31 protein-coding genes and 1 pseudogene (2 of these 32 running past the window's edge) are annotated in these 57,671 nt (G+C 38.4%); 6 read left to right on the top strand and 26 right to left on the bottom strand.

Going from position 1 to position 57,671, the window contains the following annotated elements:
* On the top strand, window positions 1-106 hold the end of the coding sequence (gene abaF, locus TR08_RS13550) for a fosfomycin efflux MFS transporter AbaF (RefSeq protein ID WP_045518896.1). The gene continues 1,202 nt to the left of window position 1, outside the view; 106 of the gene's 1,308 nt are visible here — the last part of the coding sequence; its start codon lies off the left edge, out of view; its stop codon occupies window positions 104-106.
* A gap of 286 nt (window positions 107-392) precedes the next feature.
* Here abaF and TR08_RS13545 read toward each other — a convergent pair whose 3' ends face one another.
* The 3 genes from TR08_RS13545 to TR08_RS33590 form a co-directional block, all read right to left on the bottom strand.
* Window positions 393-1,316: a hypothetical protein gene (locus TR08_RS13545; RefSeq protein ID WP_152597418.1), complete on the bottom strand. Its 924-nt coding sequence runs from the start codon at window positions 1,314-1,316 to the stop codon at window positions 393-395.
* Window positions 1,317-1,861: 545 nt separating this feature from the next.
* Window positions 1,862-9,868: an InlB B-repeat-containing protein gene (locus TR08_RS33595; protein WP_045518890.1), complete on the bottom strand. Its 8,007-nt coding sequence runs from the start codon at window positions 9,866-9,868 to the stop codon at window positions 1,862-1,864.
* 151 nt (window positions 9,869-10,019) lie between these two features.
* Window positions 10,020-14,414: a S8 family serine peptidase gene (locus TR08_RS33590; protein WP_045518888.1), complete on the bottom strand. Its 4,395-nt coding sequence runs from the start codon at window positions 14,412-14,414 to the stop codon at window positions 10,020-10,022.
* 1,157 nt (window positions 14,415-15,571) lie between these two features.
* On the opposite strand from TR08_RS33590, the gene TR08_RS33585 reads away from it, so the two are divergent.
* The 3 genes from TR08_RS33585 to TR08_RS13525 all read left to right on the top strand — a co-directional run bounded on the left by TR08_RS33585 (window position 15,572) and on the right by TR08_RS13525 (window position 24,684).
* Window positions 15,572-15,706, top strand: a complete 135-nt coding sequence (locus TR08_RS33585) for a hypothetical protein (protein ID WP_274521006.1) — start codon at window positions 15,572-15,574, stop codon at window positions 15,704-15,706.
* Window positions 15,707-15,774: 68 nt separating this feature from the next.
* Complete coding sequence (locus TR08_RS13530; protein WP_238579135.1) at window positions 15,775-20,220, top strand: S8 family serine peptidase; 4,446 nt, start codon at window positions 15,775-15,777, stop codon at window positions 20,218-20,220.
* A 150-nt stretch (window positions 20,221-20,370) separates the two neighbouring features.
* The gene (locus TR08_RS13525) at window positions 20,371-24,684 is read left to right on the top strand and encodes a S8 family serine peptidase (RefSeq protein ID WP_045519063.1); all 4,314 of its coding nucleotides are present in this window, start codon (window positions 20,371-20,373) and stop codon (window positions 24,682-24,684) included.
* Between the two features lie 518 nt (window positions 24,685-25,202).
* Here the strand turns inward: TR08_RS13525 and TR08_RS13520 are convergent.
* From TR08_RS13520 to TR08_RS13420, 23 genes and pseudogenes are all read right to left on the bottom strand, one after another.
* On the bottom strand, window positions 25,203-26,258 hold the full coding sequence (locus TR08_RS13520; RefSeq protein ID WP_052427457.1) for a hypothetical protein: 1,056 nt from the start codon (window positions 26,256-26,258) through the stop codon (window positions 25,203-25,205).
* Between the two features lie 322 nt (window positions 26,259-26,580).
* Window positions 26,581-27,282, bottom strand: coding sequence for a hypothetical protein (locus TR08_RS13515; protein WP_045518887.1), 702 nt, complete (start codon window positions 27,280-27,282; stop codon window positions 26,581-26,583).
* A 29-nt stretch (window positions 27,283-27,311) separates the two neighbouring features.
* The gene (locus tag TR08_RS13510; RefSeq protein WP_045518886.1) at window positions 27,312-27,863 is read right to left on the bottom strand and encodes a signal peptidase I; all 552 of its coding nucleotides are present in this window, start codon (window positions 27,861-27,863) and stop codon (window positions 27,312-27,314) included.
* 112 nt (window positions 27,864-27,975) lie between these two features.
* The gene (locus TR08_RS13505) at window positions 27,976-32,106 is read right to left on the bottom strand and encodes a S8 family serine peptidase (protein WP_045518885.1); all 4,131 of its coding nucleotides are present in this window, start codon (window positions 32,104-32,106) and stop codon (window positions 27,976-27,978) included.
* A 288-nt stretch (window positions 32,107-32,394) separates the two neighbouring features.
* Window positions 32,395-35,931: a S8 family serine peptidase gene (locus TR08_RS13500; RefSeq protein ID WP_045518882.1), complete on the bottom strand. Its 3,537-nt coding sequence runs from the start codon at window positions 35,929-35,931 to the stop codon at window positions 32,395-32,397.
* A 478-nt stretch (window positions 35,932-36,409) separates the two neighbouring features.
* The gene (locus TR08_RS13495) at window positions 36,410-36,784 is read right to left on the bottom strand and encodes a BsuPI-related putative proteinase inhibitor (RefSeq protein WP_052427456.1); all 375 of its coding nucleotides are present in this window, start codon (window positions 36,782-36,784) and stop codon (window positions 36,410-36,412) included.
* A 160-nt stretch (window positions 36,785-36,944) separates the two neighbouring features.
* Window positions 36,945-37,586: a response regulator gene (locus TR08_RS13490; protein WP_045518880.1), complete on the bottom strand. Its 642-nt coding sequence runs from the start codon at window positions 37,584-37,586 to the stop codon at window positions 36,945-36,947.
* Entirely contained in the window at window positions 37,561-39,414 is a 1,854-nt protein-coding gene (locus tag TR08_RS13485; protein ID WP_370576309.1) for a GAF domain-containing sensor histidine kinase, read from the bottom strand. The genes TR08_RS13490 and TR08_RS13485 overlap by 26 nt, the downstream gene beginning before the upstream one ends.
* A 232-nt stretch (window positions 39,415-39,646) precedes the next feature.
* Window positions 39,647-39,842, bottom strand: a pseudogene (locus TR08_RS31005) (DDE-type integrase/transposase/recombinase); the annotation flags it as partial.
* A 212-nt stretch (window positions 39,843-40,054) separates the two neighbouring features.
* Window positions 40,055-41,281: a sensor histidine kinase gene (locus TR08_RS13480; protein WP_238579134.1), complete on the bottom strand. Its 1,227-nt coding sequence runs from the start codon at window positions 41,279-41,281 to the stop codon at window positions 40,055-40,057.
* A 721-nt stretch (window positions 41,282-42,002) separates the two neighbouring features.
* Window positions 42,003-42,611 carry a DUF3267 domain-containing protein gene (locus TR08_RS13475; protein ID WP_045518876.1) on the bottom strand — a complete coding sequence of 203 codons (609 nt, stop codon included), beginning with the start codon at window positions 42,609-42,611 and terminating at the stop codon, window positions 42,003-42,005.
* A 347-nt stretch (window positions 42,612-42,958) separates the two neighbouring features.
* A complete protein-coding gene (locus tag TR08_RS31960) occupies window positions 42,959-43,183 on the bottom strand; it encodes an SH3 domain-containing protein (protein ID WP_152597417.1) in 225 nt (74 codons plus the stop codon).
* Between the two features lie 712 nt (window positions 43,184-43,895).
* On the bottom strand, window positions 43,896-44,588 hold the full coding sequence (locus tag TR08_RS13470) for an SDR family oxidoreductase (RefSeq protein WP_052427455.1): 693 nt from the start codon (window positions 44,586-44,588) through the stop codon (window positions 43,896-43,898).
* A gap of 120 nt (window positions 44,589-44,708) precedes the next feature.
* Complete coding sequence (locus tag TR08_RS13465) at window positions 44,709-45,905, bottom strand: M20 family metallopeptidase (RefSeq protein WP_045518873.1); 1,197 nt, start codon at window positions 45,903-45,905, stop codon at window positions 44,709-44,711.
* Between the two features lie 6 nt (window positions 45,906-45,911).
* Window positions 45,912-46,817 (bottom strand): carbohydrate kinase family protein, encoded by a 906-nt coding sequence (locus TR08_RS13460; protein WP_045518871.1) that lies wholly within the window; start codon window positions 46,815-46,817, stop codon window positions 45,912-45,914.
* Between the two features lie 17 nt (window positions 46,818-46,834).
* Complete coding sequence (locus TR08_RS13455; RefSeq protein WP_045518865.1) at window positions 46,835-47,674, bottom strand: BtpA/SgcQ family protein; 840 nt, start codon at window positions 47,672-47,674, stop codon at window positions 46,835-46,837.
* Between the two features lie 5 nt (window positions 47,675-47,679).
* Window positions 47,680-48,684, bottom strand: a complete 1,005-nt coding sequence (locus TR08_RS13450) for an ABC transporter permease (RefSeq protein WP_152597416.1) — start codon at window positions 48,682-48,684, stop codon at window positions 47,680-47,682.
* Complete coding sequence (locus TR08_RS13445; RefSeq protein WP_045518864.1) at window positions 48,677-50,179, bottom strand: sugar ABC transporter ATP-binding protein; 1,503 nt, start codon at window positions 50,177-50,179, stop codon at window positions 48,677-48,679. Before TR08_RS13445 ends, TR08_RS13450 begins: the two co-directional genes overlap by 8 nt.
* A gap of 84 nt (window positions 50,180-50,263) precedes the next feature.
* Window positions 50,264-51,208: a substrate-binding domain-containing protein gene (locus tag TR08_RS13440; protein WP_045518862.1), complete on the bottom strand. Its 945-nt coding sequence runs from the start codon at window positions 51,206-51,208 to the stop codon at window positions 50,264-50,266.
* Window positions 51,209-51,239: 31 nt separating this feature from the next.
* On the bottom strand, window positions 51,240-52,520 hold the full coding sequence (locus TR08_RS13435; RefSeq protein WP_045518860.1) for a M20 family metallopeptidase: 1,281 nt from the start codon (window positions 52,518-52,520) through the stop codon (window positions 51,240-51,242).
* 22 nt (window positions 52,521-52,542) lie between these two features.
* Window positions 52,543-53,277, bottom strand: a complete 735-nt coding sequence (locus tag TR08_RS13430) for a glutamine amidotransferase (RefSeq protein ID WP_045518858.1) — start codon at window positions 53,275-53,277, stop codon at window positions 52,543-52,545.
* Between the two features lie 115 nt (window positions 53,278-53,392).
* Window positions 53,393-54,322 carry a ribokinase gene (gene rbsK / locus TR08_RS13425; RefSeq protein WP_045518857.1) on the bottom strand — a complete coding sequence of 310 codons (930 nt, stop codon included), beginning with the start codon at window positions 54,320-54,322 and terminating at the stop codon, window positions 53,393-53,395.
* Window positions 54,315-55,340, bottom strand: coding sequence for a LacI family DNA-binding transcriptional regulator (locus TR08_RS13420; protein ID WP_045518856.1), 1,026 nt, complete (start codon window positions 55,338-55,340; stop codon window positions 54,315-54,317). Before TR08_RS13420 ends, rbsK begins: the two co-directional genes overlap by 8 nt.
* A 1,757-nt stretch (window positions 55,341-57,097) precedes the next feature.
* Between TR08_RS13420 and TR08_RS13415 the strand changes: the two genes are divergently transcribed.
* Together TR08_RS13415 and TR08_RS33925 are read left to right on the top strand one after the other, a co-directional pair.
* Window positions 57,098-57,391 (top strand): helix-turn-helix domain-containing protein, encoded by a 294-nt coding sequence (locus tag TR08_RS13415; protein WP_045518855.1) that lies wholly within the window; start codon window positions 57,098-57,100, stop codon window positions 57,389-57,391.
* 227 nt (window positions 57,392-57,618) lie between these two features.
* A protein-coding gene (locus TR08_RS33925; RefSeq protein ID WP_370576308.1) for a hypothetical protein crosses the window boundary here: on the top strand, window positions 57,619-57,671 show its 5' portion. The gene runs 34 nt beyond the window's last position; the window shows 53 of its 87 coding nt (coding positions 1-53); the start codon lies at window positions 57,619-57,621; its stop codon lies beyond the right edge, outside the window.

Raw genomic sequence — 57,671 nt, 5'->3', positions numbered from 1 at the left:
CCCAATTTCAATTTATTTAGTCCTATCAAGTATCATTTCTATTTCATGTATCATGTTAGTAAAAGAAACAAAAGGCAAATCACTAACATTTAAGAAAGCACAGTAAATATTTTCGTCCGAAAGTATAAAGCTCTTAAACAAAAAATCGGCTCTCTCCTTTACCAAAGGGGGGCCGATTTGTACATTATTAAAACCATTATAGGACGAGCTTAAATCTAGCTAGTAAAGAAAGTTAAGTTGGACGGTAATCCCCTTTTCCACAATCTTCACCATCTATCTGTTGTTAACGTCTCCCGGTAGCTGAAAAGGCACCCGACTATTACTGTCAGCTGCCTAAAATGGATATTGGTTCAGTTCTCAGTTCCACAAAACGTACGATAAGCAATCGTTGATCAGCGAGCATCTTCCAGTTTTCGATCAACTGGTTCTTCTCGTTTTTCATTTTGGACCTCGAGCTTCTGGGCTGGTGGTGGTTCTAGTTCATTCACTGGCGGTTTCGTTGGATCTTCATTCGATTCTTCTTCCTTACCTGGTGGAAGAGAAGGATCGTCTGTTGATTCTTCCTCTTTAGGAGGTAAGTCCACATCCTCTTCCTCGGTTTGTGTGTCTATCTTGTCAGGAGCGGGTAAATCATTTTCCTTCTGTTTCGCAGTAGCTTTAAGCTTCTCTTGACTCACTGTAAGTATGATAGTCTCATCGATGTAAGAGTTTAGAGCGGTTAGATCATATTCTACTTGTTTTATAGTACAATCGTTCAGTAGGTTATGCGTTTCATTTGGGTTACTTGTAAAGATTTCATTTGGATGTAACGTTTTACTTATGACATGCGTACTGCCATTTTGGCCTATCAGTTCGAGACTAAAAGGAATATCTATAGTTGATATGTTCTTGATCATAACAGTGCTGCTCAACTGACAATTTTCCTCGTATTGGATCTCTCCTTTGATCCATAACAAATCAGAAGTCGTTGCATTTGTGATTTCAGCCGAAGCTGTGCTCTCTGAAGTAAACCAAGCAAACGTATCATACCTCGATAAAATAAATGTCAGTAAGTAAAGGAGAGTCAGCACACTTATAAATACAAATCGTGACTTTTTTAGTTCCATTATTCGACCTCCAAGTGTAAGGTAGAAGGCAGCCTTAGAAAAGACTAACTTTCCCCATACAAAACAGTTCCTAATCGTTTTCGTATTAGATACCTTCATCTCAATATAACCTACTTCATATTCCTCTAATGATGCTTTATCGACAGTGTGAGTATACGTTGCCTTTAAATGAGTATTTAACTCACCGCTGTTGCCTACGATTAAGCGCACCGTACCATCCGGTTAATATGCTTTAGCCAAACCTTCTTTATTAACGCCATTATATAGTGAATCTTTTTGACCTGTTTCGATCTAATCCTTATCAAAAAATAATTGTCCTTCTTGTTCCACCTTTTCTTCAGCCATTTGCTACTCAGCTGACGAAACATCCCCTTCTGCAAAAAAGGTAAGTGATGAAAATAATAAGGAAGTCATCGCTGCTGTGGTCATGACTTTCCATGCCTTCATTTTTCCTTTTTTCATGAACCTATCTCCTCTTCATTATACAATAATAAATGAATGAAACTAGTTTATCATCTCTCTTTTTTACTTTTCTGAAAATTAATCAAAAGGTATAATCGCTGCAGCTTTTGGTTCTATGCCAACATAAAACAAAAGAACTATCCGCACCTTATTTAGCGCAGGATAGTTCTTTAAGAAAATGGGACAGGTTGATTTCGAACGGCATAAATGACTGCCTGTAAACGCTTTTCACATTCAGCTTTTTAAAAATCTTATTGATGTGTTTTTAAGATGAAGCTTGTAATCTCTGGATCTTATGGTGTATTTGGATCTTTACGATCCAAAACTTTGACTTTTGTAGTATCACTTTGAATTCCAGTTTTATCTATAGCATATACAGATAACTCTGTACCTGCTTTTTGTTGTTTAATCTTGATTCTAAATTCTCCATTAGAATCAGCTTTTCCTGTTGCAATAACAACACTGCCGCTTTTTACAGTGATCGTTGCATTTGCTACCGTCGTTCCTGAAATCTTTGTATCATTGTCATCGATTGGATTAATAACTGGACTATTTAGTAACCATTTTGCGTAAAGCGTTACATTACCTGTCACTTTATCTGTTGCAAAATTCCATGCTGCTTGACCTGCAGCATCTTTATACCAACCAGCAAATGTGTAACCTTTTCTTGTTGGTGGTGTTGGTTCTCCAACAGTAGTATTAAAGATTACTGTTTTTGCATCTACCGTACTTCCGCCTTGGCTATCAAATGATACAGTATATGAGTTAATATTCCATTTCGCATAAAGAACTGTGTTTTCTGTTACTTTATCTGTCGCAAAATTCCACGCAGTTTGACCTGCAGCATCCTTGTACCAGCCAACAAATGTATAGCCTGTTCTTGTTGGTGGTGTTGGCGCTGTGATTGTTGTATTATATTCTGCTGTCATAGTCTGTACTAAGCCGCCATCTTGACTATCAAAAATAACAGTGAATTTAGTAGGTGACCATTTTCCATAAAGTGTTTTTGAAGAATGGATCGAGCTTGTGAAATCCCAAGGAATTGTACGTGCTTCATCTGCAAACCAAGTTAAATCATAACCATAAACAGTCGGTGCTGTTATTCTGCGTGCAACAATTTGATCTTTTGCTGCATCTTTGACCTCTGCAGGAGCATCACTTGGAAGGACGAAATGCACATTATATCCCTTCACCACTTTTTGGGTTACTGTTACATCTGCATAATCTCTTGCACTGAGATTGATTGTGAAATCTCCAACCTTAGTGAAGACACTCTTATCCAATGTAATTGTACGTGCAGCCGTATCTACCTTGTATTTCGTTTCATCTACAGGAAGCGCACCAACCTTAATTCCGGAAATTGCATTTGCCCACTCAGAATCAATGAATTCAAGTGTAATATCGTTTCCAAGAGCGTTATCTGTAGTATCTGTTAGTACAAGAGAACCTACTAAAGCATATTTAGCATAAAGTGTGATTGGTTTTGTCACAATGCTTGCAAAATCATAAGGTGTTGTTAAATTTTGATCCGTATACCAACCGTAAAACTTATAGCCGACCTTTGTTGGATCGATTGGCTTCGCTGCATTTCGATCTGCGACTTGAGATGGTACAGGATCACCGCCATTTGATTCAAACGTTACTTTATATCCTATAACTTGATCCGTAACGATTGCATCCGCATAACCTTCAGAAACAATCACCACATTGACCTTTTGTCCTGCTGTAAATAAGTCATGGTTAAGCTTAATGGAGCTATTTGTAATGGTATAATCCTTATCTAAAACTAATTCTTTTGAACCAATCTTCACTTGTTTGATATTATCTTTCCATATTCCATCATCTGCAAATGTTAGCGTAATATCACTGCCTACAACGTTTTCAACTGTATCCTTCAAAACGGTTGGAGGAGTTTTAATCCAACATAAATAGTAAGTTGCATTATCTGTTAGGAAAATGCCGTTATTTTGTGAAATATCCGAAACCTTATCACTTGAGTTCGCACTGTCCAGATATAATTTTTCACTTAGTGAAAGAGTTCCATTTGTTACATGTGCTAAAGCTGATTGCATATTAGGTGCGGTAGCTTTACCGTTTACAAGTGCATCGGCGAAGTATAAGTCATTTGTATTCTTTAACGTTCCTCCGTTTAAGTCAATGTGACGTCTGTAACCAAGTTTAATATCAGGAATCTCCATCGTTTCACCAGTCGTTGCTGTGACTGTTAGCTTATAACCTTTGATGTTTCCTGCATTTGTTAAACTTGGCGCTGCATTAAAGGCAAACGTTTCATTTGGATGTGCTTCTGAATAGCTTTCCGTCGCAGTCGTAAATGAAAGCGTTCCAATTTTATCGTTAGTTGACATGTCATATGTGCTTGGATCTAACGTATACGTTGTAGGTGAAGTCTCTGTTGTTCCATCACTCTTGATTTTATAGTAAGTTGCATTGATTTTGGCAATTTTATCCTTACTTGTTAACCAAGGGATATTCGTTGAATAATCTGAAATGTTGATTTTAAGATCTCCTTCACCAAGCACCCAGCCAGTTCCGCTTGCTCCACTTGTTCCGTCGAACTTAATACCATTAGGTTTCGTTACATCAACAGGTGAATAGCTTTGTGTATAGGTCATTTGCCATTTCGCATAAACGGTTTTGTCTCCCGTTATGGTAAGTGATGGATCCCAGGGAGTCGTTCCTAGTGGATCGATGTACCAACCAACTAAACTATATCCAGGTCTTGTTGTAGAAGGATTTTTAAATCCACCAATAGTATTCTGGTTTGTAATATTCTGACCATCTATTCTTGTTCTCATTGGTGAGAATCCAACCGCTACTGGGGCAATTGGAGCACCACCTTGACTATCAAAAGTAATGCCATATCCAACTGCTTGTCCAGCACTACCAATTGAATCAAGACCTATCGTTTTAAGCGGGTAAATCGTACCATCAGTACCCGTTGAACTAATATCAAACTTGTACAACTGAGGTAACCAGTTGGTTCCACCTGGATTGATTGGCGATGCCTTATCGACAGGTGATGCATTCGTTTTAAATAGATCTGCTCTAAAGGTAATTTGTCCTGGAACACTGATGTCGTAAAATTTATTCCCGCTGTCATCTGTCAAATCCGTAATATCAAGAACAGTTGAGTTTGTTGTTTTCACCTTGATATTATTAATTCCCTCACGCCAATTCGCAACATCTGTAAAGGTAAAGGTTAAATCCTTTCCTACATGTGCTTTTGATGGGTCGGTTACTAATGGAATCGTAGGCGTCGGAATTGGTACATCTGAAACCGTAAAGCTAGTAGTTACATCTTGATAGTCTGCAGCCTTAATGGTAACCGTGTGATTTGCTGCCGTCGTGAATAATGAACCAGGCAAGATAATTTGAGAAGGCATCGTCTGTGCTGCGCCATTTTGGTCACGATACATATAGCCTTCTTTAATATTTACTGCACTTGTTACATCGGTTGAACCGAGCATAACTTTTGTAATCGCTTTTCTCCATACCACATCATCTACGAACACATCGCTTAATGGGATGATGGAAATGGACGCACCATTTTGTAATTCTTCTAATTTTGGAATAGTCTTTCCTAACGTTTTTTGTTTTGGTCCTGCAAAATTTAGCTTTTGCATGACTTGTTGCAGTGTGTCTCCCGCGTTTAACGTGATGGATCCGCCATACTGAGTCGTAAAGGTAATATCTTTATCCACCGTCAGTTGGGCAGCCGGAACGGTAATTCCTGCATCGATCGCACGTTGATTTTGTTTACCAAAGTTTTTGAAGATGAAATAGAAGTCATTATAATCAATTCCATAACCTGTCGTTCCTGGCTTAATCCAATAAATGTCCGCATTTCTGTTGCTGTTAAGGAATGCCGTTTTGTTGGCTAACGTATTTGCTGGATTACTAGGTGTATTTAGGTTCTTATATTGATAATAGACATTAATTTCATCCGTCAAATCCTTCATGTCGATGACGTTATCCCCATTGACATCTCCACCTAAAAGAATCGGGAAAAGACCTCGAAGATCTTTTACTGTTCCTGATTGATATCCAAATTTATTTTCACCAATGACTGGTGTTTGTTCATATCCCTTGAAATGCCCTGGTACACTTGCTTCGACGGAATACGGCGAATCACTTACATCCATGGTAACGGCATAATACGGGTTGATAAACGCATAAGCCATTGTGTTATTTGGAGTTGTTGGATTATCCGTTTCAAAAGTTTTACCCTTATCATCTTTAACCGTTACCTTCGCTCCTGAATCTACTGTAAATTGAGGATAGTTATTGTTTACGTTGTTTCTTGCGAAAGCTTCTGCCGCCAATTGACCTCTAAGCATGGATGTTGACTGTCGCACATAAGGTACATTTGTTGGGAACCATGCCACTTTGGTATCTGCACCTGACAAGGTTAAAGTCGGCGCTTGTAATAACGGAAATTCAAATGGTCCAACAATCGGATCGATGTTTGTATAGGTCACATCTGCTTCTATAATATTCATATCATGGTCAAGCGCACCATTTGTATCAATTCCAGATATCGTAATATCCGTGTTTTTACCTTTTCCATAGACTGGATGTTTATATGGCTCACCTACAGTTAGTACCGTAGAAGGGTCGATCCCTTTGCTGATGAGATAGTTTTTATACTCATCTGTCAATCTGATATTGCTAAATGCGTAAACACCCGCATCATTGAGAATAATTTTACCGCCTGTCATTCCTTTTCCATATTTCGTAGCGATTGTCGTCTTGAACGGTTTATTCGCGTCGACTACAACCTTATCTTCATTGCCTTGACCTGCATCTACACCTCCAGAAGAGGTAAGTGTTACATATGGATTACCTTTTTTGATAAAATAATATTCCTGTCTAGTTGAAGATGGATCTCCTGTCCCAGAATAGTCATATGGATAGATCCAAAAATAGCTGCCAAATTTTGAAGTTAAGTCCTCAGGAGTAACTCCAAAGTGGAAACGGCCTTTCGCATCTGTATCGAAGAGTACAGTTGGGAAATAACTATCTTGGTAGCCCACAACCCCGTTCAATGCTTGATCGACAGGCACAGGTGTTCTACCATCTTTAGGGCTTGGCACCGAAGTCTCGCCATTATCTTTCATGACATCGACGTTAGAATCATAGACAGAACCATAAAATCCTTTAATCTCTTGACCAGGTTGGTAGCCTGTAGGGTCGATTTCATAAATTCCTGGCTTTGAATCATTGTCCATTGAAATCGTTGGCGGTGTACTGTCTACATAGACTGTATCTTCTGCTGTGTAGCGTTTTCCAGCTGCATCAGTCATAATCATTTCAACAGAATAAGCACCTTCTTTTATCATTTCGGGCTCTGTTGCTATTCCAGATTGATCTAATGAACCCTCATATGGCTTTGTAAATGGAAGATATAGTCCATTAAAAAGCGTTATAATAGGACCGTATTGGACACCTGGGGAAATCCCACTAGCACTACCTAAAGTGTTTGTTATTCCTAAATAATTTCCATTTTTATCTTTTAAGACAGTATAGAAGTTTTCCATTGCACTGTTAATCGAGAAGTTAAAGGTAGATATTCCACCTGGCATGGTCATTGCCTTGATAGACACTTTAAAAGAATTAATTCCTTTTTCCGCAACGGTAATAGTGAACGGAATACGATAAGACTCCGATGAATCCGCCGCATTTACAAGATAAATATACCCCTCGTAAGTGCCCTCTAATGCGTTTGACGGAACCGTAATTTTTGCTGTTGCTTGAACAGTGCTGCCACCGTCAACATTAATGGATGTCACGTTTTTACCAGCGGCAGAAAAATCGATTTTGACATCATTTCCTGTGCCAGGACCTACTTCATTGGATCCAGCAAATTTTGTTGAAATAAATTGAGTACTTACATTAAATGTTTTACTGCTAGTTCCTTGGTTGGCTACGTTAAAATCTTTTGATGTAATCACATCATCAGAGCCGTTCGTTGCGCCTTCTCCTCTACCTTTAAAACCAAAGAACATGCTTCCTGTAAGATTATCAACTTGACTCAACTCTGAATCTGAATCAAGGGTATATGCTTTATCTAAAACTTGGATTTTTACATCCTCTTTAATCGCACGTGCAGGATCAACACGTCCAGCACCGACTTGGTAAACGCTATAAGTCTTTGAATCTGTGTTTATATCTTTTGCTGTATTCATTAATGCCGACTTGACATCTGCCGGAGTATATTCTGGATTTGCTGCTAAAATCAATGCTGAAATACCTGCAACGTGAGGCGTTGCCATTGAAGTCCCTGACATTAATTGATAAGCATACTTATAATCTCTATTTTCTACGCTTACACCGTCTTGTGGCTCCCAAACGTCATATGGAACGGTGGACGAAATGTCAACACCAGGAGCTACAACATCTGGCTTGATTGACCAATCTTTTACCGGTCCCGTTGAGCTAAAGTTTGCCAACTCGTCGCCATTCTTTGCGATCGGCGCATCAAGTGTATCTGGGAACGTAATCGTTGCTGATATAGGATCCTTGTAAATGGCATCAGAAAGAGCTTCTCCCTGCGCTTGTGTCAATGAAACAGAATAAACATTATCCATGCTAACGCCTAAGAAGCTTGGTATATATCCTTGGTTATCTGCATCGGCTGTATTATTCCAAATAATCATTCCTGCAACGCCAGCATTTTTAGCATTTGCCATTTTCGTCTGTAAAAACTCACCGCCACGTTTCACGAGTGCTATTTTACCCGTCATATCTAATCCATTGTAATCTGCTGCACTACCTAAACCGACATCAACAATTGGAAAGGTTTGTCCTTTCAATGCATCGTCTGCTTGTGCGAAGTTTTTACCAAAGAAACGAGCTTGATAGGAATCTGAACCATTCTTAAGGGTCATCACTGGAGTGTCTCCCGGAATCGTACTTGCACCAACCGTTATGGCTAGTGCTGAAGTTCCTGGAGAACCTACAGTAGCTTTACCCGGACCACTATTACCTGCTGCAACATCACACACAACACCCGCTAAAGTAGCGTTGTTAATAGCGATACTGGTTGGGTAAAGCGGATCATTAATTGTTGCACCTAGCGAAAGATTGATGACATCCATCTCATCCTTAACTGCTTGATCAATACCGTTCAATACAGAGTCTGATGTGCCACGTCCACCTGGTCCTAGTACACGATAACCATAAAGGTCCACATCTGGCGCTACACCATTTGCTGAATATACGTCGTTATTATTTGTCGTATTTGCAGCAATTGTCCCTGAAACGTGAGTTCCATGAGATGTAATATACTGCTTATAATCTGCAGGAGGTGGTCCAACAATTTGATCTGGATTCGCCTTCGCAGCTACCCAATCATCATAAGTGGTTTCCATTGGATCATGGTCATCCACATAAATGACATTTCCATTTTCATCGAATCCTGCATTATTGACTAAGTCATGTCCACCTTTATATACAGCCTTCAAATCAGGGTGATTGTAGTCAATACCAGTATCCAGTACACCAACCTTCACTTTTTGGCCTGCACGAGGACCCGATTTAATAATACCTGTATGACCTTCTGCTTGAAGTTTATCTAATCCTAATAAAGAAAGCCCTGTTGTAGGCTTGCCTACAGATTTACTTGTCTTTGAAGCTCTGGGAGCAGATCCTTCAGCAGCCGTATATTCTACTTGAGACCAAACAGAAGCAACTGCTGGATTTTTGGCAATATTTTCAACGGATTTTGCAGGTAGTGATAAAGCTACTCCATTAAATGCTTCTGAATATTCTCGCGTAATACTCATAGCCGTGTTAACAGTTTTTCCGCCAATTATTTGCGTTTTAGGCTGTGTATTCACAAAGCTTTTAAATTTTGCATGAGAATCTTTCACCTTTTTTTGTGCCTCGGCATATTCGCTTGCAAAAGCTTTACTATTTACAGTTGCTCCACCTTTAGCTAACGATTGCTTAATGATTTGTATCTTAGCTGGGTCTTCTTTAAATTGAACAATCACGTTAATATTTTTTAAACTGCGTAAATCTTTTTGGTCCACATGGATTTTTTGAGCGATATCTGCTCCAGTGAGCTTATTAATGTTTGCTTTTTGCTCAGGAGTAAGCCCGTCAAGAATTCGGTTTACTTCTTTTGCACTAAAGGTTTCACTAGATGGACTTTGCTGATTTTGTTTCGATTCAGCCTGTACATGTGGTAGAGCCTGAGGTAATGCAATATTTAATAGAATTGTACTTAACGCAAATATCGAAAATATTTTCTTACTAAACTTTTTTCTGTACTTCATATTTTCCCCCCTAGAATAATAAAATCATACGATAATACCGTTTGAATCTTAGTAATTTTCACAACATTAAAACGACGAGTTAATAGGGGTTTGCACAAAATACACGTTTTGTGCAAACCCCTATGTGTTAATGCATGTAATACTATCCCCGTTAATTTTTAGGTTCAAGACCAATTGCACGTAAGAAATCCTTTAGACCTTTGTTTCCTAACTTTTCTTTCGGTTTTTTATTTTTAGGTGCATCAGGTCCTACTTGTAAAAAGTTCTTTTCAATAAAGCGAATATCTATTTCATCAACAATGCCATCCTGATTAATATCTGCCTGTTTATCATCCTTACCGTACTGGGCTACAACACGCATGACATCAAGGATGTCAATCATGCTGTCACCATTCACGTCTCCTGCAGCTGCGATTGGCTGAGAACCTGACTTGGTAATAAACTCCCCTATATCTTCGCCCCAGGTTGTTTTTGTACCTAGATTAATAGTTTGTATACTCTTTAAATGTCCCGGAGCCTCTACTACGATTTTGTATGGATCTTTTGATAAAGGAATATCTGGCACAAATGCTTTACCGGTTTTAGATATTGTTCCAGGATATTTCACTCCGTCAGAACCTTGTGCATATACACTTGCACCTACCGTTGATAAATCCTTACTCCAGTTGCCGTAGAATGCTTCCAGTTTTGCAAATGAAGTTACAAAGGAATGCTTAATGATAATTTTATAGCTGTTGATTTGATTAAATGATGATATATTTGTTGGCATAGTTTCACCATATTTAACATAACTAAATGTTTTCGTATTTTCTTCAGCGTCCATTGTACTCCAAATAATATCGTAAGCATCGCTGAATAGTTTGAACTGTACATCAAGGAATGGCATGTCGCCGCTAAATCCTTTGAAAGTTGATTCACCAGAAAGGTGAGCGCCTACGTTTACCATATCTTTAGATTCAGGAAATTTCGGATGGTCCTTTACTTCCGGATTGTCAACGGTTACCGTCACTCCGTGGTCATCTGCCCATTTCTGGAATTCTGGATTCACTTTTACCTTTAAAAATTGAAAGATAAAATCATAGAAACCAACATCGTATTTACCTGACATGAGGTTTTCAACATTGTTCAAGGTTAACGTCATTGTTAACGTATCATTCTTATACACTTTTTCTTTATCGTAACTCGGCACTACATAAGGAGTACCTTCCTTAACAAAGGCATAAGGTTGAAATCCATTTAATAGATGAGCATTTGTTGCATTATCCATTGGGAATAAAGTAACAGTTGCCGGCCCATTCTCAATATCACTTTTCTCAATACCGAATTTTACGTCTCCGTTAGCTTCAACAGGAAAATCCCCAGTTGGAAAGTCTTTCTGATTAAAATAATACCAAAGGACGTTCGAAGACTGTGTGATACCAAGTGGTGCTAATTGTTTTGTGCCTTCATCAAATAGGTTTGCATGAACCCAAAATGCGTTGTAGGTATTACCGTTCATTGTTTCATTTGTAAAGTCTGAATCTTTTAGCTCATATACCTTACCTGGAGCGTGATCTTTAAATGTAAGTTTAGGTAATGTATTGTCAATAATAAACAGATTATCTTGCTCGTAAGTTTTACCATCTGCATCCACAGCTTTAAACTTCAATGTATATTGGCCTTCTGGCAATGTTTTAAGCGGTGCATTAATATCTGTTTTCTCTTCACTTGGATCTCCAACAAACGGATAATAAGTTGCGGTAAAGTTTGCTGTATAATACGTATCCGGCTTCACCATGGAAGCATCTTGTGGTTTTGGCATCGTACTACCTACCGGCTTACCATCTTTATCATAAATCACAAAAAAGATGGTCTTTACTGGGCTATTTACTTTAAATTTCATATAACTTAAACCAGGTTGTGCCATAAAAGGATGCGGAGGATTCCAGAATTTCGTGCTGATGGCTGGCCGCACTATGCCAACAGTCTCTACTCCCTTATCAACAACGTGAACAGCAAAAGGTATACGATAGCTTTCTTGTGGATTCGCACGATTAACAATATTCACATATCCTTCGTATCTGCCTTTTTCTGCTGTTCCTGGTATTTTAATCGTTGATGTTAAATCAGTTGATTGACCCGCTTCCACCGTAATATCCTGTGAAGAAGTTGTTATTTCCACCTTGTTAGACACAGCATCAAGAACACCCGGTTTTGCTTTTGAATATTCATAACTGATATCAAATGTTTTTGACCCTGTTCCATTATTTTTAATAACCACTTTACGACTGTCTACGTTTGTATCGTTTTCTTTTCTATAAATGGTACCGAATGCAATGGCGCCTGTTGGATCATCAATTGTAACTTGGTTACCATTTTGATCTTTATTTTCTGTTTTATCCATTACTTTAACAGAAACATCTGAAAGAACTGCTTCTTTTACATCGACTAATCCTGCACCTACTTCGTAAACAGAATAGTCATCAGATAACTTATCAGCTCTATTCATTAACGCTGCTTTTACATCAAACGGAGTAAATTCAGGATGTTTTTGTAAAATAAGAGCTGCGATTCCTGCCACATGCGGAGATGCCATCGACGTTCCTGAAAGACGTGCGTATGCTGACGAATAATCAATTCCTTCTTCTGGGCTATTCATATATTCCGGATAAGTGGAATATACAGAAACACCAGGCGCTACTATATCAGGTTTAATGTCATAGTTTTTCGTTACTGGACCCCTTGAGCTGAAACCTGCTAAATGATTTCCTTGTGTCGTAACTGCCCCAACACTTGTAAATGTAATCGAAGAAGCTGCAGCAGCTTTTAAACGCTCTCCTTCTGCTTTCGTTAAACGAAAAGCTGGGATGAAGTTCGTTTCTTTCGCTAAATACTGGTCAATTTCCCCATCAATGTTGTTATACACAATGACTGCGGCTGCCCCAGCTTTTTTAGCATTAGCCACTTTATCAACAAACGTATACGTTCCACGTTGAATCAATGCCACTTTTCCAGATAAATCAATGGGTTGACCATTTGCATCCTTAAAATCGTTTTCCCCACCTAAACCAGCATATACAACAGGGTAGGATTGATTCACTAACGTTTCTAAATTGTCATTAAAACCTTTTCCTAATAGTTTCATATTTTCAAAAGTTTCGCTTCCAACCACTGCTGATGCTGTAGGGATTGACATTGGGAAGTCACTTGCTCCAACCGTAATGGCAAAAGCTGCTGTTCCCGGAGATCCTAATGTTTTCTCACCTGGTCCTGAGTTACCTGCAGATACAACACATGTCACACCTGCAAGAGTCGCATTATTGATCGCAACTGATTCCGCAAGTAATGGATCGTTTACTGCAGCACCTAAAGATAAGTTAATAACATCCATTCCATCGTTTACGGCTTTATCTATTCCTCCAATAATGCCACTTGAGTATCCAGAACCGTATGGACCTAACACACGGTAAGAATATAAATCAACATCAGGTGCTACACCTTGTGCCGGCGAATCAACTGTATTTTCTCCTTGCCCCGCAATCGTTCCCGAAACGTGAGTACCATGTGATGTAAAATACGTGCGACCAGGAGATACCGGTTTGCCAGCATTTAACCAATCTTGATATGTCGTTTCCATTGGGTCTGCATCATTATCTACAAAATCCCAGCCCTTAACTTTAATCGGATCAATCGTCTTTGGGTCTTGTCCAGCTGTTTTTCTATACCCTTTATAAACGTTCGTTAAATCTGGATGGTTGTAATCAATACCGGTATCTAGGACACCTACTTTAATTCCATTGCCCGTAACTCCATTTTCATGCAAATCCTCAATACCTGGAAGAGGGATGTAATTCTCTTTTAATTCTTCAGGAGAAGTACTTTGCACAGTTACACTTTTCTTTTCTGTGGACATTGTCGGAGATACAACTTGCTCGTTTCCAACAGCCGCATTCTCAGTAATTTCACTATCAGTCTCTTTTGGATCAACCTTCACCACTCGATCTTCAAAAATGCGATTTACTAAGTCAGATTCTAATAGTTTTTCAACATCCGTTCCTGGAAGAGTCATCGCTACTCCGTTAAAGGCATGTTTGTATTCATTGGTAATCTCAATGGTCGATGGAGTATTATAAGGTGTGATGGCACCTACTCCAGCTTTTTGTTCCTTCATTTTTTGAACAAAGCCTTTAAACTTTTTATGAGATTCATTTACGTCTTTTGTAGCCTCTGTCAACGAAATCTTCTTTCCTAATTTTCCCTGCTGAATAACTGATACTTTTGCTGGAGCTTGTTTAAACTCTACAATAATACGAACAGGATTTGGATTGTAAACATTGATAGATGGTGAAATTTTCACTTCACTCTCTTCGCTAATAGTATTCAATGCCTCAAGCTGTTCAGGGGTTAATTGATATATCCCCGTTTGAGATTGATTAATCGAATTAGGATCTTGAATTGTGTTTTGGAGTTGGTTTGTAGCCATAACATTAATTGGAATGACAGAAGCCAACAATAAACATCCGAGAGACGTCTGAGCAAGCATTTTTTTTAATCTCTTTTTCCTCAATTTACTTCTCCTCCTTAATTAACACAATTGAATGACTAACGGTAATATTCAGATAATTTTCTTTCTATCTATCATTCTACTTAGCGTTAGTAGAATCAGGGTAATTTACCACTTTAGGAGCTAAGTCCACATCGGCTGTAAGCTCATCCTCAAATGGCAAGCTACAATATTAGTATAATGCCTATTTCTTTATTTGCCTGCTCATCAAATGTTTTAATTTGTATGTGCCTTTTGTTTTAGATGAATAGTACCAAAGATATAGATGAATCCCATAAATCTAAGGGGTTTTTTTAGGAATACTGTAGTAACATTTGAGATGCGTTTTAAAGTTGCGTATTTTAGGTGGAATGATATGCAAAATGAAAAAAGTTTTGTTATTTATTTGTGAAGTTTAGTTAAAAAGCTATCCACTTCCCCCCAATTTTTGGGGATTTGGTTAGCTTATTTTTTTGCATATTTTGACAACCTCTTTTATTTAATTCCAGTATCAAATTACTATTTAACTGCAAGAATTTAATCTGATTAATATATATGGAATATTCCAAAAATAATATTTCATTCCTTGTTAATTTCCATATTATCTCAATTACACAGGAATTTATTCCTGTGTAATTGAGATAGCATTATTTTTTGTTTGATTTTTTACTATTTAATAATAAAATGTCTATTTTTGTAATTTTTTGTATTATTATCGAAAAAATTGACGGCAAAAAAAGCCTATTTTCCCCCAATACACAAGTTTTATTGTTTCAATTATTATTTATTTGTATTTAAGATTTGGGCAAAATCCCACTTCTTAGATATTTTTTTAAGGATTAATTAATCTAGTAAAATGTTCAACCAGGGGGGGAACTATCAAGTTAAGAAAAAAATTATAGGGGGTTTCATAGGAGGAAAAAAAGATCTAAGAAAACAATTGCTTTTGCGCGCTTGGCTGCTGCAGTAGTTTTGGCAACTAGTACTGGTAATTCATTTGCTCATGATGACATAAGGACAAACGATTTAGGAACAACACAAAAGGGAATAGAAGAAATACTTAAGACGCAGAGAAGCCTTTATGGAAATACATCCACTGAGCATATGGGAATTATTGAGGAGAATTTCTAAAAACACCATAGGTTTACATAAGCTCCAGATGAAAAGGAATACGTGGACGGTTGAAGCAGGCAAATGGATCTCCAAAACAAGGGCAGCCAAATGGAATTTATACCATAACACTGTATGGTGTTGATGAGTTCGGATTTAAAGTTACGACAGCACGAACAACAATTAATGTAGTTAATAATCAATAAAAATTCGAGTTTAGAGTTCCAAATATTAACGCCAGTCTTAATGCCATCAAATTTCAGGGGGAATCAAATTGATAAAAAGGAAAAGACATGGCTATGGCCACGTCGCATTTAGTTTTATTTTATGTGCATTATTGTTGCTCTCTACTTTTTTACCTCAATTCGCTTTGGCTAATTCCAACTCCAAAGCAAGTATTACTCTTTATGAAAGTTCTGAGGCAGCATCTAAAAATGTGAAAACACATGAAAGTTCTGAGGCAGCATCTAAAAATGTGAATACAAAGGTAGATAAAAAACTGAACGATCAGTTTAATAAGGATAAGACCGTTACATTTTTATTAAAATTAAAAGATCAAGTGGATACAAACAAAGTGGCCAGCGAAACAGCTAAAAAAGCTAAATCTCAAAAACAAACTGCTGCCAAAACCGAATTAATGAAACGTTCGGCTGTCGTCTCCACTCTTCGAGCTAAGGCCAATGAAACTCAATACTCAATCATAACCTATTTGAATCAAGAGAAAGAGAAAGGAAATGTCAAAGAGTTTCAATCCTTCTATATCGTCAACGGTATGGCGGTAACAGGAACTAAACAAGTAATGGATAAACTTGCAACCTTCCCTGAAGTCGAAAAAATTCTGCCTAACGAAACGGTACAGATGATCCCGAATGAAAGCAGTAATACATCCACTCAACCAACAGCTGATGCTAAAGCAGAAACTCAAACTGACACCCAAGCGGACACTCGGGAAGACACTCAGACAGACACCACTTCAGTCGGATGGAATCTTGCAAGAATTGACGCACCAAATGTCTGGAAGATGGGCTTTGATGGTACAGGAACTGTAGTCGCTAGTATCGATACAGGAGTCCAGTGGGATCACCCTGCTTTAAAAGAAAAGTATCGGGGTTACAACCCAGCTAATCCAGATCAGCCTGACCATACCTTCAACTGGTTTGATGCTATTGATGGGAGTTCGACTCCATTTGATAGAACTAAACAAGGTACCAGCGTCACAGGAATCATGGTAGGTTCTGAACCTAATGGTTCAAATCAAATTGGGGTTGCTCCAGGTGCAAAATGGATCTCTGTGAGAGCCTTTACAAGCTCTGGTGGTACCGGAACCCAAGTCGATCTACTGGAAGCCGGAGAATGGATTCTAGCTCCAAAAGATGCTGAGGGCAACCCACATCCAGAAAAAGCACCTGATGTAGTGAACAACTCATGGGGTAAAGTTCAAGAAGGAGTCGATGAATGGTTCCGTCCAATGGTGCAAAACTGGCGTGCAGCTGAGATTTTCCCTGTGTTCGCTGCTGGAAATTCAAGCTATAAAGAGGGGTTAATCTGGAACCCAGCCAACTATCCTGAATCGTTTGCTGTTGGGGTTACAGATAGTAATAATCTGCGTGAGTTTAACTCCTCACGCGGTCCTTCGTCATATGGAGTAATGAAGCCAGACATTTCCGCTCCAGGTGAGAAAATTCGCACTTCCATCCCAGGTGGAAGCTATTCGGAAGTAAAGATGACTATGTCTGGTGCACCACACATTTCTGGAGTCGTTGCCTTGATGAAGCAGGCGAATCCATCTCTTACTGTTGATGAAATTGAAAAAATTTTAAAAGATACAGCAACACCATTAACTGATCCCACCTATCCAACTTCACCAAACAATGGGTATGGTCATGGACTAGTAAACGCCTATATGGCTGTATCATCCATAATCAGCGGACTTGGCCGCGTTCAGGGACAAGTGGGTCATGAAGGTCAGGATACTGAGAATCCAACTTATCAGCATACCGCTCCAACTGAAAATTTTGCAAATATGACATTACCTCTTACTGTTCAAGTACAAGACAATGTCAGTGTTAGAAGAGTAGAGCTACAATACCGTGCAAGCGAAACTGCCGAATGGCAAACAGCAGCAGCAACTCGTACCGCAGGTAACTATAAGAGCGGAACGTACCAAGCCGTGATTCCGGCTGATGCCATACAGGTTCCAACCCTTACCTATCGTTGGCACATCACGGACTATGGACAAAATGCGGTTACTTCTGACGATTACAAAGTACCAGTCAAAGAGGGTATTAGCACTGGTTATTATCAAGATTTTGAATCTATACCGAACGGCTGGACTTCTTATGGTACGAAAAACAATTGGGAATGGGGAGTACCTGCCTACGACAAAGGACCAGCAACGGCCGCTTCCGGTGAAAAAGTGTACGGAACCAAGTTAAGTGGTCAATATGACAATAAAGCCAATATGAGCTTGATGATGCCTCGAATCATCGTGCCTGAAGGTAATACTTATCTGCAGTTTAAAGACTGGTATCAAATTGAAAGCGGTTACGATAATGGTTATGTGCTTGTGTCAACAGACAAACAAAACTGGCAACAGTTGTCCAGCATCACTGGTAACTCTCTTGAATGGACTCAACGCCAAATCGATCTAACCGCATATGCTGGTCAACAAATCTATATCGCCTTTAACTTCACCACAGACGAATTGGGCCAAAGAGCAGGCTGGTATATCGATGATGTCGCCTTAAGCAATACAGCACTTACTACAGCCAATGTAGAACTAGAAAATGCAAGACAACTGGAAAACTCGGATACCATCAAAACAATAAAAATAAAAAACGTGATGGCACCTACCGCCGCGATCACACCGGCAGCAGCCCAACCCATGACCCTGCCACTTGAGGCTACAGTGAGCGTGCTCGAATCAGGACATTCTGCTATCACCAACCCAGTTGATGGCAGCTTTACCATGAGACATCCTGCTGGTGAGTTCACCTTACGTGCAGAGTCATATGGATATGTCTCTTCCGATCAACGAGTGAATATTCCTAAAGATGGTGCGTTAGATGCCAACTTTACCTTAAAACCGGCCCAGAAAGGAACGGTTAACGGAACGGTCACAAATAAGCAAACAGGTCAGCCGCTAGCTAACGCAACACTCTCTCTGATCGAAGACGCGGTCATTCAACCTGTACAAACAGATGAAAACGGACATTTCTCTATCACTGCCTATGAAGGAACCTATACATTACATGTGTACGCGCCTTTCTTTTTCGCCCAAGATATCACCATCTCTATCCCAGCAAACGGGCAGAGTGAACAAAATGTTGCGTTACCACCATTTGTAGGCTATTCAAGTGAGATAGGCTATGATGATGGGACAGCGGAAGCTGCTGTAGCTTGGAATGTTAATTCAGTAGGTCGTGCTGCGGCTGTAAAAATTTCTCTGCCTGAGGGCAAAAAAAGCGCCTTAGTCACTGCAGGTCAATTCTTCTTCTATGATAAAGGATGGCCGACTCCAGGTGGAAGTGGAAAAGAATTTAAGTTTGCCATCTATGATACTAGTGGACCAAATGGTGCTCCTGGCAAACAAATAGCGGGTCCATTTAAATCGACTGCACTAACGAATGGGCAATGGACGGTTGTCGATTTGTCAAATGAAAGTCTCATAGTAAACGGCGACTTCTATTTTGTCTATCTTCAAGAAGGCGTCATGCCGAATATTCCAGGACTTGCTATTGATAAAAGCAGGACAAATACGGGTCATAGCTGGGAAAATCTAGTAGGGACTTGGGTCCCGCTCACTTATCCTAATGGAAACATTATGATTCGGGCACAGGTACAATATGAAGCGATGACTCCAGTGATTACAACACCAAAAGATGCAGCCATCACCAATCAATCTACTTTCACAGTAGAAGGGCAAGCTTCACCTGCTACCCAAGTTCATCTTTTCAATAAAGGGAAAGAAGAGGCTACCACAACAGCTAGAGAGGATGGCACCTTCTCTGTAGATGTGCCCCTTCAAAAAGGTGAAAACGTGCTGACAGCTATCTCTTCATCTAATCAAGGTAGTACGGATCCGTCCGAGCCAGTGAAGATCACCCTTGACCAGGCAAAACCAGAACTAACCATCACCAAACCTGCTGATGGTTTCAAAACAAATCAGAAGGCAGTTACGATTGAAGGAAAAGCGACCGACCTGCATCTATCCGAAGTCACTATAAATGGTCAAAAAGTGAATGTCACAGAAGATGGCTCTTACTCCCTACGCCTATTACTCAATAGTGGAGAAAATAAATTTACGGTCACTGCAAAGGACCGTGCTGGAAATGAAACTAGCAAAGGAGTCACTATTTACGCCAAGTTTAATCCACCTGCAATCACAAATTTAAAACCAGCTCAAGATGTGGTGATAAATAAGGGTAATAAGTTGACTGTCGAACTAGATAGTGAACATGGAATTAGCGGCTCCTTCATTGTTCGCTTACCTTCAACCTATGCAGCTGAAGCCACAACAGCAAAAACAACAACAGCAACCGCCACTTCTGTTGAAATACCATTAACAGAGCAAGGAAACGGTCACTATGTTGGTACCTGGACGGCTCCAAAAGACAAGATTAAAGGTGCTGTAATCGAAGTGGTTATGAGAGACGCTTATGGAAACGAATCTCGTCAAACAGCCGCTGGTAAAGTGTATGTCAACGTACAACCTAGGTAAATCCTAGATTGATAGATTCAATTTATAAAAGATTTATAAAATTAAAGAAAGTTGGTGGCCATCTACAACAGTTGGTGGCCATCACAACAATTAAAAAAACTGCCCTTATGCAAGTCTTAATGCAAGCAGATTTAAGGAGGATTCAAATTGATAAAAAGGAAAAAACAAGGCCACGTTATATTTAGTTTTATTTTATGTGCATTATTGTTGATCTCTACTTTTTCACCAAATTTCGCTTTGGCTGAACCCAACTCCAAAGAAAGTATTTCTCTTCAGGAAAGTTCTGATGGAGAATCTAAGAGTGTGGAAACAAAGATAGACAAAAAACTGGACGATCAGTTTAATAAGAATAAAACCGTTACATTTTTATTAGAATTTAAAGATCAAGTGGATACAAAGCAAGTTGCAATCGAAACAGCTAAAAAAGCTAAAGCTCAAAAACAAACAGCAGCCAAAACCGAATTGATGAAACGCTCAGCTATCGTCTCCACTCTCCGAGCTAAAGCCAATGAAACTCAATACTCGGTCAAAACTTATCTAGAACAAGAAAAAAAGAAAGGAAATGTTAAAGAGTTTGAATCTTTCTATATCGTAAACGGCATGGCGGTAACAGGAACCAAACAAGTGATGGAAAAACTTGCTACCTTCCCTGAAGTCGAAGAAATTCTACCTAGCGGAAAGGTACAGTTGATCCCAAGTGAAAACAGTAACAAATCCACTCAATCAATAGCTGATCCTCTCGATTCAATCGAATGGAATATGAAAAATATCGAGGCACCACCAGTTTGGAAGATGGGCATTGATGGTACAGGAATTGTAGTTGCTAGTATTGATTCAGGAGTCCAGTGGAATCACCCAGCCTTAAAAACAAAGTATCGGGGTTACGACCCAGCCAATCCAGATCAACCTGATAACACTTACAGCTGGTTTGACGCTATTGATGGGAAAGCTGCACCTTATGATGATCATGGTCACGGAACTCACACCGTAGGTACAATGGTGGGTTCTGAGCCAAATGGCACGAACCAAATCGGTGTCGCTCCAGGTGCAAAATGGATTGCTGTAAAAGCCTTTACCACGTCTGGTGCAACCGATATCGATCTACTGGCAGCTGGAGAATGGATTCTAGCTCCAAAGGATGCCCAGGGCAATCCGCATCCAGAAAAAGCACCAGACGTAGTGAACAACTCTTGGGGTGCCGGCCCTGGAATCAATGATTGGTACCGACAAATGGTGCAAACCTGGCGTGCAGCTGAAATTTTCCCTGCATTCTCTGCTGGAAATTCCGGTCCTGCTGATGGAACCGTCGGCATACCAGGCAATTATCCGGAATCGTTTGCTACTGGCGCAACAGATAGTAAAAATCAGATTGCTGATTTCTCCTCACGTGGTCCTTCGGCATATGGAGTAATGAAGCCAAATATCTCTGCTCCAGGTGTGGGCATTCGCTCTTCTACACCAGGTGGCAACTATGGATCCATGAGCGGAACTTCGATGGCTTCACCAGCCCTTGCTGGAGTCGTTGCTTTGATGAAGCAGGCGAATAAATCTCTTTCCGTTGAAGTTATTGAACAAATATTAATTGAAACGGCAATCCCATTAACTGACTCTAGATATCCAACTTCGCCAAACAATGGTTATGGTCATGGTCTAGTTAACGCCTTTGACGCTGTCTCCTCCATTTTAACCGGAATAGGCCGAGTTCAAGGAAAAGTGGATCATGAAGGTCAAGATACTGAAGATCCAACTTATGAGCATACCGCTCCAAAAGAAACCTATACGAATATGGTATTACCTCTAACTGTTCAAGCACAAGACAATGTCAGCGTAACAAGTGTAGAGCTACAATACCGTGCAAGCGAAACTGCCGATTGGCAAACAGTCATGGCAAGCCGTACCACAGGTAACTATAAAGGCGGAACGTACCAAGCTGTAATTCCGGCTGAAGCAGTACAGAACTCAACCCTTACCTATCGCTGGCGCATCACAGATTATGGTGCACACGTGGTTACATCTGATCATTACAGCGTACCTGTCAAAACTGGAATCAGCACCGGATATTTTCAAGATTTTGAATCTGCACCGAATGGCTGGATTTCTTATGGTACCCAAAACTCTTGGGAATGGGGAGTACCTACCGCTGGGCCATTAAAGGCCGCTTCTGGTGAAAAAGTGTACGGAACCAAGTTAAATGGTCATGTTGCTTACAATGCCAATATGAACTTGATGATGCCTCCAATCATCTTGCCTGAAGGCAACAGCTATCTTCAGTTTAAAGACTGGTATCAACTTGAAGACAAAGAAAGCAAAGACTTTGGTAATGTGTTTGTGTCGACAGACAAACAAAACTGGCAGCAGCTGTCCAGCTTTACTGGTAACTCTTCGACATGGACCCAACACCAAATCGATCTATCCGCATATGCTGGTCAACAAATCTATATCGCCTTTAACGTCACCACAGACGATAAATTCACGACAACAGGGTGGTATATCGATGATGTCGCTTTAAGTAATACAGCACTTACCACAGCAAATATAGATCTAGAAGATGTGCAATTGGAAAACTCGGAAGCAATCAAACCAACAGAAATCCAAGACGTGATGGCACCAACCGCCACGGTAACGGTAACGCCAACAGCAGACAAACCTATGTCCCTGCCACTTGGAGCTACAGTGAGCTTCCTTGAAACTGGACGTTCTGTGGCCACCAGCCCAGAGGATGGCAGCTATAGTATGACTTATCCTGCTGGTGAGTTCACCTTACGTGCTGAAGCATATGGATATTCCTCTGCAGATCAACGAGTGAAGATTCCTAAAGATGGTACCGTAGAAGCCAATTTTACCTTAAAACCACTTCCGCAAGGAACGATTAACGGAACGATCACGAACAAGCAAACAGGTCAGCCGATAGCTAACGCAACACTCTCTCTGATCGAAGACGCGATTGTTCAACCTGTACAAACAGATGAAAACGGACGCTTCTCTATCACTGCCTATGAAGGGGACTATACCTTGCATGTGTCCGCGCCTTTCTATCTGAACCAAGATATCAGGATTACTGTCCCTGCAAACGGAAATATCGAACAAAATGTCTCGTTACAACCATTTGTCGGCTATCCTAGTGAGATAAGCTATGATGATGGGACAGCAGAAAACTATCGCACATGGGATACTATTAATAGTGGTTATGCTGTAAAAATGTTTCTGCCTGAAGGCAAAACTAGCGCTTTAGTCACTGCTGGCCTCTTCCGTTTCGCGGATTCATCTGCCTCAGGTATAAAACCAGGCGGAACAGAATTTCAGGTTGCCATTTATGATAATAGTGGACCTGGAGTGAATGGTTCTCCTGGTAAAATAGTGGCGGGTCCATTTGATGCAACTGCTGTGCAAAATGGGGAATGGACGGTTGTCGATCTGTCAGACAAAGGAATCGTGGTAAAAGACAGATTCTATATGGTCTATATCCAAAAAAACGTAAGCCCGAATACACCAGCAATTTCATCTGATACAAGCAGTACACCTGCGAGACACAGTTGGATAATGTATAATGGAGAGTTTGGACCAGCCCCTTACGAGAACATTATGATTCGGGCACAGGTAAAATATGAATCGATGACTCCAGTGATTACAACACCTAAAGATGCAGCCATCACCAATCAATCTACTATCACAGTAGAAGGGCAAGCTTCACCTTCTACCAAAGTTCATCTTTTCAATAAAGGGAAAGAAGAGGCTGCCACAACAGCTAGAGAAGATGGCACTTTCTCTGTAGATGTTACCCTGCAAAATGGTGAAAACGTACTGACAGCTACCTCTTCATCTGATCGAGGTAGTACGGAACCGTCCGATCCAGTGAAGATCACTCTTGACCAAGCAAAACCAGAACTAACCATTACCAAACCTGCTGATGGTTTTAAGACGAATCAACAAGCAGTTACAATCGAAGGAAAAGCGACCGACCTACATCTATCCGAAGTCACAATTAATGGTCAAAAAGCAACTGTCACAGAAGATGGCTCCTACTCCCTAGATGTCCTGCTCAATAATGGAGAAAATAAATTCATTGTCACTGCAAAGGACCGTGCAGGTAACGAAACTAACAAGGAAGTCACTGTTTACGCCAAGTTTAATCCATCTGCGATCGAAAACTTAAAACCAAGTCAAAATGTGGTGATAAAAACGGGTGGTAAGTTGACCGTCGAACTAGACAGTGAGCCAGGAATGAGTGGTTTCTTCTCGTTCAGCTTGCCTTCAGCCAATGCAACCGCAACCGCAACTGCAGCCGCCTCTTCTTTTGAAATACCATTAAAAGAGCAAGGAAAAGGTCACTATGTTGGTACCTGGACGGCTCCAAAAGACAAGATTAACGGTGCTGTAATCGAAGTAGTTATGAGAGACGAATACGGAAATGAATCTCGTAAAACAGCTGCTGGTAGACTGTATGTCAACGTAAAACCTAGGTAAATCATGGATTGAATGAAGACAATAGAATCATCTTTCACATACCCTTTTGGTGAAATTAGTACTCTAAAATGAATACAGCCGGTAATTGGTTGATGGGTTTTGCCATTTACCAATTCCGGCTTTTTTTTATACCAATACGTATCCGTCGTTACTGTGGAAGCATCTAGCGGTCTGCTACTATATCAGGTTTAATGTCATAGTTTTTCGTTACTGGTCCTCTTGAGCTGAAACCTGCTAAATGAGTTCCTTGTGTCGTAGCTAATCTAGCATGGATCGAGTTATAAACAAAACAGACGATCATTGTATGGTCGTCTGTTTGTCTATTAGGGGTAGAAGTAGCTAAGCTACGATTAACTGCAAACTAGGTTCCGAATTTTGGGAGTAAGGATCTAAATTAGTGGTCGAAGGCATTTTCGGTGGCGAAATATGGCTCACTTGAAGATGCAACTAAAAATCTAGACTCATCTATACTTAAATCTTTGCCGTAAATGCTAGCCAGTCGGCGAGTTTTCTTTATTTTAATTTTTCATGAGTAATTTAGCGATTTCCATCGCCTGATCATTTAATCTCATTGTGGAATAATAATTAAATAATTCTTTATTCGAGCGTTCAATTAAATAATAAAATCCATTTTTACTAAACATTGGTAATGCTTTATCGACTAAATATTGATGATATTCTTTCTCTTTACATTTTAATAAATAAATAAGGAGCTTAAATAGATGAATATATAATAATGAATTATTATTTTTCGCAATCGTAAATCCATTTTCAGCAAGTATAATAAGTTCATTTTTTGGTAAAAGTCCTCCTTCTAATGAACTTCGAATATACCCATCTAAAGAAAGTAAGTAGGAATTCGATTCTTGATCTTTCATTGCCATAGATTCTTTATAATAAATACTTGCTAGCTCATAGTTAGACCTTCGTAAATATTCAAATGCAAGATTATGCAATACTCTTGCTTTCCGATCAAGGGCATTACATAATTCACAACTCTTAATCAAATTTTTAAATCGTTTAATAATTTCTTCATCCTTATTTAAGTCATCTTTTACTTGAATAAGCATTAGCATCTCAGCATCAATAACTCTAAGATAGTTATTGATGTTCTTAAAATATTGATGTGACTTTTCAGCATAATAATATGCTAACATAGGTGATTGTGTCGTGTGATATGCAATTGCAAGATGATAATAATATTCTGGGTTATTATAAATAGTAATTTGAATTGATTTGAATGATTGTATTGCACTTATATAATCTTGTTTTTCTAAATAATAAATACCAAATGTATGCTTTAATAAATTGGTTTCATAAGGTGAGAGTCTATTTAATTTTCTTTGAATATTTTTGAGGATTTTAAATGCCTCATTTGACTTATGATACATAAGCAAATATCTAGCTCGGAGTAATTGATGCATGTATACATATTTCGAAATCTTTAATAATCCCTCATGCTCTAGCTCACTATTAATTTGATCCATTTCATTATAAAGCTGCATAATAATCGTTTCTTGCCAATATAGTATTTTTTGTTTGATATTTGTAAGTTTAGATAACTCTTCTTCCATATTAATCTCAAGGCGTTCACATAATAAATTAGTAATATCCGTTGCGTAAGTTGTTTGGGCACACTCTATTTTACTAATATGAGTTGTTGAACATATATCTTTTCCTAATTGTTCTTGAGTGAGTTTTTTTTTTCTCGATAAAACTTAATGATTTTCCCCTCATACATAACCAATGTCCCCCTATTTCGTTTGTGTGTCTATAAAGGAGATTCAGCATACTTATAAATACAAATCGTGACTTTTTAGTTTCATAGTTCGGCCACCCGGTGCAAGGTAGAAGGCAGCCTTAGAAAAGACTGCCTTTCCTCATACAAAACAAATCCTACTCGTTTTCGTATTGGGCACCGTCATCCGTTTGTTTGGCGTTGACGTTGAATGTAGCGTTATATTTTGCACCTTGATATTCATTACCTGCGTGTTCACCTAGTTTGATTCCTATCATAATATCAATATATTGACCTTCATTTAATGACCAGAACGGGTCTCCTTCCCCGCCTTCACCCATAACAAATTCTCCTGATGTACCAGTAGTATTCATCATGGCTTTTGCCTGTTCGCCTTTCATCATTCCACTAACAACCTCAACGCCTGCTGGTACTGCTGCGGAAAGGGCTCTTTCATTTGTCGTACCTTCAAACAAATTAGCCAGTTGGATCTTAGCGTCTTCATAAATGTCCTCACCCGGTGTTGTAGTGTATTTCATCGCAATATAACCAACTTCATATTCCTCTAATGATGCTTTATCGACAGAGTGAGAATACGTTGCCTTTAAATGAGTATCTAAACTACCGCTGTTGCTAAGCGTAAGCCAATTTCCGTATTGTAACTGTGATGGTGTGAATTTCTTTCCGGTGAAGATTGGTGTTTCGATATCGCCGCCATTATTGATTTGTAATGTACCATTCTCCATATCTCCAAGTGCTTGTGTTTCGGAAGTGAACCAAGAATATGTACCTAATCCAGCTGATGCTGCCAATGCACCTGCTAATGCAGTTCCTAATAAAAACTTCTTTGCTTTTTTCATAGAATTCATTTCTCCCTTTTATATAATATTTATTTTGAAGTCGGACTTTCTTCCCTTTTGGTAGACACTTTCAAACGTTCATATAGTTCAAGGCAAATATAACCTAATATTGGTAAGAGAATGAGTAGGATAAATCCAATAGGACCACTAAGAAATTTAACTACATAACCAGCTTTAGGTATTAGAAAAACTTGTTTACCGACTAAGTTTTGATCAGTTACCATGTCTTCATCTTTTACGTTGTTGTTGTCTCCCTTGGTTACAAATTGTACACGGCCGTCATAGTTTTTAATTTCTATCACTCTATGGGTGATAAATTTGCCGTTTTCTTCTTTAAAAGTAATAACATCGTTTTCATTGACGTCGGACTGAGTTATTTCCTTTATAATGACCATATCTCCGGATTCAAAATATGGGACCATACTATTCGATAAGACAGTAAAGTATTGGTATCCTAACAATGATGGAGGTTGTTCCGGGTGCTTAATAGACTGATAGGTGATAAACAAGAAAGTTAAAATCATGGCTATAATCACAAATCGTACAAGGAAGGTCAATGCTTTCTTCATGATCTTGATCATATTAACTTGAATACCCCCTTGAAAAAACAGCTTTATTTAATAAGGGGTGTGCACAAAATACATGTTTTGTGCACAGTCCCTATGGTTTAATGCATGTAATACGATTTCCCCGTTAATTTTTTGGTTCAAGACCAATCGTACGTAAGAAATCCTCTAGACCTTTGTTTCCTAACTTTTCTTGCGGGTTTTTATTTTTAGGTGCATCAGGCCCTACTTGTAAAAAGTTCTTTTCAATAAAGCGAATATCTATTTCATTAACAATGCCATCCTGATTAATATCTGCCTGTTTATCATCCTTACCGTACTGGGCTACAACACGCATAACATCAAGGATATCAATCATGCTGGCACCATTCACGTCCCCTGCCAGACCTTTACCAGCTAATCCACTAAAATGTTGCCCGCGCATCTCACCATTTACAGAATATCCAGGAATGAACTTCTTCATCACTTTGAGATGCCCCGGAACATCGACAACAAGTGTGTATGCTTCATTAGAAGCTGGGATACCTATAATCGTGTATCGTCCTTGATTATCAATTTTCCCCGGATATTTTTTACCTTTTGGGGACATTACATATACTTGGGCACCAATTTTTGTATAATCACCTTTTACCAAACTACCGTCATTTCTCAAAAATGCTTCCGGTAAGATGGCACCCTGTACTCTCGAATGCGTTGAAATAATGTTAAAGCTTGCCGTACCGAAATAAGGAATAGCAGTAGCTGCTGTTTGTTCCGCTTTCATATAAGACGCCTGTAGTACATTAAAACTTGTAACATTATCGTAAAATGCATCACTTACTACTTTGAACGTGACATCAAGGAAAGGCATATCGCCGTCCATACCGCTGAATCCATTCCCTTTCATAGATGCGCCGACTTTCACCGTATTAGTGAGAGTTCCTTCTGTCACCACAGGTTCTTGCAGCGATACTTCCAAGCCTTTTTCCTCTGCATACTGATTTACCGCATTGTTCAGTTTTACATTCTCAAACTTATACAAATCGTTCTTGAATTCCACCTGAAATTCCCCGGATACAAGCTGCTTTACATTATTGAGGCTAAGTGTCATCGTAACTGTATCGTCAATTTTCACGTCTTTCTTATCGTAACTAGAAGTCGCATACTCTGTACCTTCTTTTACGAAGACATAGTTTTGCTTATTAAATGTCGTTGCAATATCAGACGTAGTCAAAGTCAGCTTTAGAGGCTTCGTTGCAATATCATTTGCCTCAACTCCGAATTTTACATCTCCATTCGCTTGGATTGGGAAGTACCCATTTATGAATGCAGAGTTTGCAGAGTAACCCATGCTGTTGGATGATTGGTCAACGTTCAAGCCCTTGGATTTCAATAGATCTACTGTCTCATCTTTAGCTGTTCCATGCAGCCATACTGCTTTTTGTCCATCTTCTTCCGTAAACATAGAGTCATTAACCTCGATTACACCCGGTTTTTTATCCATATTTACTTCCGGTGCTGTATTGTCCACAATAAGCGGATTATCTGCAATATATGATTTCCCTTCCTCATCGTGCGCAATTATTTCCAGTATATAATCGCCTGCTGGAAGCTTCACAGGAATATCGCCAATTGGCTTGGAAGGATCATTTGTAAATGGATAGACAGTACCTTTAAATGCTCCTATAAGAAAAGTTTCTTTGTCCGTTAGTAACTTACTAGTGTCAGCTGTTCCTACAAAACCTACAGCTTGCCCTGTTTTACTGTCCTTAACAAGCACATCCATTGTTTTCATTGGACTATTCAACTTCATTATTCCGTGAACCGTAGTGTCTAAACCTTGCCAGAAAGGTGTTGTATTTGTTACGGATGGTGTAGTCGTTTTTAGATATTCAAATCCCTTTTCCGTTACCATGACAGCGAATGGAATTTGATACGTTTCGGACGGATTGTTCGCATTCGTTACATGAATATATCCTTCATATCTGCCTTTCGCTGCACTAGAAGGAATCGAAATTTTCGGCTGCAGTTCCTGTGATTGTCCGCTTGCCACTGTAAGAGATGCCGGTACCTCAACTTGTATTCCATTCTTCACTGCATCTTGAATGCCTGTACGCTCGCCGTGATACTCCACTTCCACGTTAAATGATTTTTCTTCCTTACCGTTGTTTTGAATAGCTACTTTTTTGCTCGCTTCAATTGGTTTATCATCTTGCTTAAAATGTCTGCCGAACATAATAGAACCTGTTTGTTCGTCAATTTCGACAACATTTCCGTTCTCTACATTTTGTGTTTTGTCCAATACTTTAATGGAGGTATCTGTATGAACCGCTTGATAAGCATCGATTCGTCCTGCACCCACTTCGTATACAGAATAATCCTCTTTTAAATCGTCTGAAGTATTCATGAGTGCCGATTTTACATCGAAAGGAGTATATTCCGGATGCTCCTGCAAAATCAATGCTGCTGTACCTGCTGTATGAGGAGCAGCCATAGACGTACCCGATAAGCGCACATACGCATTGCCATAATTAATGCCTTCTTGTGGATCATTGAGAAACTCCGGTGCTGTTGAGAAAACCGACACACCTGGAGCGACAACATCTGGCTTAATATCATAATTTCCATTTACCGGCCCGCGCGAACTGAAATCTGCTAAGTGATCACCTTCCGTTTTTGTGTTACTTAACGTTTCAAATGTGAAAGATACCTCTCCAAGCGCCTTTAAACGTTCGCCATCTGCTTTTGAAAGGCGGAAAGACGGAATATATCCCACACCCTCGCCTAAGTAGGCAGATATTTGCCCGTCAACATTGTTGTACACAATAACAGCTTTTGCTCCAGCGTTTTTAGCATTTTTTATTTTTTCATCAAACGTAATTTCGCCTCGCTCAATTAAAGCAATTTTCCCGCTCAGATCTTTCCCCTCAAAATCAGTTGGTTTCCCTAATCCTGCAAATGTAACTGGGAATGATTTTTCTTGCAAATCTTCTAACTTATCAGAAAAATCTTTACCCAGTAGTTGCATATTTTCAATTTTTTCTTCGGAAGCGCTTCCATTAAATGTTGGAATCGACATCGAAGCATCACTTGCCCCTACTGAGATGCCAAGAGCTGCCGTTCCTGGGGAACCAAGCGTTTTCTCTCCCGGTCCTGCGTTTCCTGCGGCAACAACTGCCACAACTCCTGATAGCATGGCATTATTCACCGCGACAGAAGTAGCATATAACGGATCGTTCGTTCTTGCCCCAAGCGACATATTGATGACATCCATACCATCTGTAATCGCTTGATCGATTCCAGCAAGGATTCCCGCTGAATCTCCCCCTCCCCAAGGTCCTAATACTCTATAAGCATATAAATCTACTTCAGGTGCTACCCCTTTTACAGCGTAATCGACATTGTTTTTCTTTTGTGCTGCAATTGTCCCCGCGACATGTGTCCCGTGGTTTGTGTAATACACTAAACCAGGATATTCTGGCTTGCCAGCATTGATCCAATCCTCGTATGTTGTTTCCATTGGGTCGGCATCATTATCGATAAAATCATATCCGCCTTTATAAGCATCTTTTAAATCTGGATGATTGTAGTCAATACCTGTATCAAGAACACCGACTTTTATTCCCTTACCGGTAATGTTCTCGGCATGAAGCTTGTCCACGCCAATTTGCGGAATACTGTCTGCCATTTTTGGATCGATCGCTTCTTTTGTGTTTACCGGCGGTTCCACTTTTACTTCGTAATCTTTAAAAATACGATTAACTACTCCAGATTGCAGCAAATCCTGCACGGCCACTCCAGGCAGTGTCATCGCTACACCGTTAATGGCGTTTGTATACTCTCTTGTGATGTTTATATCTTCTGCTTTGTACTTGGTTACGTTTTTTTGTGATTTCAATGATTGCACATGTTCTTTAAAAGCCTTGTGGGATTCTTTTACTTTTTCATTCGCATCAGCAGAAGATAGTTTCGTTCCTTTCGCCGCTTGCTTCATCACTTCAATTTTCGCCGGTGCCTGTTCAAATTCCACGATGACCTTGACTAATTCTGGACTATTCACATTAATATCCGGAGAAATCGTAAAGTTTGGTTTGGCATCCAATTGCTCTAACGCTTTTCTTTGTTCTGAAGACAGGCTCTTTAGAATTTCTTCCGCATGATCCACTGGATTCAGTTCATAGGTGCTTTTCGCTAATACGTTATATGGAGTACCTTGAGATAGTAACATGCCTACAGCTAATGTTCCTGTAAGGATCTTCCTTATTTTTTTCCTCTTCATACCGCATCCCCTTGTCCTATATTTTTGTTTTTTATTTACAAATCATTTAAAAATGACTATATAAAACTAATAAACTATGTTTCGACCCTTATCATCCCACATTTCTACTTTTCTGAAAATTAAACATAGGCAGTAAATTTTGTAGTTATTGGTTCTATACCAGTTTAAAACAAAAGTACTACTCCGCGACTTTTTATTTAATCATTCATCTTTTGCGTATAGAAATGGCACCATGCACCGGGCTTGAAAAAACCCAAGTGAATGATCCTCACTTGGGTCATAATCGTCTTATTGTTGGAGAACCGTTACTTGTTTAGGTGTTGTTGTCACTTTAAAGCCGTCTTTTGTCACGACATCCGCTGAGATAGAGTACGTTCCATTTGGAAGGTCCGCGCTAGGAAGCCATTTTGTCTTCAGTGAATGTTCATTTTTCACTTCAAACGTATCAACTATCTTTCCGTTTGCATCTTTAACATTAATCGTCCAGTCTACTCTATTATAAGCCCACGCAGAAATACTTGCTGGCTTGTTTTGGTTAATACCTGCAGTCGGAGTAATACTGATTGTTTGAATCGCCATATTTTGTTTATTATAGCTTTGATCCCCCCACGTAGTCCAAGATACATTTCCTGCATAATCAATAGCTAAAATGACCATACCTTTGGGCTCTGTATTGACAGTTAGAGATTTTTTTTCAAGCGGCACTTCATGATATTGACCATTTACATAAACAATAGCAGAATTATAGTCACTAGCATTATCTTCCGCATTGAAGGAAATTTCATATTTTCCATTAATTGGTGTTACCTTAATATCAGAAACAGTAGGAGCGACGGAATCTACCGTAATTGGCATTTTAACAATCTGTGGTTTTGCGTTTTGATAATCTAATGTTGTTTTGATAACATATTGATAAACACCATCAGGTACATATTGTCCTGATAAGTCTTTCATATCCCATTTATATCCTCCATACTTTGTATCCCCATAAGACATGATATTTTTTCTAAATTTCCATGGAGAACCAGTATATTCACTAAAATCCCCTAGATTTTTTACGAGATTTCCAGATTGATCTTCAATATACATTTCGGTCTTGTCTAAATTACGTAAGGCTTGGAATGACGGATAAATACCATCGAGTATATAGTTTTTCGAAAATGCAATATGATTAAGACTGAACCTTCCTGTATATGGATTATATCCCAATGGATATCTTTCTGAATTCTCATCCCAAAGGGCTGTATATCCTACAAATGCATCCTTCTCCCATGCAGGTGCGTCGATATTTCGCGCTTCATCCCATTTTCCATAGAAGCCCATATAAGGAACAGTTAAAGGAACTGCTTTATCCTGGTCTTTATCAACCGGAACGAAGCGAACAAATCCTTCTACAAAACTATTTTTCTTTAAGGAATCTGGTAAAGAAACATTTACAGTCAGCTTTTTTGTTTGACCTGGCTTGATTTTTACTATTGCTCCGTCTGTTTCTGTAACTGTATTATCATTTACAGTGACTATCGCACCATTAATACGCTCACTAGTTAATGTTAAATACTCTTTTGAATCCAATTGTCCATCACTATCTAAGTCAAATTCCTTCATTTCTGTCTTATCTTTTAATACATCGACATAAACTTTGTATTCAATATCATCACTATTATTTTTGCCTTTAGGAGCGTCGAATGCTTCCATGTTCAATTTGAAACTTGTATTTTGACCTATTTCCTTTAAAGCAACCGCTCCAGCTTGTTCTAAAGGCGCATTACTATTTGTCACAATGACTGGTGAATTAATGGCATTTTGAATTTGCATTAGACCTGAACCTTGTACACGTGGTGAATACGGAACTTCTCCATTTGTCCTTGGATCCATGGCAATATTAGCTGTATTCATTAAAGCAAGCTTTGCTTTTAAAACTGTATCTTCTGAATGAGTTAATCCTTTTTGATAAAGGGCCTGCAATAACAATGCTGAACCGCCTGCAACATGAGGTGCTGCCATCGATGTACCGCTCATCACTTCATAATCATTTCCTGGTATAGTTGAATAAATATTTCCACCAGGAGCAGAAATCTCTGGTTTAAAATCTAATGTACTTGGAGAACCAAAAGATGAAAAATAGGACATCGTGTCTTTCGCTGGATTCTCTACCCAAGTATCGCCTGCAAATTTCATGCTTAAATATTGACCGCTTGGCAGACTATTCATTTTACTCAGTAATGCTTCCCCTGCAGCTTTACTTGTTGACGCCGTTGGTGCTGCAGTTGGCGTTACTGGCAGTGTAGTATAATCTGACCAATTTGCGGGTGGTATCATAATAATCGCCTTTGCTCCTGCACGCTTAGCTTCCCACTGAATGGATGAAACAGTACTATATGAATTTAATAGTTTAACCACTGCAATGTAGTCAGTTTTGCCTTTAGGATAATCTGAAGCATTCTTTCCTTCCCCGACATATACCAAATCATAAGGTACATCTGGCGAGAGAACCTTAGAGACTTTAAAGTTATACGATGCTGGAAATTGCGTTTGATCTTTGAACGGCACCGAAAAACCACTTGCATCTGCTAGTGCATTTAAATGAAGTTTTGTATTTTCATAGGAAGCAACTGATAGAGCATATGGACTTACACCCGGTGCTCCAACTGTTCCAATATCAGGATTTTCTGCATATGGCTTTAATGAAGAGAGACTAATGTTATTCTTCGTACTGTAAGCTGAATTACCGGCTGCCGCTACAACAAGGGTGCCTTGTTCTGTCGCAACTCGAATGGTTTTTTGGATCGGATCAAATTCTTCATCTACATAGCCTGCATCGACACCTAAACTCATGTTAATTACATCTGCACCCATTGTTACTGCATGCTCAATACCTGCGATAATATCATCCTCATAGGCACCACCGCCATTATCTGAAAACACCTTCTCAGCTAATAGTTGAACACCTGGTGCAATCCCCTCGACTCCACCTTTTGTTTCGTCTCCATTTGCTCCAATTGTACCAGCCACGTGTGTACCATGCGGACTGCCCTTTGTACCCGGAATGACATTGGTATCTTTGTCTGCCCAGTCATATCCTGTTGGAACTTTGTCGGAATACCAAATTTCGTTTACGTCTGTCTCAGCAAATTTTTGATTAATTTTATCTTGGGTCCATTTTTCTTTCGCTTTGGCTGCATCAGATAATGTCATATCTTTGTGCGTATAATCAATCCCGGAATCAACGACCGCTACTACTAATCCTTCACCTTTATAACCATATTGTTCCCATACTTTTTGAGCTTGTACTAATTCTTTACTTGCTGCCATGTTTTCCTGGAAAGTTCTGGCAATGTGGACATTCGTAACCCCTGGAATGGACTTGATATCTTTTATATTTTGGAACTCTGTTTCTATACTGAATCCGTTAAACCCTTCGAAAAAACGATGCTTCACTTTAATTGGAGCATCTGATTTAGAATTTTTATCTTTTGAGATTTGTTCGATTACTTTATCTTGCTTTTGTTTATATAAAGCTTTTTTGCTTTTGGCTGTTTTCTCAATTTCTGCTGGCTGTTCAACTTCTACGATTAAGCGCACCGTATCATTCGGTTTATATGCTTTAGCCAAACCTTCTTTATTAACTTCATTATATAGTGAATCTTTTTGACCTGTTTCGATCTTATCCTTATCAAAAAATAATTGTCCTCCTTGTTCCTCAACCATTTGCGACTCAGCTGGTGTAACATCACCTTCTGCAAAAACGGTAAGTGATGAAAATAATAGGGAAGTCATCGCTGCTGTGGTCATGACTTTCCATGCTTTCATTTTTCCTTTTTTCATAAAAATATCTCCTCTTCTATTAAAATAATAAAACTAGTAAAATATGATTTTATCTTTATTATTAAATATTTTTAACTTTCCGGAAATTAATCAAAGGTAGTAACTTTTACTGTTATTGGTTCTATACCTACATAAAACAAAAGAACTATCCGCCCCAGTCGCTGGGCGTTGGAGCTAGACGTGGACAAACTAATCTTCAAAGTTATCCACAATGCGAAAATCTATAATTTCCTAACAATGAAAAAGAGAGAAACGCTTATTGCGTTCCTCTCCTTTTCACTTCTATTGTTTCGGCTCAAAACCAACCAGGCTCAGGAAGTATTCCAATCCTTTATTGCCGATGGTTTCTTTAGGTTTCCTGTTTGCTGGCGCATCCGGCCCCTTCGTTAAAAAAAGAGGTAAACAGATTCCTAATAGAATCTGTTCTTATGCAGCCATTCCAAATAGATTATACATTTCTAAATGCTGTATATATTTTTTAAGAGACGGTAAACATATCCTTTGCTATAGGTGTTTTTACACCTTCCTCTTTACCAACTAAGTTTACCAACACGATATACTCACCAGGTTCTACACGTTTTCCATCACATTTATAGTCCCAAGTTCCTTCCCATTTCCGGGCTTCACCAGGAGCAAAATTCACATATTCAATAGCTTGTGTAAAAAATCTGCCTTTAGAGTATCGATACACTTCTTTTCCCTCTGGATTAAGCACGTGAATATCGTATTGTTGACCGGTTCTAAAGATAAAAATCTTTTCAGAATCAGTATTATTTAGTAAAGTAATGATAAACTTCACACTTTCTGAATTTTCCCAAGCTTGAACTGACAATTTAACTTCTTTATTTTCCAAGTTTCCTGACACCTCTTTCGTCTTAAATAATGAAACTTATTTTTGCACCCCAAGCTATAAATCCAATGATTTTTACCCATTCCTCCATTTTTTTCTCCAATGTCACGAACAAAAGTTTGATACCAAACGAAAGTTAGGCTATCCATATTGAGTTTGTTCTTTAAGAAAACGGCACAAGTTGATTTCGAACGGCATAAATGACTGCCTGTGAACGGCTTTTTACATTCAGCTTTTTGAAAATCTTGTTGATGTGAATTTTAACGGTCTTATCACTAATAAATAAGGCTTCAGCAATTTCTTTGTTACTAAGACCTTTGACCAACTCAAACAGTATCTCTTTTTCACGCTCAGTCAGCATATTTTCATTTGATTCAGATTTCGTTTGTTGGTGATGGTAGGTTATCAGCTTTTTGGTCATGCGAGGATGAATCACAGAATCTCCTTGTGATACCATTCGAATCGCTGCTACTACTTGTTCAGATGATGAATCTTTCAATAAATAGCCATCTGCACCAGCCCGCAATGCTTCCATTAAGTATTCATCATCTTCAAACATCGTCAACATAAGAACGCGGCAATTCGGATACTGACTTTTCACGAGTGACGTAACCTCAATTCCATTTTTCCCAGGGAGATTGATGTCCATCAAAATACAATCAGGTTTACACTCCTCTACTTTCTCCAATACCTCATCCCCGGAAACGGCTTCTCCTGCAACTTGGATGTCAGTTTCGAGATCCAGTATACTCCGAATTCCATCACGCAAAACCGTATGATCATCCACTAGTAATATGCGAATCATGATAATCCTCCCTTGTTTCTGAGTTTGGAATTAACAATATAATTTCTGTACCTTTTCCTGGTGAACTATCAATCTGAAGGGTAGCACCCAGCTGTTCAGCTTGTTCATTCATATGCAATATACCATAATGAGGCTCATGCTTTGTTTTAATCATGGATTCAAAAAGGGAAAAGCCAACCCCGTTGTCTTTCACTTTTAAAAGCACATGTTCACGTTGATAGCTTAAGAGAATGTCAACTTCGTCCGCTTTCGCATGCTTTACAATATTCTGCAAGCTTTCCTGTAAAGTATCGAAGATGACTCGTTCTTTTGTAAAACTGAGTGTTCGTGAACGGCCCCTTTCATGATATTTAATCTCTAGATCATATTCTTGTTTTATCGATTGAATTTTATTTGCTATTGCTTGTTTTAGCCCTAGCCTTTGAGTAGGATATGGCTTTAAAGCATAGATAGAATAGCGAACTTCCCCTAAGCCCTTCCGTAATTTTTTTATACTTTTGTCTACCTCTTCCTGCATGTTTCCTGATTGATCTGCAGACTGCCTCAAAGCAGATTCAAGCTGAAATATGACCCCGGCTAATACTTGTGCAATTCCATCGTGAATTTCCCTGGCAAGTCGATTTCTTTCTTCCAGAATCATCCGTTTTTCCTGTTCGGCGACGAGCGACCGTGTTTTAAGCAAACTGCCCAATTGATTGGCAAAAGTAGATAAGGACTGTATATCTTCGGTAATAAAACTCGCTCCCCTGCTTTTGCCTGCAACAAACACCCCTACCAATTCATGATTTACCTTAAGGGGCAGATAGACAAGGGAACGGATGGCATCTTCAAATACTTCATCTCCCGGAGCCATACCTGTTTTCCAATCAGAAACAACAAAGGTTTCGGATAGTTCTTCAAAATTCGGATGGAGATCAGAGGGACTTGAACGATTGGAATGAACTTTTCCATCCTTTAGCAGAATCATCCAGTTTCCTTCATCTTTTGTCCATAAAGCATACGCCTGTATTCCCAAGAATCCTTTAAGTGATTGTTTCATCTGATGTAAGTTTCCGGCAGACAGCCCGTGACTTAACTCCGTCGTAATGGTAAAAAGGTTATATAATCGTTCTTTTTCAATCCGTATTTGCCGAATGAAGGAGCTGAGGATGCAGATTGCTACAAGCGGGAAAAAGAAGAACAGAACGGCAACTCCACCCAATTCTCCGCGATATCGGATTTCTAAAATATATATAAGGGATGCGTAACATAAACAAAAACTTGCACTCAATAATAGTAATATATTTTTCTTGTACCACTGTCCTAGTGAATATGGCTGAGGAAGAAGCAACATTAAAAAATCATATAAAAGGGTGTTGATCAGGCAAAAAAATACAGTAAATAAAAGCAGGCTTATTAATTCTTCATATAAAACTGGAAGGTTCAACTCGTTAATAAAAAAAGAAATACATTCATTGGAAAACCATTCTGCCAAAATGATGCTAAAAGCAAATTGGGTGCAATTAAATAGTGTCCTTTGCATTGGCAAGCGGCGAAGGGTATGAGTTACTACCATTGCACATACACAAGCAACAACTGTTACATGTATACCAAACTCCCAATTCATTGGATAAATAAGCGTAAGGCTGAGCGTAATTCCTCCTCTTCCAATTCGGATCGGAAAATACTCAGTAATCCCCATAAACACAGCTAACAGCAAAAGGATTATCGGTTCAGAAGGCATCTCACTTTTAAATATGGAAAAGATAATAGCAATTACACCAAGAAAGGAAATAGAATAAATATAAAAACTCGCTATTCGTTCCCTCCTAGTAATAGAGTCTATCATTTTCAAAACGGCACCTTCCTTTATTTTAAAGAATTTATTATCTATTATTATCTAATAAAAAACCGGCACTGGCAAAATGGAAAAATATCCACTAGCCAATAACCGGCTGTCGCTAACCTTATATGGCAGGACACAATACTATTATAATATTTGATTCTTCATTTGCCTGCTCATCAAATGTTGTATTTGTTTATCGTCTTTTGTAGTAAACTATATAGTAAAAAAGATATAGATTGATTTCAGTCACACGTAGCTTAGAAACATAAAAAGACCGCAAGGCCTTCTTAAAGAAGTGCTTTGCAGCCTTATGATCTCTTGTTTTGCTCAGGTGAAAATCAATCGTACTTCCTTCGGAATCAACTGCGCGATATAAATTACATCCTTTGACCTTTTACCTTGATATACGTCTCATCTACTCGCCAGGCATCCAGCTTTGGATTTCTACAGCCACGGGGACGGTTCTCATGGTTCGATTATGTTAGGTATCTCCCAAATCTCAAAATGGTTCAATAATCAATACCAACCACATTTTGTGATGGCTGCTGCCATGGCTCTTTAATCTAGTTTCATTATACACATTGGCTTTACTTACTAGGTAGGTGTCCATCCCTATTTCCTAATACCACCAATAAAAAAGCCATCAGAACCGTCCCCTTGGCCCTCCTTCTGGTTCTGAAGATGGAAAGCGTATCGTAACGGTGGTTCCATGACCTATAGAGGATTGGAAGTCAATCGTGCCTTTAAATTTATCAACAATGTTAAAGCAAATCATCATCCCTAATCCTGTTCCTTTACTTTTTAAAGAATAAAAAGGAGTACCTAAAGATGCAATTTCTGCTTCTGACATTCCTCGTCCGTGATCAATTACGTTAATGACAACAAAATCTTTTTCCCTTCCAGCTGTCACTAGAACTAGATCACCCATATTAGAAGCCTCAATGGCATTTTTAATAATATTTATGAGTAATTGTTTAAACTCTATGTTATTAGCTGAAATCGTACAATCTCCTGTTACGTTTAATTCAATCCGATTATCATGTAACAGTCCATATGAATAAAGCAAATCTGTTACACTCTGAAGCACAACCTTTACATCAACATTTTCAGTTACATTCTCTTTATCTGGTTTAGCAATAGATAAAAATTGAGAAATAACCTGTTCAGCCGTGTTTAATTCATCAATCATCAAAGTAAAATGTCTCTTTCGATCATCACTAAAGGAAGAGTCTTGCTCAAATAGCTGTAAAAAACCATTCACAACGGTCAGAGGATTTCTAATTTCATGTGCAACAGCCGCTGCAAGCTGGCCGCTTGACTTCAAACGCTCAGAATTTTGTATTTGTTCGTAATATATTTGTTGTTTTTTAATTCGTCCATTCGTTAAATAAAAAATAAAATAGATAATGATTTGACTCGCAATAAAATTAATGAAATTTCCTATTGGATCCTCGTCTATATAGGGATATTGCACTCCTCGATCAATCAAAATGATATATCCAAAAATAATCATGATTAATATACCGTTTAATAACAAAGAAAAATAAAAAAGCTTTGAATCAAAATATAAGATTGAAAGAGCTGGAATAAAACATAGAAAAATAAAGGTGGACCACGTCTCCGGATAAAAAAGGAAAAGTGCATAAAAGTAAACGGATGCGACGATGATGATGGTCAATCTTAGAATATCTGTACCATTCTTAGGATAAAGCAGTAAACAAACAGACAGAATGAACACTAGTATACTGTGGGATAGGTAAACAACTCCGAATTCACCAAACCGTGGGTTATCAATTAACAAACCAGAAATCATAATGGCTATTACAATCCACACGATAATATAATATATTTTTTTATTTAAATTATTCATAATATCCCTCATACAAACCCCTTTTTTAATTATCTCAAATGCACCTCTAAAATATATCATTTATAGATATAAAAGGGTAATGCGGAATGCCACAGGGACGGTTCTCAAGGTAAAAAAAGCCAGCAGAACCGTCCCCATGGTCTGTCTCAGCTTATCGACAATTTCCATCCCTCTAAGGAAGAGCAAACATAGCATTAACAACATGTACAGCGATTCTAATCAATCGATTAGTTGATATTGAATCTATTAAACAAACGATTGATTAGATTGCATTGTGCCCCTTTATTAAATGATCTTTCTTTCATTTTCAGGAAAATAAATTGGTGAAAAAAATTTGCAATTAGGAAAAAATATCCTCAAAAATGACAATAGAAACTAATAAATTATGTTTCCTGACAAACCTATACAAATTGAAAACCAACTAAACGATTGATTAAAAGTGCCGTGAACCCTTTTGAAAAAAGAAAAGGGAGCTGTTATTTAATAAAACTTTTGTCGAAAAGAAGTTTTTTTTCTCAACTATTCTGCACTAGTTAATACACCATAAAGAATTGAAAGATAAAAAAACCTAGTCCCTCAGTATTTTTAGCGAGGAATTAGGCTTTTAATCTTCAGCAATTGCGCCCTTGTACGGAAGAACGCTCTATAATAGTTATGCTTAAAGGTATGGTAGAAAAACTCACTTAAATAAGGAAACTTTCTATTTATAGTTTTCTTACATTTATGTGTGTTTCCAATAAGTATTTGTTCCATTATTTTTTAGAATTGCATGATTCGGAACCTGTTTAATCAAAAGAAGAAGATTAAGGATATCAACGGATGATGCCATAGAGTTTAGAAGGATCAAAAATTTTAATGTCGGTGTTAACAGTCCAAATACACCTAATAGTAATGGCAAAATGATTGAAAGAATCATGAAAGGAGCAATTGTAATGAAGAGATATCTTGATTTAAAAATCTCCTCCTCCGTTATGACAAAACCCCCGAAAAGAGTAAGACCTACATATGTTTTTTCTGATTTAATAAAATTAGGAATGAAAATCAAATGGAGTAATTCGTGAAGGATTATTAGTAAGACTAGCCAAAAAATAATATCTAAGTTAATGGCTATTGATAATGAATTTGACGTCAGTCCAAAATCGCTCAAAGAAATAGAGGAAAAGATATTTATTATCCCAATAGAGATGATTGCAGCGACAATCATTAAAGGAATCGATAACAAAATAGCACTAATTAATTTCTTAGGTTCTTTCATTGGAACCCATCCACTTTTAATTAGGTCCAAATGTAAACGTGGGTTACTTTTTGGCAATTTGTTTAATATTTTCATTAAAATCCCCCGCTCATACCTCAATTCAAGAAAATTTGTAACAACCCTACCCTTAAAGTTTAATGAACACCCTTTACATTCACTTCTACATTTTAACATAAATATCCAATTTCCTAAAAGGTTTTATTCCAAAATCCAGCACTTTTGCATGGAGCCACGGGGACGGTTCTCATGGTTCTTTCTCCTGTTGAACGTTTCAATGATATCACTGCTCGCGACTACTACCATAACGAGGAAGCCTATTTACCAGATACCCGAAGAGATAAAAGCCATCAGAACCGTCCCCATGTTTTCTACACAAAAAGGGGTGCCCCTAAAAGTTATACTTTTGGGACACCCTCATATTTTTAGTTAGTTACTAGTTTGATATAATCTCCATGTACCCAACCAGTAGTTGATGAATTAGGCACAAACACTTGATACCACCCATTCTGTGTAACAGGCATTCCGTTTATCGTAACAAGATTTAAATAAGTACCGTTACTGACACTAGTAAGGATATTATTGCTAGAATCAGTTGAAGTACCCAGTAACCAATGAGAGTACCACCAGTACCTTCGCCATGATCTCAACATCTTTCGCCCTACACAAACGTTTGATTAAAAGTGCTGCGAACCCTTTTAAAAAACGAACTTTAGCCTCATTTCAAGAGTATTTCTTGTCGAGGAAAAGCTTTGCTTTCTTCTAGAATACCTCAAAGATAGCCAAAAAAAATGGCTTTCTACAATTAACGACGGGTCCTTTCATGATGACATGGTAATCAAACGTTTGTGTGAAAATGGAATAAATCCCGTTATTTAAAGCTTTCTCTCTTGATTTAGGTAAAATAATTGTCGGTAAATAGTGTAGATTTTATAGATTATCTTGCCAAATCCCCTGAAATGTACAGTTTCCCCTTAAAACTGCATAGTTTGGCAAATACCTTGTTTTTTTCCTTTTACACAATCGATTGATTAAATTGGGCTTAACTCCTTTAAAGACAAGCTTCTTAATCAATATTACAGAAAAAAGAGGTCGAAATCTGTTTCCACTATTTAAATAGATAACTCCAGTCCCTTTTCGGTATTATGACAGTCGAATCCTTTTACAATGTCAAAAGCCGCGGAGTAAATGTGAAGGAAAGAAGATATGAACAAACTAGAAATTATCTGGATGGTCCCTAGCACCTTTATTTTTAAATTTCCATTTCACTTAAAGTATACTTGATGGTCTGAGTCTTCCCCTCATTATGTAATGGTTGTAAAAGGAGTAAGTGCATTGAATGAGACAGGCAACGTTATTAAATCACATCTTGTTCTTAATAATTACTTCGGTTACGGTAATATTTTTTCGAGGTTTCGTGTTTTCAATAATGATGTCGGCTACATCATCGGGGTCCATAAAGTCCTTTATTCTTTCAGCTGATAAAATTCCATCCCAGAATGGAGATTTCATTCCGCCCATATAAGCACCTAACACCCTTATCCCTGTTTCTTTCAGTTCAAGAGCAAGACTCTCGGTGAATCCTCGTACACCAAATTTACTTGCACAATAAACTGTCTCGTTAACTTTCCCTTCAACTCCAGCAGTCGAAATAACGTTTACAACGATTCCTTGATTGTGCTTTTTCATGCTCGGCAGTACTTCTTGAGTACAGAATATCGTGCCCTTTAGATTAATATCAATCATATCATGCACAGCTTCTTCTACTAAATTTTCAGCCAAATCAAATACCCCAAGTCCGGCATTATTGATTAGAAGATCAATAGGTCCCGCTTCTTCTTTAATAGACTCCATCACATTTGCTACTGCATTTCTGGATGTCACGTCTACTTCGTAAATCGAATAGCTATTGGTTAATTGTTCAGCTATCCGTTCAAGTTTTGATACCGTTCTCCCCAGCAAACATACGTGGCATCCCATAACAGAATATTTCTTAGCCAAAGAAGCACCTAGTCCGCTTCCCGCACCTGTGATAACAACGACTTTTATATCCAATACTTATTTATCCTTTCTATTCTGTAACTTAAAACCTCCAAGACTGGAAGGAATTATCTGTGATAACAAGCACCCAACTGATAGAAGAGGAAGCGATATAACCGTCCCTCCGCATATGCTTCACCCTTGCTTACCTAGATACTGGATTGCTAGGGCGATGTAAAATTTAATAGATTCAAGGTATTTATGAACATCTACCCATTCATCAGGCTGGTGAGCTTGTTTAGGCTCTCCAGGTCCATAGATTAATATTGGAACATCCGGCAAGTGGCCTTTATAGATGGATCCATCAGTGTAATAATTAACTCCTCCCGGAACTAGGCTTTTCTGGTTATTGATGCCTTGAGCCGTCATTACCGCTAAATCGACAAAGGGATGGTTTGGAGGAGTATAGACACAGCCCATGTCATTGAGAATGTCTAGTTCAAACGATACGTTCATTATTTTAGATACCTTTTGTAAAAGTTCTTTAATATCTCCGATAATTTCTGAATGTGTTTGTCCCGGCACTGTCCGAATATCAATCGTTATGGTACATTTATCCGGAACTACATTCGTTCCAACTCCCCCATTGATCATACCAATATTCAATGTAGAACCGCCTAATATCTCGTGGTCATCATAACGGATAACATAGCTATTTAATTCATTTATAAAATGGTTCATCGCTAATATTGCATTGATTCCTTGTGAGGGCATCGAACCGTGGGCTGTTTTTCCATACATAGAAATTTTAAGCCACAATACTCCCTTGTGGGCAATCACGGGCTGATTCGAAGTAGGTTCACTAATGACCATCGCTGAGGCTTGATCAATCTGTCCTTTTTTGACCACCGTTTTGGCGCCTATACAATCTACTTCTTCCCCAACAGTTCCGACAAATTGAAGGGTGCCGTTCAATTTAATTCCTGCTTTTTGGACACATTCCATTGCTACAATCATGGCGGCTACACCACTTTTCATATCTGTTGAGCCCCGTCCATAAATCCGATCTCCAACTCGTCTCCCTTCAAATATCGGGTAGGTCCATTCTACATTCCCGACTGGGACGGTATCGAAATGACCGCTAAATATTAGCGTTTTCGAACGATCAGGTAATAATCCTTCATTAATATAAGAAACGATTAAATTTTCCCTATCTTTATCAACAAAATCAGACTGCATTAACAAATCAGAATTTGCTAAGCGCTGACTGATCCTATCAGCCAACGCTTTTTCCATACCCGGTGGATTGATGGTATTTACCTGAATTAAAGACTGTAAAAACTGTATGGCATCTTCTTCGTCAATATATTGAAATACACTTTGGATATCCATGATTAGCTACACTCCTGCTTCAAAAGAATAAGGCAGCCCTTTTCTGGCACCGGTTTGTGATACAGCACCAGCCCCAAGTTTAATCCCAGCCTGCAATATGGTCTTCTGCGACCAGTCTCGATTAATTCCATATAGGGCACCTACGGCAAAAGCATCACCCGCACCGGTTGAATCAATCGGTTCAACCTTTAAAGATGGAAGGAGAAGCTGATTGCAGCGGCTTCCTTCTGTAATAAAACTTGACAGTGCGCCCTCTCTTCCTAATTTAACAAATATTTGATTAATACCTAAATCGTGAAGCGACCGGATCGAATAATCAACATCATGATTTGGGAACAAATCATTTAATTCAGAGCGGTTTACAAATAATATATCTGTCTTTGAGAAAAATGGTCTTAAATGCTGTAAGCCCTTCTTAGTCAATAATGCACTTGGATCAAAAGAAATCTTAAGTCTGGGGGACTTTTCCTTCCATTGAAAGAGTGATGGAGCCATGTCCAGATGAGGACTGCTTAGGTGAAGCAAATCAATGCTTTCATAAAAATCCCTCGGAACTAAATTTGGCTCGAAATTTGTATTTGCTCCCGGGAAGGTATACATTGTTCGTAATCCTAAACGATTTACCAAAACCATTACAGTACCCGAAGTCCCCCCTGATACTTTTTGGATGTAGTCCAATTTAGCTTTTTCCAAGCTCTCTAATAAAAATGAAGTATACGAATCTTCACCAACGGCACCTAAAAAATAAACTTCCTCCCCCAAACGTGAGAGACCGACAGCAACATTTGCTGCCGATCCACCCGGGGTTATTTGCAGGTCCCTGCATTCCACTTCCTGATCCATTTCAGAAAACTGATCTACCAGTCCAATTAAATCCACGTTAATAAACCCATGCACCGCAACTTTTACCATTTTTAAGACATCCTATTCTACCGGAGTGAGTTTACTTGATCCATAAACTGTTTTACTCTTTCAGTATCCACTCTCTCCCACCAATTTCCGTTCTCCTTTAAGAAACTTCCGACAATGGCACCATCAGCGATAGACATAATCTTTTTGGCATTTTCGACAGTCATACCGCTTCCAATTATGACAGGCAAACTTGCAGATTCCTTAATTCCAATAAGCTCATCTAATGAAGTTTCGTCACCCGTTCTGTTTCCTGTAGCAATTAATATATCCGCATCAAAGAACTCATTGTCCCTTGTTTGCTCAGCTAAGCTGCGATCTGCAACGATGGAATGGCTTCCATGTTTCACGTGAACATCAGCCATGACTTTAATATCGTCACCGAAAAGATTTGCTTTATATCTCATGGCTTTGGCCGATGCCCCTTCGACGATCCCTTCATTAGCGACATAAGCGTTAACCCATTGGTTAGATCTAACCCATTTGGCTTTACATGCTTTGGCAATTGCAATAGCTGGAATAACCGCATTAGCTAAACAGTTCACACCCAGTGGCAGCTTTGAAGCTTTAGCAATTTCTACTCCTATAGCTGTCATTGCAGCTACTGTTTCAAAGCTAAAATCCTCAGGTTTTGGGAAGGGAATGTCCCATGCATTTTCTATTTGTAATCCATCAACTCCACCTTCCTCCAGTCGCCGAACATCCTCTAGTGCAAACTCAACGATTTCATCCATGCTTTCACCTTTGTAATGTGGAGCACCTGGAAGTGGTTTTAAATGAACCATTCCTATAATTGGTTTACGAACATTAAATAAATTCTCTAAAATAAATTTCTTTTCTGGAAATATACCGCCGCTCATTTTACCTACACACTCGCTTTCTTTCTCGCTTTAATTGAATTCAGCCAAACTGCTAACAAGATTACAACGCCTTTAATCATCAATTGATTGTAGGAAGATACATTTAATAAATTTAATCCGTTGTTCAGAATGGAAATAATCGCCACACCCATTAAAGTTCCAGTAATTTTCCCTTCACCGCCAAAAAGATTTGTTCCACCTAATACAACAGCAGCAATAGCGTCTAATTCTGAACCTGTACCTGCATTCGGTGATCCTGAAGAAAGACGAGAGGCAAGGACAATTCCAGCGATTGCTGTTATTGCTCCACCAAAAGCATAAACGCCTGTTTTAACCCATTTCACATTAATACCGCATAATCTAGCTGCTTCTTCATTGTCACCAATCGTATAGACATACCTTCCGAAACGAGTGTGCGACAATAAGATATGTCCAATGACGGCAACAATGATCATGATGATTATCGCCGTTGGAATCGGACCAAGATATCCTCGTCCTATTTGACGGAAAACAGCATCAGTAATAACTACCGGCGTACCTTCTGTATAAACAAAAGCAATACCGCTGAGAATAGTCGTCATCGCTAAAGTAACAATAAACGGAGGAATATTCTGTGTCGAAATAACTGTCCCCATAAAGAGGCCAATCATCCCGCCTATCAAAACAGTAATAAGAATAGCAAGGGGAATCGGAACACCAGCCACGATAAGTCCACTCACTACCACGCCACTGACAGCCAGCTGTGACCCCGCACTTAAATCGATTCCTCCCGTAATAATAATGAAGGTCATGGCTACGGCCATAATACATAAGACTGCGGATTGACGCATGACATTGAGTAGGTTATCAACTGTTAAAAAATCGGTAGTAATAATAGACATAATGATAAAGAGCAGAGCAAGTCCTATTGTTGTACTTCCCTTATCAAAAATGACATAAAGCTTTTGTTTCCAGTTTGTTGTTTGCTTATTTTGATTTATATTCAAATTGGTTGAAGTATTGTTAAGCACTTATTCCACCTCCAAAAGCTAATTTAAGAATATTATCAGAGGTAATCATGTCTTTGCTAAGTTCACCTGCAATAACGCCCTCTCTCATGACGATCGCTCGATCACTCATGCCAACGATCTCTGATAGTTCAGAAGAAATCATAATTATTCCGACACCTTGCTTGGCAAGGTGGCTAATTTGCGCAAAGATTTCCGCTTTTGCACCAACATCGACCCCGCGGCATGGCTCATCCAAGATAAGAATACGTGGTTCTTGGATCATCCAGCGGGCAATTATGGCTTTTTGCTGATTTCCTCCGCTTAACGTAGAAACTGTCTGTTCAATCGTTCTAGCCTTAATATTTAATTTTTGCTTATAATCTTCCGATACTTTCTTTTCGGCCTTTTTATTAACCAGAAGACTCTTCGTAAATTTCTTAAGATTTGGGAGAGATATATTATCCCTGACAGTTTGCTTTAGAACCAGCCCTGTTTCTTTTCGATTTTCTGTAACAAAACCAATACCCAGCTTGATTGCATCACTAGGGTTATTGATTTTGGTTAATTGGTTGTCAATTAAGATTTCTCCAGTATCCTTTTTTAACAAACCGAAAAGCGCTTGGGCGATTTCAGTCCTCCCTGCCCCTACTAGACCTGCAATTCCAAGAATTTCACCACTCCGTAGTTCAAAATTAATGTCTTTCAGCACTCCTGTTTTTGAAAGGTTTTGCACCTTCAATACAGTTTCACCAATAGGAACTTCAATTTTATTAAAATAATCATCCATCTTGCGATTTACCATTAATTCAACTAGTTGGTCCACATTTTGGACTTCACTCATCGGCAAGGTTTTAATATGGGTGCCATCTCTTAGAACGGTGACCGTATCACACACCCTGAAAATCTCATCCATTCTGTGAGATATATAGAGGATGCTGACACCTTTATTTTTAAGTTCAGTCACTAAAGAAAGTAAAATTTCTGTTTCTCTTTCTGATAAAGAAGATGTTGGTTCATCCATGATCAATATTTTAGCTTCCTGAGTAATAGCACGAGCAATTTCTATCATCTGTTTTTGAGCAATACTAATGTTTTTGGCCACATGTTTGGGGTCAAGATTAATTTGCAGTGATGCAAAGACTTCCTTTGCTTTTTCATTCATTTGCTTCCAATTAATCAGTCCCATTGAATTGACAGGCTGACTGCCAAGAAAGACGTTCTCGGCGACAGTCAGATAATTTGCCACATTTAATTCCTGATATATGCAATGAATCCCGATTTTCTTTGAGTTTTTCGGGTCCATATTCTCTATGCTTTTACCATTATAAAGAATTTCTCCACTCGTTTTTGAGTAAGCGCCTGTTAAAATTTTCATTAGGGTAGATTTACCTGCGCCATTTTCCCCTACAAGCGCATGAACACTTCCGGGATAAACGGTAAGAGATACACCTTTAAGTGCTTTTACACCAGAAAACTCTTTTGTAATATTTTTTAACTCAATTATTGGTGAGTTCACTTCATAACGCCCCCTCTCGTTTGGAGATAAACTCAAGGAGTAAAGGTCTCCCTGAGTTTTTTTATAAATTAATTGATATTTCAGTTATTTCTCGAAATGTTCATCTACATTTGCTTTATCCACTAGAATAACAGGAACACTAATGTTTTTATCTAATTTTTTGCCTTTAATTGCTTCTAGTGCAGCCTTAATAGACTCTTCACCGATTTTAATTGGCTGTTGCTGAATCATTGCGAGGATATACTCGCTGCGTATTCCTTCTGCTGCTTCCTTGGTTACGTCAAAACCAACAATTTTTGTCTGCTTGTTGTTTGCAGATTCAAGAGCGGCCAATGCACCTAGTACACTATTCTCTGCGGTAGCATAAATATAATCAACATTTGGATTGGCCTGAAGGATATTTTCAACTGTTGCCATCGATTTTTGACGATCGTAGCCTGGCTGGCTATTCAAAATTTTTACATTATCTATACCTTTTAACGCTTCTTTTAATCCGTTTAATCTTTGTTTTTGTACGAAAGATTGTTCATGGGTAACAACCGCAATTTGGACGTCCTTACCTTTTGTTTCAATATCCTTCTTTAAATACTCGCCTAGCTGCTTCCCGGCATCGTAGTTTTCAGTTCCGATGAATGTATCTACACTTTCACTTTCTACCACTGCATCTGCCGTAATAATAGGGATTCCTTTTTCCTTCGCCTCTTCAACTACAGGAACAACACCGGCATTATCAACTGCTAAAACAACTAAAGCATCTACACCTTTTTGCATATAATCTTCAATTGAAGACACTTGCTTTGCTAAGTCCAGGTTAGGGTCATTGACTAACAATTCTACTCCAGCGTCTTCTGCTGCCTTCTTCATTCCGTCATCAATATCAATAAAGAATTGATGACGGAGCGTAGCTGTTGTAACGCCAATTGTTAATTTTCCATCATCCTTTTTTTCAGACCCAGCTTTTTCCTGTGATCCACAGGCCGATAAAATAAGTAGCATAGCTGCAGCAATCAGTAAAAATGCTTTTTTCATAACTTTTTCCCTCCAAATTTTTTATAGTTTTTTAATCTATTGATTCTACACCACACCAAGAAATGATAAATTGAACATAAATCTCGATTAGTGATAGAAACTGGGAAACTGGGACTGATTCATCAATACAGTGACACTGCCTTGGATCTCCGCACCCAACAATGATCGTAGGAATGTTGGCAAACCCAGCAAGTAGACGGGCATCGCACCCTGCTGGCATCCCTTCGATTACAGCTTCTTTGTTCAATACTTCTCCTATCACTCTCTTCATCTCATGAACCAAAGGATGATTAATCGGCGTCTCAAATGGATAGCCTTCCTGATAAACACTTATTAGAGGAGGATGCTTCTCTAACCATTCATCCCCTTTGGCAACCCTTTCAATCGTCTCCAGAACTTCTCTGTTTACACGCTCTCTTGTTTGTTCATAGGTTTCGGATTGATTTGGCTGGTAATGAAGACAGGTTTTTAATGTACAAGAGCCTGGAACAACTGAACCCGCTATTCCGCCTTTTATCTCGCCTAGATTAATAGTAGGACCAGGCAAAAGCGGGTGTCTTTCTGTCATTAGCCAGCGGTGCTCCAAATCCTTAAGAGCATGGTAAATTTTTATGGCTTTATCAATGGCATTAACACCATTCCAAAGCTGGCTGGAATGAAGACTTTGACCTTCGACAACAATTTCATGGAATAAAAAGCCCATATGTGCAGGCTGAATGTTTAATTGGGTCGGTTCTCCGACAATCGCTGCATCTGCTGTATATCCACGTTCTACACATGCAAGGGTCCCATTCCCACCACCTTCTTCATCCACAACGGATTGGATGATGAGATCACCTTTTAATTGATAGCCCAAGGCTTTGATTGTTTGTGCAGCCATAACCATTGCAGCTAAAGAAGCTTTCATATCCGTTGATCCAAGTCCATACAGAACATCATCCTGAACTTGTCCAAGGAAAGGGTCATTAGACCATTTCTCCCGATCACCAAAAGGCATTGTATCGATATGACCGTTTAGAATTAAAGACTTCCCGCCGCCTGTTCCTTTTAATGTTCCAACAATATTGGGACGATCGCGATTATCATGGCCTAAGTTCGCACCAGGATATTTCTTAATTTTTTCATCATCCACCAAAAATTCATCAATTTCAAAACCAAGGTCAGATAGTTTCTGCTTAATGATTTCCTGTCCTGCTTTCTCTTTTCCGCCTAACACTCCGTGTCCAATGACTTGAGTATCTGTTTGTACCAATTTGGCCAAGAAATCAATATACTCGTCCTTGTTTTCCCAAACGATTTCCTCTACTCTCATGCCTATCACCAACTTCTTGATATTATTTTTTTATATGCTCTAAAATCCGAACCCATAAAGGCTGATAATGCTCCCACTCCATAAACTCTTTTGGCCCCCAATGCGGTGCACAATCGCTGGCAAAGCATGCCGTTTTCCCATTTCCATATTGACCAACTACAAGAAGTGGATCCTCTTCAATGTTTACTAGAACCTCGGCTCCATCCTTTGGTGTAAATTTGTTATATCCTAAGAAATTCGGCCAATTTTCCATTCCTTGTGTAATAACATGATCTTTGATTGTTTCAGCTCTTATTCCTTGAGGCATTTCTACGCGGTCATCTGTATCGAGCATTTCGACAGGAAGTACATCTGCAAGCACCGTATTCTTATAATTTGCCTTAGCTTCAATTCCCATAAAGGATAGGTAGCCGCCAATCATTAATAAGCCGCCGCCTAGCGCCACATATTCTTTGAGTAATTCTAATGCGTTCGGAATAATTTCCATCTGATAGAAAGTAGCATTTTGCAATAAGAACGTATTAGCACCAATATCACTTAAAACAATGGCATCATATTGTTGAAGGTCTTCCAGTTTCTTTGGGAAACGCACTTGAACCTCGTGAGCAGGCATATAATCAACCTCGATCTTTGCCTCTTTTAAACTATTAAGTAAATATGTAGCTCCTTCTTCATATTTAGTAGACGTAAAACTGTCATACCCCTTTACATGAACCATATGAACCATCCAAGATTCTCCAATAAACAATAACTTCATTTTAAATCCTCCTCTATTTTTTTTTATATTTTAAAATTGTTGCTGCTTTTACCCGCTTCAATCATGTTTAAACTTTTCACAAATGTTATCGCTTAAAGGGAAGCAGGCTTTAATTTCAAACGTTAATCAAAAAATCTTGAGCTTCTTTAATAAAGGCATTCACTTGTTTTAAGAATGGAATGGATTTTTGTGACCCCTCTTTCGTTACTGCTAAAGCAGCTGCAGCCGCAGCATATTTTAAACTATCCGCAACATCATTATTAAAATAAGCGCTTACAAAAGCACCGATAAACGTATCACCAGCAGCAGTAGTATCAACAGTTGGTACATCGAAGGCGGATGATCGGAAGACGGTGCCATTTTGATTCATATAAATGGCACCTTGCTTTCCTAGAGTTACAATTACTTCAGAAACTCCTTTCTCAATAAGCCTTAATGCAGATTGATACGCACTTTCTTGATCTTTTACTGGAATATTAGTCATCTCAGACGCTTCAATTTCATTTAAAATAAGTAAATCTATCATCGGAAAATATCTATCTTTTATTGTTAGAGCTGGCGCAGGATTAAAGACAGTTTTAATATTTAATTCAGAAGCTTTCTCTAAAATAAATGCATTTGTTTCCCAAGGTATTTCATTTTGCATAAGAATGGCATCGTATTGAATAAGCTCAACATCTAGAAGATCTTTTGGAATAAATATACCGTTAGCACCTTTATTCAAAACAATATTATTTTCTCCGCTATCATCAATTGTAATGATGGCTACACCTGTCATGGAACTTTTCCTTTTAACATGGCTTAAATTAATATGGTCATTTAAAAGCAGCCTAGAAATTTCATTGCCAAAAAAATCTTCCCCTAAAGCGCCAACCATCGTTACAGTTGCACCTGACCTTACAGCTGCAACTGCTTGGTTGGCTCCCTTACCTCCTGAAAAAAAGGATGTGTTTAATCCATGAATCGTTTCACCTGGTAAGGGATGTCTATTTACCCGAGTCACGATATCCATATTCATACTGCCAACTACCAAAATATTAGGCATTTTTTTCACCTCCTAGATTTTTCACAGAACCGAATTTCAAAAGTTCAACTCCTAATGTAACCTTCCTAGGAACCGAGTCGTTTTTTTCTCCTTGCTTTAATTTTTGAAGCAGCATTTCAGCTGCATGAATACCCATTTCATATGTCGGGCGTTTTATAACTGATATTCTTGGCTTTACAAAATCAGCGAGTGTATTTTCATCAAAACCAACAAGGGATATATCTGAACCTATCTCTAAATTTAAATCTCTTATTGCTTTGATAACGCCCTGACAAATCATATTGTTAGCTGCAAACACTGCGGTTGGTGGATTGCTTAAATTCATTAATTCTTTCATTGATTGATAACCATGATGTTCAAACCAATCCCCTTGCTTAAAATATTCAGGGACCAAATCAATTTCGAAATCTTTTAGCGCTTGTTGATAACCTCTGTACCTTTCGATTCCATCATTAAACGTTTGCGGACCAGAAATAATAGCAATTTGTTGATGTCCATTTTCAATTAAATACTTGGTGGATTCATATGCTCCCCTAAAATTGTCAATTACCACTCCATCAAGGCCACAACCTTCAATGTAACGATCCACTAGAATGACTGGTTTATTAATACTTTGATAAAATTCCGGATCATTATGAGCACCAATTAAGACAATTCCATCAACATTTCTTTTTAGAGAACTCATAAAAAAAGCAGCCTCTTCCTTCTCACTATCATTGGTTGAAAATACAACGGTATGATATCCCTCTCGACTAGCAACATCTACTGTCCCTTTTATAACTGCTGTATAAAAGGGATTTTCAAATACAGGAACAACAACTGCCAACATTTGTGTTTGTTTGGTAACCATGGATACTGCCATAGTGTTTGGCACGTAATTTAATTCCTTTACAACTTTTTGTACCTTTTTACGCGTTTTATCACTTACTCTATCGAGCCCATTTAGAACTCTTGAAACTGTTGCTACTGACACATTTGCTTGCTTCGCAACATCTTTAATTGTTATTTCATGAGACATTAGTATCCTCCATCAAAGGTAAATGTAAACGTTATTACTAATAATAAGTTGATGTATTTGTTTATTTTATGATTTATACTATAAATTTATAATAACGTTTACATTTTAAATAATTATAATTTTTAATACTTAATAAAAGTGTTTGTGCTAATACCTTTTTCATATCAGTAACTTTGATATTTGATTAGTAATGTAAACGTTTTTATAAAAAAAATACGATATTAACAGTATTTACTAAGCTATTAATATAAAATATAAGATAACGTTTACATTTTTTATTTTATAAAATAATTTTATTAATTACAACAAAAAAATTAAAAAAATCTGAATATTTTTTGTATTATAAGATTGTTATATTTTCGTCTGAGTAATCACCGATCAGCGGCAAGACCTAGCAAATCCAAATTTATATGAGTTTTTATGGTCAAACCGAAAAGAAAATTGTTGAGAACTGTATGATACAATTACAGACCATACCCCACCTATGTGCAATATTTGACTAGTTTTCACTTAAGAATACATCAGTCTATCTAGGTAAAATTAGTACAATTGTAGACTGGATATGACATGAATGGATTCAATCAAACGTTTGATTAGTTTGGGGATGAATCCAGCAGCAGCATGGATTTCATATCGTGATTAAGTGTGAGGATTGTCGAGGATATAACAAAAGTTGCAGCGAGGAGAATGATCTATATTTGGACCCAATTGCTCCAATTTCCCTTATAGCCACGTTTTTGAGCGTTAGTTGCTGCTCACTTGTTAACGAGCTAGTTTTTTTCCTCCTCATCTTTTAGACCAATTCCCAGTACCAATTGATGACAAGAAAAAAGGAACCAAAGCTTATAAACTTAGATTCCTTTCACAAAACGGAATTTATTTTGTCTACTTTTTGGATCGCAATGCACTGGCACCCGATTTTGTCCTCCACCTAGTCCCAAGTAATCAATTAAAAATCCCTCGGAGACCGTCTCCGTGGTCTCTCGACAAATAACTACTTAATTCTTCTCAACTAAACGTTTAATTAAAAGTGTCACAAACCCTTTTGAAAAACGAACTTTAGCCTCTTTTCAAGAGCATTTCTTGTCGAGGAAAAGCTTTGCTTTCTTCTAGAATACCTCAAAGATAGCCAAAAAAAATGGCCTTCTACAATTATCGACGGGTCCTTTCATGATGACATGGTAATCAAACGTTTGTGTGAAAATGGAATTAATCCCGTTATTTAAAGCTTTCTCTCTTGATTTAGGTAAAATAATTGTCGGTAAATAGATTAGATTTTATAGATAATCTTGCCAAATCCCCTGAAATGTACAGTTTCCCCTTAATACTGCATAGTTTGGCAAATACCTTGTTTTTTTCCTTTTACACAATCGATTGATTAAATTGGGCTTAACTCCTTTAAAGACAAGCTTCTTGATTAATATTATTGAAAAAAGAGGTCGAAATCTGTTTCCACTATTTAAATAGATAACTCCAGTCCCTTTTTGGTATTATGACCGTCGAATCCTTATACAATGTTAAAAGCCGCGGAGTAAACGTGAAGAAAAGAAGAAGTGAACAAACTGGAAATTCTCTGGATGATACCTGGCACCTTTATTTATCAATTCCATGTAACTTAAAGTATACTTGATAGTCTGAGTCTTCCCCTCATTATGTAATGGTTATAAAAGGAGTAAGTGCCTTGAATGAGAAAAAGACCATTATGATGGGAAGATTTTAGCTTCAGTAAGAAAATCTAATGATAGAAGGAAGAAGAGCTGGCTTTTCGATGCGGTATTAGCACACAATCTTTAAGTTACATAGAAAATGATAAGAGACCTGTAGCTGAAGTGGCACGAGAACTTGGATTACATCGGGATACAGTGAATCGTTGGGTAAACTCTTTTAAGGATAATGGTGAGCAGGGTCTTGTGAATCCACGCTCTATTTCGCAGCCTTCTCAGTCAAAAGACATAAAGCAAAACCGGGAGTTGGAGAAGAAATTAAAAGAAAAAGAGATGGAGATAGAAATCCCTAAAAAGTTCCAGGCCTTTCTCAAAGGGAACGAATAAGCAAGAAATTCGAAGCTATTTCTTATTTGAGAAAGTATTATCCAGTCAATCTTTTATGCCGTATACTCGGGGTTTCCTCAAGTGGTTATTTTGCTTTTCTTAAACGTCCTAAGCGCCAAGCATCTGGAGAATAACGCCAAGATTTAAAACAGATAAAAAGGATATATTTCCTTAACAAGGGTACGTATGGAGCCAAAAGAATATCACGATCTTTAAAAGCCTAAGGCATAATAATAAACCATAAAAAAGTAGCGCGACTCATGAATGAGGTCAATTTGAA

It is taken from the genome of Neobacillus niacini (assembly GCF_000759675.1).
In the GTDB taxonomy this organism is placed as follows: Bacteria; Bacillota; Bacilli; order Bacillales; family Cytobacillaceae; genus Neobacillus; species Neobacillus niacini_A.
The sequence above is the reverse complement of the archived record's forward strand: the minus strand, read 5'-3'. Positions and strand labels throughout refer to the sequence as shown.

What these genes read in the sequence shown, in the direction of transcription:
- TR08_RS33595 (WP_045518890.1), bottom strand. Translation starts at nt 9,868, where the DNA reads ATGAAGTACAGAAAAAAGTTTAGTAAGAAAATATTTTCGATATTTGCG.
- TR08_RS13520 (WP_052427457.1), bottom strand. Translation starts at nt 26,258, where the DNA reads ATGGAAGAAGAGTTATCTAAACTTACAAATATCAAACAAAAAATACTA.
- TR08_RS13515 (WP_045518887.1), bottom strand. Translation starts at nt 27,282, where the DNA reads ATGAAAAAAGCAAAGAAGTTTTTATTAGGAACTGCATTAGCAGGTGCA.
- TR08_RS13510 (WP_045518886.1), bottom strand. Translation starts at nt 27,863, where the DNA reads ATGATCAAGATCATGAAGAAAGCATTGACCTTCCTTGTACGATTTGTG.
- TR08_RS13505 (WP_045518885.1), bottom strand. Translation starts at nt 32,106, where the DNA reads ATGAAGAGGAAAAAAATAAGGAAGATCCTTACAGGAACATTAGCTGTA.
- TR08_RS13500 (WP_045518882.1), bottom strand. Translation starts at nt 35,931, where the DNA reads ATGAAAAAAGGAAAAATGAAAGCATGGAAAGTCATGACCACAGCAGCG.
- TR08_RS13490 (WP_045518880.1), bottom strand. Translation starts at nt 37,586, where the DNA reads ATGATTCGCATATTACTAGTGGATGATCATACGGTTTTGCGTGATGGA.
- TR08_RS13485 (WP_370576309.1), bottom strand. Translation starts at nt 39,414, where the DNA reads ATGATAGACTCTATTACTAGGAGGGAACGAATAGCGAGTTTTTATATT.
- TR08_RS13480 (WP_238579134.1), bottom strand. Translation starts at nt 41,281, where the DNA reads ATGAATAATTTAAATAAAAAAATATATTATATTATCGTGTGGATTGTA.
- TR08_RS13475 (WP_045518876.1), bottom strand. Translation starts at nt 42,611, where the DNA reads ATGAAAATATTAAACAAATTGCCAAAAAGTAACCCACGTTTACATTTG.
- TR08_RS13465 (WP_045518873.1), bottom strand. Translation starts at nt 45,905, where the DNA reads ATGGATATCCAAAGTGTATTTCAATATATTGACGAAGAAGATGCCATA.
- TR08_RS13460 (WP_045518871.1), bottom strand. Translation starts at nt 46,817, where the DNA reads ATGGTAAAAGTTGCGGTGCATGGGTTTATTAACGTGGATTTAATTGGA.
- TR08_RS13455 (WP_045518865.1), bottom strand. Translation starts at nt 47,674, where the DNA reads ATGAGCGGCGGTATATTTCCAGAAAAGAAATTTATTTTAGAGAATTTA.
- TR08_RS13440 (WP_045518862.1), bottom strand. Translation starts at nt 51,208, where the DNA reads ATGAAAAAAGCATTTTTACTGATTGCTGCAGCTATGCTACTTATTTTA.
- TR08_RS13435 (WP_045518860.1), bottom strand. Translation starts at nt 52,520, where the DNA reads ATGAGAGTAGAGGAAATCGTTTGGGAAAACAAGGACGAGTATATTGAT.
- TR08_RS13430 (WP_045518858.1), bottom strand. Translation starts at nt 53,277, where the DNA reads ATGAAGTTATTGTTTATTGGAGAATCTTGGATGGTTCATATGGTTCAT.
- rbsK (WP_045518857.1), bottom strand. Translation starts at nt 54,322, where the DNA reads ATGCCTAATATTTTGGTAGTTGGCAGTATGAATATGGATATCGTGACT.
- TR08_RS13420 (WP_045518856.1), bottom strand. Translation starts at nt 55,340, where the DNA reads ATGTCTCATGAAATAACAATTAAAGATGTTGCGAAGCAAGCAAATGTG.